This window comes from Desulfotomaculum sp., from assembly GCF_982386235.1.
On sequence record NZ_CEVWQM010000010.1, the window covers coordinates 1 to 57,671 of the forward strand.

The 57,671-nt window shown below is 43.8% G+C and carries 55 protein-coding genes (1 of these 55 running past the window's edge); 12 read left to right on the top strand and 43 right to left on the bottom strand.

Translation table 11 applies throughout. The features are described 5' to 3' along the window. The 23 genes from AC1U9Z_RS07590 to AC1U9Z_RS07700 all read right to left on the bottom strand — a co-directional run. A partial coding sequence (locus AC1U9Z_RS07590; RefSeq protein WP_479956711.1) for a sigma-E processing peptidase SpoIIGA occupies positions 1-834 on the bottom strand: 834 nt, incomplete at its 3' end. A 481-nt stretch (positions 835-1,315) separates the two neighbouring features. Beyond that, positions 1,316-1,465, bottom strand: coding sequence for a hypothetical protein (locus AC1U9Z_RS07595; protein ID WP_479956713.1), 150 nt, complete (start codon positions 1,463-1,465; stop codon positions 1,316-1,318). A 185-nt stretch (positions 1,466-1,650) separates the two neighbouring features. Further along, positions 1,651-2,709 (bottom strand): cell division protein FtsZ, encoded by a 1,059-nt coding sequence (gene ftsZ / locus AC1U9Z_RS07600; protein WP_479956715.1) that lies wholly within the window; start codon positions 2,707-2,709, stop codon positions 1,651-1,653. Between the two features lie 46 nt (positions 2,710-2,755). Further along, positions 2,756-3,733: a cell division protein FtsA gene (locus AC1U9Z_RS07605; RefSeq protein ID WP_479956717.1), complete on the bottom strand. Its 978-nt coding sequence runs from the start codon at positions 3,731-3,733 to the stop codon at positions 2,756-2,758. Positions 3,734-3,820: 87 nt separating this feature from the next. Then, positions 3,821-4,162, bottom strand: a complete 342-nt coding sequence (locus AC1U9Z_RS07610) for a small basic family protein (RefSeq protein ID WP_333530620.1) — start codon at positions 4,160-4,162, stop codon at positions 3,821-3,823. Positions 4,163-4,164: 2 nt separating this feature from the next. Next, the gene (locus tag AC1U9Z_RS07615; protein WP_479956719.1) at positions 4,165-4,872 is read right to left on the bottom strand and encodes a DUF881 domain-containing protein; all 708 of its coding nucleotides are present in this window, start codon (positions 4,870-4,872) and stop codon (positions 4,165-4,167) included. Between the two features lie 8 nt (positions 4,873-4,880). Beyond that, entirely contained in the window at positions 4,881-5,582 is a 702-nt protein-coding gene (locus AC1U9Z_RS07620; RefSeq protein WP_333530618.1) for a DUF881 domain-containing protein, read from the bottom strand. Next, the gene (locus AC1U9Z_RS07625; protein WP_479956721.1) at positions 5,579-6,334 is read right to left on the bottom strand and encodes a cell division protein FtsQ/DivIB; all 756 of its coding nucleotides are present in this window, start codon (positions 6,332-6,334) and stop codon (positions 5,579-5,581) included. The genes AC1U9Z_RS07620 and AC1U9Z_RS07625 overlap by 4 nt, the downstream gene beginning before the upstream one ends. A 91-nt stretch (positions 6,335-6,425) precedes the next feature. Continuing rightward, positions 6,426-7,679 carry a UDP-N-acetylglucosamine 1-carboxyvinyltransferase gene (murA, locus tag AC1U9Z_RS07630; protein WP_479956723.1) on the bottom strand — a complete coding sequence of 418 codons (1,254 nt, stop codon included), beginning with the start codon at positions 7,677-7,679 and terminating at the stop codon, positions 6,426-6,428. A 16-nt stretch (positions 7,680-7,695) separates the two neighbouring features. Beyond that, positions 7,696-8,607, bottom strand: coding sequence for a UDP-N-acetylmuramate dehydrogenase (murB, locus tag AC1U9Z_RS07635; protein WP_479956725.1), 912 nt, complete (start codon positions 8,605-8,607; stop codon positions 7,696-7,698). Between the two features lie 2 nt (positions 8,608-8,609). Next, on the bottom strand, positions 8,610-9,992 hold the full coding sequence (murC, locus tag AC1U9Z_RS07640; protein WP_333530614.1) for a UDP-N-acetylmuramate--L-alanine ligase: 1,383 nt from the start codon (positions 9,990-9,992) through the stop codon (positions 8,610-8,612). A gap of 309 nt (positions 9,993-10,301) precedes the next feature. Then, positions 10,302-11,414, bottom strand: a complete 1,113-nt coding sequence (gene murG / locus AC1U9Z_RS07645) for an undecaprenyldiphospho-muramoylpentapeptide beta-N-acetylglucosaminyltransferase (protein ID WP_333530613.1) — start codon at positions 11,412-11,414, stop codon at positions 10,302-10,304. An 11-nt stretch (positions 11,415-11,425) separates the two neighbouring features. Next, the gene (gene spoVE, locus AC1U9Z_RS07650; protein WP_479956727.1) at positions 11,426-12,529 is read right to left on the bottom strand and encodes a stage V sporulation protein E; all 1,104 of its coding nucleotides are present in this window, start codon (positions 12,527-12,529) and stop codon (positions 11,426-11,428) included. Between the two features lie 36 nt (positions 12,530-12,565). After that, positions 12,566-13,930 carry a UDP-N-acetylmuramoyl-L-alanine--D-glutamate ligase gene (murD, locus tag AC1U9Z_RS07655; protein ID WP_479956728.1) on the bottom strand — a complete coding sequence of 455 codons (1,365 nt, stop codon included), beginning with the start codon at positions 13,928-13,930 and terminating at the stop codon, positions 12,566-12,568. Between the two features lie 44 nt (positions 13,931-13,974). Continuing rightward, positions 13,975-14,979, bottom strand: coding sequence for a phospho-N-acetylmuramoyl-pentapeptide-transferase (mraY, locus tag AC1U9Z_RS07660; protein ID WP_479956730.1), 1,005 nt, complete (start codon positions 14,977-14,979; stop codon positions 13,975-13,977). A 30-nt stretch (positions 14,980-15,009) separates the two neighbouring features. After that, positions 15,010-16,383, bottom strand: coding sequence for a UDP-N-acetylmuramoyl-tripeptide--D-alanyl-D-alanine ligase (locus AC1U9Z_RS07665; RefSeq protein WP_479956732.1), 1,374 nt, complete (start codon positions 16,381-16,383; stop codon positions 15,010-15,012). Between the two features lie 243 nt (positions 16,384-16,626). Next, complete coding sequence (locus AC1U9Z_RS07670) at positions 16,627-18,090, bottom strand: UDP-N-acetylmuramoyl-L-alanyl-D-glutamate--2,6-diaminopimelate ligase (protein ID WP_333530608.1); 1,464 nt, start codon at positions 18,088-18,090, stop codon at positions 16,627-16,629. A gap of 121 nt (positions 18,091-18,211) precedes the next feature. Continuing rightward, a complete protein-coding gene (locus AC1U9Z_RS07675) occupies positions 18,212-20,353 on the bottom strand; it encodes a stage V sporulation protein D (RefSeq protein ID WP_479956733.1) in 2,142 nt (713 codons plus the stop codon). Between the two features lie 42 nt (positions 20,354-20,395). Next, on the bottom strand, positions 20,396-20,923 hold the full coding sequence (gene ftsL, locus AC1U9Z_RS07680) for a cell division protein FtsL (RefSeq protein ID WP_479956735.1): 528 nt from the start codon (positions 20,921-20,923) through the stop codon (positions 20,396-20,398). Between the two features lie 37 nt (positions 20,924-20,960). Beyond that, positions 20,961-21,902 carry a 16S rRNA (cytosine(1402)-N(4))-methyltransferase RsmH gene (gene rsmH / locus AC1U9Z_RS07685; protein ID WP_479956737.1) on the bottom strand — a complete coding sequence of 314 codons (942 nt, stop codon included), beginning with the start codon at positions 21,900-21,902 and terminating at the stop codon, positions 20,961-20,963. Positions 21,903-21,976: 74 nt separating this feature from the next. Further along, the gene (gene mraZ, locus AC1U9Z_RS07690; RefSeq protein WP_479956852.1) at positions 21,977-22,405 is read right to left on the bottom strand and encodes a division/cell wall cluster transcriptional repressor MraZ; all 429 of its coding nucleotides are present in this window, start codon (positions 22,403-22,405) and stop codon (positions 21,977-21,979) included. 232 nt (positions 22,406-22,637) lie between these two features. Further along, on the bottom strand, positions 22,638-23,444 hold the full coding sequence (locus tag AC1U9Z_RS07695; RefSeq protein WP_479956738.1) for a histidinol-phosphatase: 807 nt from the start codon (positions 23,442-23,444) through the stop codon (positions 22,638-22,640). Positions 23,445-23,721: 277 nt separating this feature from the next. After that, positions 23,722-24,618 carry a patatin-like phospholipase family protein gene (locus AC1U9Z_RS07700; protein ID WP_479956739.1) on the bottom strand — a complete coding sequence of 299 codons (897 nt, stop codon included), beginning with the start codon at positions 24,616-24,618 and terminating at the stop codon, positions 23,722-23,724. A gap of 180 nt (positions 24,619-24,798) precedes the next feature. Here AC1U9Z_RS07700 and AC1U9Z_RS07705 point away from each other — a divergent pair, with 180 nt between their 5' ends. The 3 genes from AC1U9Z_RS07705 (at position 24,799) to AC1U9Z_RS07715 (ending at position 25,650) form a co-directional block, all read left to right on the top strand. Then, on the top strand, positions 24,799-24,942 hold the full coding sequence (locus tag AC1U9Z_RS07705; RefSeq protein WP_333530602.1) for a hypothetical protein: 144 nt from the start codon (positions 24,799-24,801) through the stop codon (positions 24,940-24,942). A 230-nt stretch (positions 24,943-25,172) separates the two neighbouring features. Further along, on the top strand, positions 25,173-25,391 hold the full coding sequence (locus AC1U9Z_RS07710) for a FeoA family protein (protein ID WP_333530601.1): 219 nt from the start codon (positions 25,173-25,175) through the stop codon (positions 25,389-25,391). Between the two features lie 46 nt (positions 25,392-25,437). Further along, positions 25,438-25,650 (top strand): hypothetical protein, encoded by a 213-nt coding sequence (locus tag AC1U9Z_RS07715; protein ID WP_479956740.1) that lies wholly within the window; start codon positions 25,438-25,440, stop codon positions 25,648-25,650. Positions 25,651-25,908: 258 nt separating this feature from the next. On the opposite strand, the gene AC1U9Z_RS07720 is transcribed toward AC1U9Z_RS07715, so the two are convergent. Further along, positions 25,909-26,622, bottom strand: a complete 714-nt coding sequence (locus AC1U9Z_RS07720) for a flagellar motor protein MotB (RefSeq protein WP_479956743.1) — start codon at positions 26,620-26,622, stop codon at positions 25,909-25,911. After that, on the bottom strand, positions 26,594-27,397 hold the full coding sequence (motA, locus tag AC1U9Z_RS07725) for a flagellar motor stator protein MotA (protein WP_479956745.1): 804 nt from the start codon (positions 27,395-27,397) through the stop codon (positions 26,594-26,596). The genes AC1U9Z_RS07720 and motA overlap by 29 nt, the downstream gene beginning before the upstream one ends. Positions 27,398-27,752: 355 nt before the next feature. Between motA and AC1U9Z_RS07730 the strand changes: the two genes are divergently transcribed. After that, entirely contained in the window at positions 27,753-28,595 is an 843-nt protein-coding gene (locus AC1U9Z_RS07730; RefSeq protein ID WP_479956746.1) for an Mrp/NBP35 family ATP-binding protein, read from the top strand. A gap of 299 nt (positions 28,596-28,894) precedes the next feature. Here AC1U9Z_RS07730 and AC1U9Z_RS07735 read toward each other — a convergent pair whose 3' ends face one another. The 5 genes from AC1U9Z_RS07735 to AC1U9Z_RS07755 form a co-directional block, all read right to left on the bottom strand. Further along, on the bottom strand, positions 28,895-29,605 hold the full coding sequence (locus AC1U9Z_RS07735) for a YetF domain-containing protein (RefSeq protein WP_479956747.1): 711 nt from the start codon (positions 29,603-29,605) through the stop codon (positions 28,895-28,897). Positions 29,606-29,793: 188 nt separating this feature from the next. Continuing rightward, positions 29,794-30,243: a Fur family transcriptional regulator gene (locus AC1U9Z_RS07740; RefSeq protein ID WP_479956749.1), complete on the bottom strand. Its 450-nt coding sequence runs from the start codon at positions 30,241-30,243 to the stop codon at positions 29,794-29,796. Positions 30,244-30,305: 62 nt separating this feature from the next. Continuing rightward, positions 30,306-31,544, bottom strand: a complete 1,239-nt coding sequence (locus AC1U9Z_RS07745; protein WP_479956751.1) for a D-alanyl-D-alanine carboxypeptidase family protein — start codon at positions 31,542-31,544, stop codon at positions 30,306-30,308. A 4-nt stretch (positions 31,545-31,548) separates the two neighbouring features. Then, positions 31,549-33,501 (bottom strand): ferrous iron transport protein B, encoded by a 1,953-nt coding sequence (gene feoB / locus AC1U9Z_RS07750; protein WP_479956753.1) that lies wholly within the window; start codon positions 33,499-33,501, stop codon positions 31,549-31,551. A 22-nt stretch (positions 33,502-33,523) separates the two neighbouring features. Continuing rightward, on the bottom strand, positions 33,524-33,748 hold the full coding sequence (locus AC1U9Z_RS07755) for a FeoA domain-containing protein (protein ID WP_479956755.1): 225 nt from the start codon (positions 33,746-33,748) through the stop codon (positions 33,524-33,526). A gap of 185 nt (positions 33,749-33,933) precedes the next feature. On the opposite strand from AC1U9Z_RS07755, the gene AC1U9Z_RS07760 reads away from it, so the two are divergent. Beyond that, entirely contained in the window at positions 33,934-34,083 is a 150-nt protein-coding gene (locus AC1U9Z_RS07760; RefSeq protein WP_333530590.1) for a hypothetical protein, read from the top strand. A gap of 25 nt (positions 34,084-34,108) precedes the next feature. Here AC1U9Z_RS07760 and AC1U9Z_RS07765 read toward each other — a convergent pair whose 3' ends face one another. After that, complete coding sequence (locus AC1U9Z_RS07765) at positions 34,109-35,161, bottom strand: glycosyl hydrolase family 18 protein (RefSeq protein WP_479956756.1); 1,053 nt, start codon at positions 35,159-35,161, stop codon at positions 34,109-34,111. 220 nt (positions 35,162-35,381) lie between these two features. On the opposite strand from AC1U9Z_RS07765, the gene AC1U9Z_RS07770 reads away from it, so the two are divergent. The 3 genes from AC1U9Z_RS07770 to AC1U9Z_RS07780 all read left to right on the top strand — a co-directional run bounded on the left by AC1U9Z_RS07770 (position 35,382) and on the right by AC1U9Z_RS07780 (position 38,469). Beyond that, on the top strand, positions 35,382-35,840 hold the full coding sequence (locus AC1U9Z_RS07770; protein ID WP_333530588.1) for a divergent PAP2 family protein: 459 nt from the start codon (positions 35,382-35,384) through the stop codon (positions 35,838-35,840). A 166-nt stretch (positions 35,841-36,006) separates the two neighbouring features. Beyond that, positions 36,007-37,185 (top strand): MFS transporter, encoded by a 1,179-nt coding sequence (locus AC1U9Z_RS07775; RefSeq protein WP_479956759.1) that lies wholly within the window; start codon positions 36,007-36,009, stop codon positions 37,183-37,185. 6 nt (positions 37,186-37,191) lie between these two features. Further along, positions 37,192-38,469: a polysaccharide deacetylase family protein gene (locus AC1U9Z_RS07780; protein ID WP_479956761.1), complete on the top strand. Its 1,278-nt coding sequence runs from the start codon at positions 37,192-37,194 to the stop codon at positions 38,467-38,469. 18 nt (positions 38,470-38,487) lie between these two features. Here AC1U9Z_RS07780 and AC1U9Z_RS07785 read toward each other — a convergent pair whose 3' ends face one another. The 3 genes from AC1U9Z_RS07785 to AC1U9Z_RS07795 all read right to left on the bottom strand — a co-directional run bounded on the left by AC1U9Z_RS07785 (position 38,488) and on the right by AC1U9Z_RS07795 (position 42,323). After that, positions 38,488-39,738 carry a nickel-dependent lactate racemase family protein gene (locus AC1U9Z_RS07785; protein ID WP_479956763.1) on the bottom strand — a complete coding sequence of 417 codons (1,251 nt, stop codon included), beginning with the start codon at positions 39,736-39,738 and terminating at the stop codon, positions 38,488-38,490. A 231-nt stretch (positions 39,739-39,969) separates the two neighbouring features. Continuing rightward, entirely contained in the window at positions 39,970-41,106 is a 1,137-nt protein-coding gene (locus AC1U9Z_RS07790; RefSeq protein ID WP_479956765.1) for a S1C family serine protease, read from the bottom strand. Between the two features lie 98 nt (positions 41,107-41,204). Next, positions 41,205-42,323 carry an HD-GYP domain-containing protein gene (locus AC1U9Z_RS07795; RefSeq protein ID WP_479956766.1) on the bottom strand — a complete coding sequence of 373 codons (1,119 nt, stop codon included), beginning with the start codon at positions 42,321-42,323 and terminating at the stop codon, positions 41,205-41,207. Between the two features lie 1,209 nt (positions 42,324-43,532). Between AC1U9Z_RS07795 and AC1U9Z_RS07800 the strand changes: the two genes are divergently transcribed. Then, positions 43,533-43,694: a hypothetical protein gene (locus tag AC1U9Z_RS07800; protein WP_479956768.1), complete on the top strand. Its 162-nt coding sequence runs from the start codon at positions 43,533-43,535 to the stop codon at positions 43,692-43,694. A 287-nt stretch (positions 43,695-43,981) separates the two neighbouring features. Here the strand turns inward: AC1U9Z_RS07800 and AC1U9Z_RS07805 are convergent, their stop codons facing one another. The 7 genes from AC1U9Z_RS07805 to AC1U9Z_RS07835 form a co-directional block, all read right to left on the bottom strand. Then, positions 43,982-46,129 (bottom strand): hydrogenase iron-sulfur subunit, encoded by a 2,148-nt coding sequence (locus AC1U9Z_RS07805; RefSeq protein ID WP_479956770.1) that lies wholly within the window; start codon positions 46,127-46,129, stop codon positions 43,982-43,984. A 4-nt stretch (positions 46,130-46,133) separates the two neighbouring features. Continuing rightward, a complete protein-coding gene (locus AC1U9Z_RS07810; RefSeq protein WP_479956772.1) occupies positions 46,134-47,378 on the bottom strand; it encodes an FAD-dependent oxidoreductase in 1,245 nt (414 codons plus the stop codon). 315 nt (positions 47,379-47,693) lie between these two features. Further along, positions 47,694-49,571, bottom strand: a complete 1,878-nt coding sequence (gene aprA, locus AC1U9Z_RS07815; protein ID WP_479956774.1) for an adenylyl-sulfate reductase subunit alpha — start codon at positions 49,569-49,571, stop codon at positions 47,694-47,696. Between the two features lie 35 nt (positions 49,572-49,606). Beyond that, entirely contained in the window at positions 49,607-50,050 is a 444-nt protein-coding gene (gene aprB, locus AC1U9Z_RS07820) for an adenylyl-sulfate reductase subunit beta (RefSeq protein ID WP_333530578.1), read from the bottom strand. A gap of 347 nt (positions 50,051-50,397) precedes the next feature. Further along, entirely contained in the window at positions 50,398-51,570 is a 1,173-nt protein-coding gene (sat, locus tag AC1U9Z_RS07825; RefSeq protein WP_333530577.1) for a sulfate adenylyltransferase, read from the bottom strand. A gap of 430 nt (positions 51,571-52,000) precedes the next feature. Then, entirely contained in the window at positions 52,001-52,873 is an 873-nt protein-coding gene (locus tag AC1U9Z_RS07830; RefSeq protein WP_479956777.1) for a CoB--CoM heterodisulfide reductase iron-sulfur subunit B family protein, read from the bottom strand. 2 nt (positions 52,874-52,875) lie between these two features. Beyond that, complete coding sequence (locus AC1U9Z_RS07835; RefSeq protein ID WP_479956779.1) at positions 52,876-53,478, bottom strand: 4Fe-4S dicluster domain-containing protein; 603 nt, start codon at positions 53,476-53,478, stop codon at positions 52,876-52,878. A gap of 513 nt (positions 53,479-53,991) precedes the next feature. Between AC1U9Z_RS07835 and AC1U9Z_RS07840 the strand changes: the two genes are divergently transcribed. Together AC1U9Z_RS07840 and AC1U9Z_RS07845 are read left to right on the top strand one after the other, a co-directional pair. Beyond that, a complete protein-coding gene (locus AC1U9Z_RS07840; protein ID WP_479956783.1) occupies positions 53,992-54,726 on the top strand; it encodes a YkgJ family cysteine cluster protein in 735 nt (244 codons plus the stop codon). Positions 54,727-54,792: 66 nt separating this feature from the next. Continuing rightward, positions 54,793-55,167: a YlbF/YmcA family competence regulator gene (locus tag AC1U9Z_RS07845; protein WP_333530573.1), complete on the top strand. Its 375-nt coding sequence runs from the start codon at positions 54,793-54,795 to the stop codon at positions 55,165-55,167. Between the two features lie 53 nt (positions 55,168-55,220). Here AC1U9Z_RS07845 and AC1U9Z_RS07850 read toward each other — a convergent pair whose 3' ends face one another. Together AC1U9Z_RS07850 and AC1U9Z_RS07855 are read right to left on the bottom strand one after the other, a co-directional pair. Next, positions 55,221-55,919 (bottom strand): response regulator transcription factor, encoded by a 699-nt coding sequence (locus AC1U9Z_RS07850; RefSeq protein WP_333530572.1) that lies wholly within the window; start codon positions 55,917-55,919, stop codon positions 55,221-55,223. A 647-nt stretch (positions 55,920-56,566) separates the two neighbouring features. After that, a complete protein-coding gene (locus tag AC1U9Z_RS07855; RefSeq protein ID WP_333530571.1) occupies positions 56,567-57,292 on the bottom strand; it encodes a YwiC-like family protein in 726 nt (241 codons plus the stop codon). 159 nt (positions 57,293-57,451) lie between these two features. Here AC1U9Z_RS07855 and rarD point away from each other — a divergent pair, with 159 nt between their 5' ends. Continuing rightward, positions 57,452-57,671, top strand: partial view of an EamA family transporter RarD gene (gene rarD, locus AC1U9Z_RS07860; protein ID WP_333530570.1) — the 5' end (the start) only. The gene runs 734 nt beyond the window's last position; 220 of the gene's 954 nt are visible here — the first part of the coding sequence; it begins with the start codon at positions 57,452-57,454; its stop codon lies off the right edge, out of view.

Here is a 57,671-nt window from a genome sequence, read left to right on the forward strand (position 1 = left end):
CACCAGCACATTTTGTACCCTATAACTTGTATCGTTATAGCTTACTTCTATTTCATCTGGGCGTATTCCTAACAGCATGCCATGATCCTTGCCAAGGGATTGAAAAGGTATCAATCGTAAGCGTGGAATAAAGGGACTATCTGAAAGCAATGTTAACAGTGTAGCACCATCCTGGGGCAAGCCATTGCTGTATAGTCCGGAAATTTCTCTGGGGAGTATTGGCTTAATGGCTTCATATTCAATAATCACAACTGGGTGTTGGCTTATTGGCTCTACCAACTGGTTTCCTGTGTCCACTAAAGCTTCGACGGAGACTTTATTCCCCCATAGCTTAACTGTAAGGGGAATTTTATGGTTCATTTGTCCCACTTTTTTGTGCCACAGCAAGGCACCCCATTTACCAATGCAGTAGGCGATGATGATGGTTATTACTAAAACAAACCACTTTTGATAGTCAGTTGTCATAATCGAACCCTCGGCTGTCATGCTTGAGCTGGCAGACAATAGATAATGTAAACCCAAGGATAAACCACCAAGAAAAAAGCCTGCGATAAATAAACACAAAAAATCCCTGCCAAATTTATGACAGCTGCTAAAACCAAAGGCAATCCAAACCATAACCACGGCCATCATTAATTTGACCCAAAGGCTTTTAATGATTGTCGAGCCAGGAAACAAAACCGTCAATGCATAAATAGACCCCACCGAGGCCGCGGCCAAGATTCTGAAGAGGGACAACTTATTGCCGTTAAACCGAGCGGTTAACCACAGCACCGTAAGGTTCATGACCAAATTTACCAAAATTACTTCATCCAGATAGACCACTTGTCTCATAATGATAAACCTCTACCCATGCAGCAGCAGTATACTGTCTAGTACCAGTTTATAACTTACTGTTGCAAAATATGCCAATTTTTTTGGCATCCTGAAAAATACCCTAGCATTCCATGGTGCAGGCATTTGGCCGTCCTAAATGTCTGTCAACCTGGGCGGTAGCAAAGGATCTTTCTAACATTGTTCGGACACAGGGGGACGGTTCTTTTGTGTTCGTCCCCTAGGGACACAGGGGGCGAACACAAAAGAACCGTCCCTCTGTGTCTGTATCTCCCCTAAGTATTCCTTTTTTGCTGGTGCTGTTAGCAACCGAAGCTCTTTTAACTTTCCACTTTCCAACTTTCTGCTTCCTGCAAATACAAAAAACCCTGGCAATATTATACACGCCAGGGTCAGTGAAACTTGTCAATATCTGGTAATGAATTGGAAATTTTTTACATCATTTTTCTACATAATTGGTTTTTCTTATTTAATACGAACGTTACTTACTGATGGGATCATTGATATCATTGCGATTCGAATCTTTTTTGGCAGGACCTTTGTTATTGTCTTTAAATTGTTGTAGACCTCTTATCCTGTTGAGGTCTTCCTTCCTTGTTAGGTTTTCCCTATTAAATTGCATATCCTTCATCTTGCTACACCTTCCTTCGATATTTGTTTATTTTAGTGTACCCTCGGTGATGAAGGTTATCCTTTTAAAATGCTGTGTTCATATTTATTGTTTGATTTAATTTTTGTCAGGGAATGGCCTTGACCTAAAAATAAGGCTTACCTGCCTGTGAACATGTCGTTACGGGCAGGTAAGCCAAGTTTTCTTTAGCTTCGACGGCGGAGAAAAGCCGGAATATCCAGGTCATCATGACTGGCAAAGGGCTTAATGGCCTCCATTTCCTGTTTCTTTGTTTCTTTTCTGGCAGGTATTTTATGATCAAAGCCAGTGGCAATGACAGTTACCCTAACTTCTTCATTCATTCTTTCATCAATCACAGCACCAAAAATAATGTTTGCTTCAGGATCAGCAGCTTGGGCAATAATCTCAGCAGCTTCATTTACCTCAAACAAGCCCAGAGAAGAACCACCCGTAATATTCAATAGCACACCTCTCGCCCCTTCAATGGATGTCTCTAAAAGAGGGCTGGAAATGGCTGCTCTGGCTGCTTCGGTTGCTCTGTTTTCCCCAGAAGATGCCCCAATACCCATCAGGGCAGAACCAGCATCTTTCATAATGGTCTTGACGTCTGCAAAGTCCAGGTTAATCAAACCAGGGACCGCAATCAAGTCGGATATACCCTGGACACCTTGGCGTAATACATCGTCGGCAATGCGAAAGGCCTCCACAATAGAGGTATTCTTGTCGATAACTTGCAGCAAACGATCATTGGGTATCGTAATCAAAGTATCAACCTTACTCTTTAAGTTCTCAATTCCTGACTCTGCCTGGCTATGTCTTTTTCTTCCTTCGAAAGTAAAGGGTTTGGTAACTACACCAACTGTCAGGGCACCCAGTTCCTTGGCAATCTCTGCTACCACAGGAGCAGCACCCGTTCCGGTACCACCGCCCATGCCAGCGGTTACAAACACCATGTCAGCACCTTTGAGAGCTTGCATAATCTCTTCACGGCTTTCTTCAGCCGCTTTACAGCCAATTTCCGGGTTAGCACCGGCGCCTAATCCCTTGGTCAATTTATTGCCAATCTGAATTTTACTATCACTCTGGGATAAGAAAAGTGATTGAGCATCCGTGTTCACAGCAACAAACTCAACACCCTTGAGACCCGCACTAATCATTCTATTTACCGCGTTGTTACCGCCGCCCCCAACACCTATCACCTTAATATTCGCAAAATGATCCATTGCCATTTCAAAGTCAAGCATAAGTTATCCTCCTCTGTATTATCACAATCAAGCCGCTTTGCCTTTACTAGATAAACCTGTTAATTACTCCACGCCATCCTGAAAGGCGATCCGAGCAGCGGAAACTTTTTAGAGCACCATACATTACCAGCCCAAGAGATGAAGCATAAATAGGACTTTGCCATTGCTCTTTGGGTACACTAAGTTTGGCAGGAATGCCTATCTCCACCTTGGCAAGGTTTAATTGTGAATTCGCGTGCTTCACAACATTCCTTAATAGTGCCCCACCACCGGTTAATACTAACCCACCGGCCAGAGCTTCTAAACGGAACTGCTCATTCAGCTCTTTTTGAATCAGTTCAAATATTTCTTGAACCCTGGAATGTATTATATCTAAGGCAGCGCTGGCAGGCACTTTTCTTTTTTCATGCCCCCCCACACTACTAACTTCCAATTGTAATTGAGGTTCTTTTTTTTCTAAACCGAGCAGCTTTTTAATACGTTCCCCTTCACGGATGGAGGTACGCAAACATACCGCTAGGTCGCTTGAAATATGGTCACAGCCAACGTTTAAAGTTGCTGTGTATTTCGGTAAACCTTGATCAAATACGGCAATTTCCGTAATCGTTCCACCTATATCCACCAAAACTGTCCCAATATTTTTCTGGGTATCCGTTAGTACTGCTTGGGCAGAAGCAACAATGGCAGGTAAAGTTTCTTGTATCTTTAAACCAACCTCTTTAATACTCTCTATTAACTTCTCATCCACAATGTTGGTTTGGTCCGTCAGTTGCTTAACAACGTGAGAAGCTACATAAACCGATGCCACTTTTTCGCCGGCCATATCCTGGGCCTCTTTAAGAGCTTGGTCAATGACTTTGGTCAGTGAGGTGCCATCCGTAACGGAACCCTTTCTTATGCCAATGGCAGCACACTCCCCCAGCCCTTTAACCACCGGGTAGCCGCTGGGGCTGATTTCGGCTACAACCGCTACAATTTTGGTCGTACCTATATCAAGTCCACCAATGAATTGTCTCCTGGCCAAGCCAGGCACCTCCTATTGAGAAACTGTTTACTTAAATTGTAAATTCAACATAGAATAAAAATTCCCTTTTACTTATTTATAAAATAGTTATTTTTTTAACAGATGTCGCCTAATTATGGCCAGATTCTGAAATAATCTTACGCCAAACGCCACCACAGCTGCGGTGCTTAGAGGTACCCCTAATTTCGTTCCAATATAAGCTAAGCCGGCAGCCAAAAGGATATTGCTAAAAAAACCCGTGACAAAGATATGATTATCATAGTGATCTTCCAAAGCAGCTCGAATACCGCCAAAAACCGAATCTAAGGCGGCTAACACCCCTAAGCCCAGATACTGGGCATAGACCTGCGGCAATACCACCGGGAGATTTAATCCAGCCAAAATGCCTATGGCTAACCCAGTCGCCGCCAATATGATCCCTATCCACATGGTTAGCTGGCCTCCTTAAGTGGTTTGGCATATTCCAGATTAATCCGATGAGTGTAGGCTGGAACAGTTATTTCTTCTCTTTTATTTACTGTTACGGCGACACCCCAGTCATCCATGGTATCCACCAAGCCACCCTTAATAATCAGGGCACTTTCCAATTGACCAGGGGCACCAATGGCTAAAATCGAATAGGGAGCAGATATTCTTGTGAGATTAACGTCAATAAAAGCTCCCGCCAGCCGAATCTCAGAGGTAGAGATGATACGTTGACCATTAATGGCCAAAGCTTCTGCCCCGGCAGCCCTAAGCTCGTTAATGACTCGCAGCAGGTCTTCATCCCTTACGGTAAAAAGATTTTCCCCGGTCTGCTCTTCTTCTCTGGTAATGGGAGCAAGGTTAACTTCGACACCAGGGCCCTGCATTTTAGTCATCCCCGCAAGCTGACGAACCTTTTGTAATTCCTCATGAACGGCTTGAGAGGCCTGGGGTCGGCCCTTTTCTGCCTGAGTTAACTTTTGCTCTAAATCCTGGGCCTCTTCTAGAAGGGTAACATATTCCCTGTCCAATTGTTTTAGCTCTGTGGTCAGGAGTTGAACCCGGTCTATGGATACCCCGGAATCTACCCTGCCAGCGGTTCTAAATTGAAATGCAACCATAAAACCTAATATCACAGAAACTAAAAGGATGGATGCATATAATGTTTTTTTCATCATACCACCTACTCTTGAATAGATTTAGCATGCTCAAAGGTGGTAGGGCCTGTATATTCTGCAATTTCTAGGTTATCCTTCTTACGCACGTCCACTTGTATCCCCCAAAATTTAAGTTGATCCACCACGCCACCCTTCATAAAAAGCGAGCTCTCTAAAGTTTTTGGGTTGCCTATGGCTGTAATGGTAAAAGGTGCAGACAGCCTTTTGTTTTTATTGGTCAGAATCGTTGGGCCAATACACCTTATCTCACTGGTGGCCGTTAACCTTAGCCCGTTTAAGGCAATGGCTTCGGCTCCCGCAGCCTTTAGTTCATTAAGCACCTTTAGCACATCTTCATCGTGCAGTACATAAAAATTTGGATCCTGTCCCGGAGCCAAGGGCACATCACTATCATTTAGGGTAACTTCCACGCCGGGACCTGCGACAGCCTTGATGCCGGCTATGATGCGGTAGGTTTCCAATTCAGAACGTATGACATCCGAATTGATCGTGGCTTTATTGTCTAGCTTGTCCCTTAATTCCTTAACTCTCTTTTGCAAGAGAAGCCGATCTTCTCTTTTCTCCTTTATTTCATTGGACAGGGCCTGTACCCTGGCAATGGGGGGTGTTTCATTAATATCTTTATAGGAGCGATATTGCATTGTCAGCATTAACCCAAGGACAATGCCAACTAATATAAGGCCCCATTGGTATTCTTTTAGTTTCATTGCCGGCCCTCCTGCGGCTCTTTTAAGTACTTTACCACAGGTACCCGTGGGTTTGATAGATCAATATATTGAATTTTATTATCCGATTGTTGCAGCGTGGCTAATACCTGCTGAAAAACAATCCCTTTATACTCAATATCCTTCATTAAACCCAATCTGCCCTGAACACCGTCAATGGTGTAAATGGTTATTTGTCCAGCCTTATTGAAATTTAGCTCGGATAGCTTCATGATAATCGGTCGGGGTAACTGGGAGAGAACTTTTAAAGCTGCAGGTAGGTATTCTGACTCAATGACCTTGCCTGGTCCCTTAAGTTGGATAGCTAAACCTGTAATAATCGGCAAGGCTGAGGCAATTTGGCCCCTCTGCAAGTATACCCCATCTGCATCTACTTTAATAAACCCATTTTCTACTGGAATTAAGGCCACCGCATTCCGTTCTTCAACTTCAATAATGACTTTATTGGGCAAGGCACGTTTCATTTCTACACCCTTGATAAAGGGTACAAGCCCTAATCTTTCTTCACTGGTGGATAGGTTAATCTTAAAAATATTAAGACCATTTTGCAGTCCAGAGTAACGAATAATATCTTCTTTCTTTAGTTGTCGGTTGCCATTAACAACAACTGTTTTAATTTCAAACAAAGGTGATTGCAGTAATACATATATGGCAACGGTAACCAGCAAAATAAAAAAAACACTTTGTATTAAGTGGTTATTTTTCTGAGGGGTACCTGACCGAGGTCGATACACATTGCCACTCCTTGCTTTTATTTTACACTTGTTTTTTACATTATAACGAAGAGTATGATACTTGTCCAAGACAAAACTAAAAAAAGAGTCATTAACTATTGACTCTTATAATACGTGCTCCCAGTGAATTATATTTTATTTCTATTCTTTCATAGCCGCGATCAATATGTGAGATATTACTTAATACGGTACCATTTTCCCCGGCCAAAGCCGCCAATATTAAGGCTGCCCCCGCTCTCAAATCGGTGGCCTCGACACAGGCCCCTGTTAATCGCTTTACTCCCTTTACCACCGCTGTATGGCCTTCTAAATATATATCGGCCCCCATTCTACGAAATTCTGGGACATGTTTAAATCTATTTTCAAAAATAGTCTCTGTAATTACACTGGTTCCATCGGCAATGCTTAGTAACGCCATCATTTGGGACTGCATATCGGTGGGGAAGCCGGGATAGGGCATGGTTTTAATGTCCACTGCTTTTAGTTGCCCGGTACCCTGAACACGCACCCAATCGTCCCCCACGTCCACCTGAACTCCCACTTCTTTTAATTTATAGATAACTGGGTCCAGATGTTCTGGTATGATATTGGTTACCGTAACATCACCTTGGGTAATGGCTGCGGCAATCATGTGGGTACCTGCTTCAATACGGTCCGGAATGACGGTATGGGTAACTGATCCTAATTCTTTCACCCCTTCAATGCGAATAACATCTGTACCGGCACCGACAATTTTTGCCCCCAGGGCATTGAGGAAATTTTGCAAATCCACAATCTCCGGCTCTTTGGCCGCGTTTCTAAGCACGGTGGTTCCTTCGGCCAATACCCCGGCCATCATCATATTTTCCGTTGCACCTACACTGGGCACATCAAAATGCACAACCGTTCCAGTTAACTGACTGGCATCTGCTGAGATATAACCAAATTTTTCTGTTATGGTGGCCTTCAAAGCATTTAGCCCCTTGAAATGAAGGTTCATGGGGCGAGAACCAATATTACAGCCACCGGGGTGGGAAATCTTAACATGACCGAACCTACCCAGCAGGGGGCCTAAAACAAGGTTCGATGCCCTCATCTTCCTCATTAGATCCTCTGAGATTTCCTGTGGCTGCACCTTAGAACCATCCACTGTCATAGTATTTCCTTCAAAGGTTACCTTGGCACCAAGATAGGCAAGAAGTTCCTGCATAACAAAAACATCCTTTAGCCTTGGCACCTGATGAATTGTACAAACTCCGCCAGTTAACAAAGTTGCTGCTAGAATTGGTAAAGATGCATTTTTTGATCCGTTAGCTTTAATACTTCCCTTTAGGCGGTTCCCTCCTACAATTACGAATTTCTCCACTTTATTGTCACCTCGCCTAATCTTCTCCCAACACTCTTACTTCCAGATGCAGCAAAACACCGAAACGTTCCTGCACCATCCGTTTGATTTTATCGATTAGGTCAAGCACATCCTTAGCTGTAGCATTACCCAAATTCAGTATCCAATTAGCATGTTTTGTTGATATTTCAGCATCACCGATGCGCAGTCCCTTACAACCGCAGGCTTCAATTAGCCTGCCGGCATGATCCCCCTGAGGGTTTTTAAATACACTTCCGGCATTGGGATAACCCTGGGGTTGGGCTATTTTTCGTTTAGCCAGATATTCCTTGGTTTCTCGTTCAATTTGCCACTGCTCCTTGGCATAACCCTGCCAAAGGGTTTCCACACAAATAAGACCCTGGTTTTGTAAGCTGCTGGTGCGGTAGGCAAAATCAAGTTCCTCTTTTTTTAGTACAACCAGTTTATTGTTGTGATTGACCACTTCCACCTCAACTAAAACATCCGCTGCACAACCATTGATAGCCCCGGCATTCATGACGACGGCACCACCCAGGGAACCTGGAATACCCGCAGCAAATTCAAAGCCACCCAAACCATTTTTACGTGCCACCGCCGCCAGTTCTGGCAGCATCGCACCGGCACCGGCTCGAATACGATTGCCATTAACAGAAAGGTTTGCCATCCCCCGCCCGATTTTGATAACCAAGCCCCTAATGCCGCCATCCTTAATTAAAAGATTCGAGCCATTGCCAATGACGGTAAAAGGAACCGCCCTCTCCCTTGCAAACTCCACCGCCTGACGAATATCCCCCTTATCACTGGGATCCAAAAAAACATCTGCATTGCCACCAATTTTCCAAGTGGTGTGCTTTCTCATCGACTCATTTATTCGGATGCTGCCCCGGACCAGTGACTGAAGTTCACCTGCCAGTGAAGTATAGTTCATGTCTACTTTTCCCCCAGTCTCTTTATCAGTTCCCTTCCCAGTGTGCAGACATCTCCGGCACCCATTGTTAATACTAGATCACCACTGTTGGTATTGGTTACTAAATAATCTGCCGCATCCTTTAAGGTTGGTAAATAAAAAACCTGCTGCCCTTCCCGTGGAGGAATATTATCTATAATCAATTTTGTATCAACACCTTCAATGGGCTGTTCACTGGCGGCATAAATATCCGTTAAAATAATCAAATCCGCATGATTAAAGGATTGGCCAAACTCCCTATAAAGTTGCCTGGTACGAGTATACCGATGTGGTTGAAAAACCGCAACAATTCTTCCGGGATGTGAAGTTCTAGCAGCTTGTAGGGTTGCTTTTATTTCTGTGGGGTGATGGGCGTAATCATCAACAACCTTAATGTCATCGGCTACCCCAATTAATTGAAAACGTCTTTTCGCCCCTTTAAACCGCCTCAGGTTCGCAGCTATTTCACCAAAACCCAGGTTAAAATAACGTCCAACGGCCACAGCCGCCATTGCATTTAGCAGGTTATGATACCCAGGCACCAATAATTCCAAATTGCCCAGACTTTCCCCCTGGTAATAGACTCTTCCCTCATTTATCCCGTTCTCCGTTGATAAGACCTCTATTTGATAATCCGCCCCTGAACCCAAGGAGCCATAGGTCACAACCTGGCATGACAGACCCGTTACAATCCCTCTTATGATTGGGTCATCCAGACAAACAACAGCTAGCCCTTGGGCAGGTATCTGCTCTAAAAATTGCCGAAAGGCCTTGATAATATTTTCTTTTGTGCCGTAATAGTCCAGGTGATCATCCTCTATGTTCGTAACAATGGCTATTCTAGGATCCAATAACAAAAAGGACCCATCGCTCTCATCGGCCTCTGCCACAAAGTAATCGCCCCTACCTAGTTTGGCATTCCCGCCAATGTTGCTTAAATCACCTCCAATGACGATGGTAGGGTCAAGTCCGTTTTCCTCCAAGACTAAGGCTGTCATCGATGTGGTGGTTGTTTTTCCATGGGCCCCGGCCACTGCAATTCCCTTTTTTTCCCTCATTAGTCTGGCAAGCATTTCACCCCGTCTAACAAGGGGGATGCCAAGTTTTTGTGCCTCTCTTATTTCTGGGTTAGTGTCCGAAATAGCTGTGGAAAAAACTACCGTATCCATCTCTTTGTTTATATTTTCGGCAATATGACCAATACTGCATTTTGCTCCCATTGCTTCTAAACGGTCAATCACCGTAGAATGTTTAATGTCCGAACCAGACACCTGGTAGTTGCCCATCCCTAACAATACCGTAGCAATGCCACTCATCCCAGCACCGCCAATACCGATGAAATGAATCCTTTTCTGATCTCCCCGCAATTGCTTCACTCCTTCCCGAAACAAGACTACTCCTTGGGGTGACTTTACCCCTGCGAGGGTTACTTTTCCCTTGTGGAGCGTTTCTGTAAGCCATACTATGCAGTTTCTTCGGGAGGTGTTACTGACCCGTCCCTGCCCTTCCTATCACCGATTCCTGCGTAGATTTACTAGGCTTGTCCTGTTTCATTGTAAAATATATACCAGCCATGGGCCTTGGGCTTTTGTGCATGTTTTGCTTGAGGGTCTTTAGCTCATGGCATGTTGCTTTTCCCCATGCCTCATGGCCCACAGCCCCAAAAGGCTGGTTGCTTATTTCGTCAATATTTTTTCCACGCACTTTATAATATCACTAAGTGCCTCGGGGCGTCCCAATTTTCCGCTGGCTTGGGACATATTTTTTAACTTTTCCCTGTTTTGTAGAATATCCTCAATGGCTTGCACGAGCCTTGGGCCGGTAAGCTCTGAATCCTTGATCAGCACCGCCGCTCCACGGTCCACCAGTGCCCGAGCATTGTGTTCCTGGTGATTTTCCGAAGCATAGGGATAGGGAATTAAAATTGACGGCAGTCCAAGGATGGTAAGTTCTGCTAGGGTTGCTGCCCCCGCACGACTGACGATAAGATCTGCCGCGGCCAATGCTTCATGCATATTATATAAATAGGGTTTAATTATAATATTTCCATATTGTCCCACATCAATACCATTGTTAATTAATTCCTGAATAAATTCCTCATAACCAACTTGCCCTGTGGCATGGAGGATTTGCAATCGATTGTCCCGACCAAATTTTTTAATCGTTTCCAGCATGGCCTGGTTTATTCTACGGGCACCCCTGCTGCCACCAAAAACTAAAAGTGTCAGCCGATCCTCCTTTAAGCCAAAGGAGTTTAAGGCCTGCTTTTTATCAGCCTGTAATATCTCTGGGCGAACCGGCAGACCCGTCAGGGTAATGTTCCTCTTAGAACCAAAGTATGGCAGGGAATCTTCAAAGGTAACATTAACCTGATCCACAAACTTAGCCAAAATCCGATTTGTGATACCTGGAAAAGCATTCTGCTCATGAATGAGAGTGGGGATACCCTTGCGAGCCGCAGCCATTACCACCGGACCACAAACATAGCCTCCGGTGCCAATGACCACATTTGGTTGAAAATCTTTGATGATCGCAGAGGCTTCCCGGTAGCCCTGATAAGCTCGCCAGAGTACTTTAAAATTTTCCACAGAAACCTTTCGTTGCAATCCAGAAACTGTAATCGCCCGAAAAGGGAAATGGGCCTTGGGCACAATATCAGCCTCAAGACCACGATTCGTTCCTACATAGAGTATCTGCGCTTCTGAAAAGCGGTTTTGCATGCCCCTGGCTATGGCCAGAGCAGGATAAATATGACCACCCGTACCGCCTCCGGTCATAATCACACGCAACAGTCTTCACCTCACCTTGGCGTTGTGTATTTCGATATATTTAAAATAATACCAATCCCCATCAGAGTAAATAAAAGCGATGTCCCGCCGTAGCTTATAAAGGGCAGTGGTACACCGGTTACAGGCATCGAACCAGTGACTACACCCATATTTATTAAGCTTTGCAAAGCGATACCGCTGGTGATGCCAGCAGCCAATAAACTGCCAAAGGGATCTGGTGAAGTTACCGCGATTTTGAGGCCCCGCCAGACAAACGTAATAAAAAGCAAGACCACCAGGGAGGCACCAATAAAACCAAGTTCCTCTCCTACTATGGCAAAGATAAAATCAGTGTGGTTTTCCGGTAAATAGAGAAATTTTTGTTTACTTTGCCCCAATCCCATACCAAATAAACCACCGGAACCTAAAGCATAAAGGGACTGAATGATATGATAGCCGGTACCCTGAGGATCCTTCTCTGGATCCAAAAAGGCTAAAAAACGCTGCATTCGATAGGGTTCTAAGTAAATTGCAGCACAAACTGCCAGGACCCCCATCCCCATTAGCCCTCCCAGGTGAGCAATCCTTGCCCCAGCAGCAAAGAACATAATAAAAATGGTCCCGCACAACACCACAGCCGTTCCTAGGTCCGGCTGCAGCAATATCATTCCCGCGGCAAGGCCCATGATCATGAGGTAGGGGAGTAAACCCTCTTTAAAACTCTTAATTTTTTCTCCTTTTTTGGAAAGACCAAAGGCTACAAACATAATTAAGCAAATCTTAACTAACTCTGCGGGAGAGAAATCCATAAAACCAAGATCAATCCAGCGACGTGAGCCGTTGACCTCCTTACCGATAACAGGCATTAGGACAGCCAGTAAAAGAATAAAACCCAGGCAAACGATGGGACCAATCCAGCGTTTTAGGCGGTAGTAATCAAAATGCATCATAAAAAACATGGCCGCCAGACCTAATAATGCCCATAATAGCTGTCTCTTAAAGAAATAGAAACTGTCTCCGTAGCGTACCATCGTAACATACTCACTGGCAGAAAAGACCATCACAAGTCCCACGGACAATAACATCAGTACCGTTAGGAAAAGCATAAAATCCGGTGCTCTCTTCTTTAGACGCATTCATTTCCTCCCCCCTCGCCATCGGCCATTAAAAGGTTATTCCTTTTCCTGCATCCCTAACACAAGTTCTTTAAATAAATTGCCTCGTTCTTCAAAGTTTCTAAACATATCCCAACTGGTACAGGCCGGTGATAACAACACTATTTCCCCCGGTTTCGCCTGTTTCCCAGCCAATTCAACCGCTTGGGCATAGTTTTCCACAGCATAAATCTCATGAAAACCCTGTGCCCTGGCAGCTTCTTCAATTTGATAACCATGAACTCCCAGTGTAATTAAGACCCGCACCTTTTCTTTTATCTTTTTGGCAAAGTCCATAAAGGAAACCCCTTTATTCTTTCCACCGGCAATCAAGATAATGGGAGCTTCATAGGCCTCTAAAGCTTTAATGGCTGCGTCTGGGTTGGTTCCCTTGGAGTCATTAACATATTTCACACCATCAATGGTTGTAACATATTCTAACCGATGGGCAACACCGCCAAAATTACGCAAGGTGTTGGCAATATTCGTGGCACTAACCCCCAGGGCTGAGGCCGCGGCGGCGGCGGCCAGGGCATTCTCTAAGTTATGGGCACCAGGTATCCTTAGCGAAGTAATTTCGGTTATTATTTCGGCACCTTGATCCCGCGCCACAACAATTTGGCCATTCTGGATAAAGCTTCCTTTTTCTAAGATATGCTGGCGGCTAAAAAATATTACCTGTGATGGACAATCCTTTGCTAATTCCCTTAAAATCGGGTCGTCATAATTTAAGACGACATAATCCACGGCGCCTTGCTGCTTAAAGACCCTTGCCTTGGCCTTTATATATTCCTCCATGGAACCATGCCGATCTAAATGATCTGGCGTAATATTTAAAATCACTGCGACCCGGGGAGCAAATTGCTTCGTGGTTTCTAATTGAAAACTAGAAACTTCTGCCACTACCCGATCCTCTGCTGTAAAGTTTTCAATTTCACTGATCATAGGCAAACCAATATTTCCAGCCACTAAGGTTTTAAAGCCCGCTTCCCGGAACAGTTGACCCATCAGTGATGTGGTGGTGGTTTTGCCATTGGTGCCGGTGATGGCTACAATGGGTGCCTTAGCAAAGGCGTAGGCCAACTCCAATTCCCCGATAACTTCAATATCTGCTTCCTTTGCCTGAACCACCGGAGGTACCGTTAGGGGTACCCCTGGGCTCATCACCACTAGATCGTATTGATTTCTGGCCACTGGGGGATATTCTTGTAATATCAGTGTTACGCCAAGCTCCGAAAGCTCTTTCGCCGCCTGCCCAATTTGCTCACGGGATCTCGTATCTGTCAAGGTTACTCTGGCTTGTTTAGCAACCAAAAACCTACACACTGCCTGGCCGCTCAGGCCGGCACCCACCACTAAAATTCGTTTATTTGTTAGGTCCACATTCCAAACCCCTTTTATATTACCGATTGAATTTGCTTTATGCGTTACCAATTATTCAGCCACTTCCAAACATCCTGGGAGCCTAGTAAACCTACCAGAGAAAACATAAAACTTAATAACCAGAAATTCCGTACAACTTTTTTTTCAGACCAACCAGAAAGTTCAAAGTGATGATGCAAGGGACTCATCCGAAAAACACGTTTGCCAGTGGTTTTAAATGAGACCACTTGGATAATCACCGATAGAGTTTCCAGTACATAAAGTCCGCCAATTAATATGAGAAGCAGCTCATTACGTGTCACCACCGCTGCCGCCCCCAAAGCCCCACCTAAGGCCAGGGACCCTGTATCTCCCATAAATACCCTTGCCGGATGCCGATTATAAAATAAAAAACCCACACAACCGCCCACAACGGCTGCCAATACAATGGCTGTACCGATCTTGCCGGTAACGAAAGCCAAAATAGCAAAGGCGCCGGCTGTAAATACCGTAGCTCCTGCGGCGAGGCCATCCAAGCCATCTGTTAGGTTGACACCATTGCTGGTACCCAACAAAACAAATAAGGTTAAAGCAAAGAAGGGCCACCAACCGGGATCAAAGCTGATACCAGAAGAATAGGGAATGATGTAGTCTGTCCCACGACCCAGTTGAAAGACCGCAATCACAGACAAAACCGTAGCCAGAATTACCTGCCCTATAATTTTTTCCCTTGCCTTTAAGCCCAAATTTCGTTTTAACACCACTTTAATAAAATCATCCAGAAAGCCTATCAGGCCGTACCCCAGGGTAACTGCCAAAACCACCAACCCCTCAGCCCGGCCTGGAACATTACTTTGCAGTAAAAACACCCCAACTACTGCTATGCCAATTAAAAACATCAGACCGCCCATGGTGGGGGTTCCTGTTTTGGCCATATGAGCCGAAGGCCCTTCGGCACGAATCGTCTGACCAAATTTTAATCTTTTCAGCAAGGGTATTGTAATGGGCCCCAGCAGCAGGGTAACCAATAAACTAATCCCGGCGGCCAGCCAGACCACTGTATAATCCATTTTGCTCCCCTTCCTTAAACTCTTGCCTTTTTAGTTTACTTCCATCATTGCCTTAACGATTTCTTCCATGTGCATACCTCTTGATCCCTTGATCAGTATGGTATCTCCAGCCCTGGCAAGACCCCCCAGTACTTCCATTGCCCTTGCGTTTTCCTCACACGGATAAATTTTCTCCTGGGCCAATCCCCCAGCTAAAGCACCTCTGGCAACCCACTCTGCCAGATTGCCTACCGTAACTAAGTAATCTACGGGGATAGCAGCAGCCGTCTCGCCAACCTCAAAGTGACCGGATTGTTCCATGTTGCCCAATTCATACATATTTCCCAACACAGCAATTTTACGCCCCTTGGCTGTCTCGGCCAAAACCCTAAGTGCCGCCTTGGTTGAAGAGGGGTTCGCGTTATAGGTATCATTAATGATGGTAAGACCCCTTCTTTGCAGGATTTCTAATCTGGAATGGGTCAGGGCTAACTTTTCTAAACCCTGGGCAATTTCTGTAAAATCTAGCCCCAACTGTAATCCTACGCCAATGGCAGCTAAACTGTTCATCACATTATGACTACCTGGAACAGGTAAGTAGATTTCTCCCTCACCGCCAGGATAGAACACCGTATAGCGAATCCCTGCTGCTTCGGGCCTTAGATTGGCGGCCCGCAAATCACCATCATTTCCCAGGGAATATAGCCAAACTTTTCCCTTACAGCCCTGGGCCAATTCCCTCAGGTAGGGACTATCTGCATTTAAAATGGCAAAACCCTCGGTTCCGATGTGGGCCAGCACTTCTGTCTTAGCTAGGGCAATGTTTTCTACCGAACCCAAAAGTTCCATATGTGACTCACCAATATGGGTAATCACTGCCCCGGTTGGTTTAGCAAGTTGAGCCAAAAAATCAATTTCCCCCCGCCCCCTCATGCCCATTTCAACCACCGCAGCCTGGTGGGTTTCATTCAGGTTGAGCAGGGTTAATGGAAGACCTAATTCGTTATTAAAATTGCCCTCGGTTTTTAAGGTTTTATAGCATCTATTGAGTACCGCTGCAATCATATCCTTGGTGGAGGTTTTGCCGTTACTGCCGGTCACAGCCACCACCGGAATGTTCAGCCTGAAACGGTTATCACTGGCCAATTGTTGCAAGGCCTGTAAAGTATCCTTTACGAATACCATCGGGATATCCGGGTTGCTATCGACCCTGCTGCTAATCAACAAAGCACTGGCGCCCTGCTCGATGGCCTTTTGCACATAAGCATGGCCATCCACCCTTTGACCCAACAGGGCCACAAATAAATCACCCTTCTTTACCTTACGGCTATCGGTAGCAATACCCGTTAGGACTGCCCCAGGGTTTCCCTGCAGCAGATTCCCACCGGTAACCCGGGCAATCTCTTGTATGGAATAAGTAAGCATATGGCTACCTCCAATTTGAGAGGTGAGATGTGAGAAGTTGGATGTGAGATCTTGTTCTTATTCGGCTTTGCCAAATAACTTCTTAATCTAACTTCTAACCTCTCATCTCCCACCCCTTAAATTTGCTATCGCTCAGGATGACAAAAATTTTTCATTTTCTGCTGGTGCCGTTAACATGTACAGCCCTTTTACTTTCTACTTTCCATCTTTCCAACTTTTTACTAGACCCATAGCCACAGCCATTTAGCGGGTGGCTTTCTTTTTAAGTGCTGCTGCGGCCTCTTCCCGATCATCAAAGGGGTATTTCGTGGTACCGATGATTTGATAATCTTCATGCCCTTTGCCGGCAATTACCACCACATCACCCTCCCGGGCCAGCTCAATGGCCTTATTAATGGCCTCACGGCGATCTTGCAATACCAAATATTTTTCCGGACTCATGACCCGGTTGACTCCCACTACCACATCGGCAAGAATTCTTTGCGGGTCCTCGGTGCGGGGGTTATCGGAGGTCACCACCGGGATATCGCTATAGCGGGCGGCGATTTCACCCATAATCGGGCGTTTGGTACGGTCTCGATCACCACCGCAGCCAAAGACAGTAATCAGCCTGCCCTTGGTGATCTGTCTGGCAGTGGTTAGGATATTTTCTAAGCCATCCGGTGTATGGGCATAATCCACCACCACAGCAAAATTTTGACCCTGATCAACCAGTTCAAAACGACCGGCTACCCCAATGACATTCTCCAACGCAGCAATGACAATTTCACCGTCAAAGCCCAGTGCCATACCAGTGGTATAGGCTGCCAGTGAGTTATAGACATTAAAACGACCCGTTAGTTTTAAATGAAGCCGGTGCTGTCCCCAGGGACCGCTGATCACAAACTGAACCCCCTTGGCTGTGACCTGAATATCCTGAGCCCTCACATCGACCTCTTGGTTCATTCCGTAGGTATAAACTTTGCCCCGGCTACTTTTCTTTAGTTCCCCGGCAGCTGGGTCATCTCCATTAATTACGGCATATTGAATATCCTGGGCAAAGAGTATGGCCTTGGCCGCCAGATAGTTTTCCATGGTTTGGTGAAAATCTAAATGATCCTGGGTAAGGTTTGTAAAAACCGCCACCTGATAATGAACACCGGCCACTCGATTTAAGGCCAGGGCATGGGATGAAACCTCCATCGCCACCCCTTTGACCTCTTCCTCAACCATTTGAGCAAGAGTTTTCTGCAAATCTAAAGATTCCGGTGTGGTATTGGTAACTGGCAGGATCTTTTCGCCAATTAAATTGTGTATGGTGCCAATGACGCCGGGTTTGATGCCTGCCCTTTGCCAAATAGCTGCAATCAAATGGGTCGTGGTTGTTTTACCATTGGTACCCGTTACACCCACCATCGAAAGCCTTTGGGAAGGGTGCCCATAAAACTGATCTGCCAATAAAGCCAGAGACTTTCTACTGTCTGCCACTTTAATACCACTAATTCCTTCGGGTAATTCAACATCACTTTCATAAACCACAGCCACTGCTCCGGCCGTCACTGCCTTTTCAATATATTGATGTCCGTCGGTTTGGTAACCCTTTACAGCCACGAAAAGTGTCTTAGGGGATACCTGACGGGAGTCATAGCAAATGCCTTCAATATTTATTTCCTGATTTCCACTCAAAGAAACAACGGGAATTGCCTGCAGCAATTCTTTTAATATCAATACGAACCCCCCCAACCCTTTCATTATACTTCCTATTCTTTCCATTTGAGAATGATTTATGCCAATAACTGCCTTAAAAACCCTGACCCCCCGGTACGGGAGGCCAGGGTTTCCTTGGCCCTTATGGTTTATTGTCCGTTGGTGGTTTGAATTCAACCTTTACAACGCCACCCCTGAGTAATTTGACACCTGCCGCGGGGCTTTGGGTATTGGCTATGCCAGAACCTGTGGGTTCTAACTTCAAACCCAGACTTTCCAGTAAATTTCCTGCCTCTCGTATGGTCATGCCCTTTAAGTTAGGCACCGAAACCTGTTCACCTGCTTTTTCCTGGCCTCCTCCGGCGCCAGAAAGATCTAAAATAACGGTTGTTCCTGATAATACCAAGGCACCGCTTTCTGGGATTTGGCCATAAACTACCTTACCCTGGCCCCTTGTCTCAAAGGCAAGCCCCGCCTCCCTAAGGAGTTTTTGTGATTCATCGAGGGGTAAGTTCACTACATTCGGTACGATCACTTCAATCCGTTCTTCTTCAACTTCCCATGGATTGATCTTCGGTTTCGGTAAATCCTTTTGCTCAGGAACTCCCATGTAACGGAGAATATCCTTGGCTAAGGGTGAAAATACCGGCGCAGCCACTTGACTACCATAGTAGATGCCTCCCTGAGGTTCTGCAACCATGATGAGAACGGATATTTTCGGGTCATTCACCGGTGCAAAACCAGCAAAGGATGCCACATACTTGCCACTGGCATAACCGCCTCGCTCCGATACTACCTGGGCAGTACCTGTTTTTCCTGCAGCACGATAACCGTCCACAAAAGCATTCTTACCGCTGCCCTTCATCACAACATTCTCCAGTAGTTGACTGGTCACATTCGCCGTTTCTTGTGAGATTACCTGATGAACTTCCTGGGGTCCTATGTTTTTAATGACCTTCCCCTTCTGATCTTCAATTCTTTCCACAAGCTGTGGTTTCATTAATATACCGCCATTGGCCACCGCACTAATTGCCGTAATGAGTTGAATCGGTGTTACTGCAATGGACTGGCCAATAGACATGGTAGCAATGTTTAAATTCGTAGCATCCTTTTCGGGAATCATAATACCCCTTGCCTCTCCCGGCAACCCTAGTCCTGTGGATTGCCCGAAGCCATAGGCTCGAATATATTTATAAAATTTCTCTTTGCCCAGATCAAGTCCCACTTGAATAAAACCTGGGTTGCAGGAGTTTTGTACCACTTCTTCAAAGCTCTGGCTGCCATGTCCTTCTACTTTCCAACAGCGTATTTTTCGATCAGCCACTTGGTAAAACCCCGGATCATAAAAGCGGTCACCGACCTTAACGGTATTTTCCTCCAAGGCCGAGGAAGCAGTAATAATCTTAAAGGTTGAACCAGGTTCATAGTTATACCATACCGCTGGGTTGCGGTCCCAGACACTTTGAGGTACTTCACGCCATTTATTTGGGTTAAAGGTAGGTCGATTACCCAGAGCCAATATTTTACCGGTCTTGGGTTCCATAACAATAATTACTGCCATCTTAGGGTTATAGGTAGCTACAATCTTGTCTAATTCCCTCTCCACAAAGTGCTGAATGGTCTGATCCAGGGTCAAGACCAGATTATTTCCTTGGGTTGGCGAAATATATTGGTGCAGTGCCTGGGGAATTTCCCGCCCCGCAGCATCATGCTCAATAACAATCCTGCCAGGTATCCCTTTGAGCTCCTCTTCAAAGGCCGCTTCCATTCCCATTAATCCCTGGTTATCCGTGCCAGTAAAGCCCAGGATATGGGGAGCCAGCGTTTCCTGTTTATAATAACGGCGACTCTCCTCCGCAAAGCCAATGCCTTCTATTTTAAGATCCTTAATTTTTTGGGAAGCTTCAAAATCTACTTTTCTTTTAATCCATTCAAAACGGGATTTTTTAGTAATTATTTTTTTAACCTGCTCAACATCCATGTCTAGCAGGGGGGCAATTTGGGATGCAACCTGATCCGGTTTTTCAATATGATTAGGAATCGCATAAATGGAATCGGCGCTAACACTAGTCACCAGTTCATTTCCATTGCGATCCATGATACTGCCCCGTTTCGCCTCCACAGGTACATCTCGCATCCGGTTAATGATCCCTTCTTGTCTCAGTTCATCCCCCCGTACAAATTGAATCCAGGCAAGACGAAAAATTATCAAGGATAGGAAAGCAACGGCCATTAGAAAAAGACCGGTAACCCTTCTACGCACAAGAATATTTGTTGTTTTCACCCTGATTCCTCCCCGCAGGCCGAAGGGTTATCGCCCCCTAAGTTACTTTTTTATGTCTCTTACCAAATCAAAAAAGGCCTCAATAACAGGACTTTTCCCCTTTTCTATCTTGTCACCATTGTCCCCTTCACTGACAGCTTTTGTCGTCGCTGCTTGAGGTTCTTCTAGATTGGCGGCTTTTGGTGCCTTTTCTTCGGGGTTCTTAGGTAAGGCGGCAACCAGAACCACTTCGCCGGTATCTGGTTTTACCATCCCAAGCTTCGTGGTAGCAATGGCCTCAATTCGTTGTAAAGACATTAATTGGTTAGCTTGTGTTTCCAGATATTCCTGCTCAGCCTGCAATTTAGACAATTCTTTTTGAAGTTTGCTAATTTCATAGCCTAGTTCCGCAATCTGGGAATAATAATAGGCTATGGTAACGCCGGTAACAAACAATGCTATAACACAGCAGATAACAAGGGCCTTTCCCCTGCGTATCGCTCGTTTGGAAAACCTTGGGCTGGCTTTTTTGTTCTCATATTGTCTTTCCTCTGGCAGTGAGTAGATAAATTTTTCCTGTACTACACTCAAGCTTATGCACCTTCCATCCAACCTAGAACTTAATGGATTAAATATTTAGCTTTTCAGCTATTCTTAGCTTTGCACTGCGTGCCCGGGGATTGGCTGTTAATTCTTCTTGACTGGGTTCGATGGGCTTACCCGTTATTATTTTAATTTGGGATTTTTTACCACATGCACAAACTGGAAATGCCGGCGGACAGGTACAGGGATTCGCCAATTCCTTAAAGGTTTCTTTAATCATTCGATCTTCTAAGGAATGAAAGGTAATAACACTGATCCTGCCGCCGGGCTTAAGGACTGTAACAGCATCCTTCATGGCTTTTTCCAATATGCCTAATTCATTATTAACGGCAATTCGCAGGGCCTGAAAGGTTCGCTTAGCCGGATGCGGCCCCTCTCTTCTGGCACCGGCAGGAATGGCTGCCTTAATGACAGTCACTAGTTCCCCAGTGGTGTTAATTGGTTTATTTTTTCTTTCCCTGACAATAAAGGAGGCAATCCTTTTTGCCCAACGTTCTTCACCATATTTACGAATAATGGTTGTTAATTCTTCCTCAGATAGACCATTAACCAATTCCTTGGCGTCCGTAGGTTGATCCGGTCCCATCCGCATATCCAATTCCGCATCGTGCATGTAGCTAAACCCACGCTCTGGTGTATCCAATTGGTAGGAAGAAACCCCCAGATCAAACAAGAAACCGTCCACCAAATCAATTTCCATTTCTTGCAGCACTTGCTTTAATTGGTAAAAATTACTTTTTACTGCATAAAACTGACCAGCAAATCCCTGAAGTTTTTCAACAGCATTCGCAATGGCTGCCGGATCTTGATCAATCCCTATCAGTTTTCCTGCCGGTCCTAATCGCTTTAATATTTCTAAACTATGTCCCGCACCACCTAGGGTACAATCTACATAAATACCCTGAGGATTTATCTTTAACCCTTCGATTGACTCGTTTAACAATACAGAAACATGTTTAAATTCCATTTTTATGGTTTAACCCCGTTTGATTTCGTTTTTAGTAGTTTATCCAGACCCTATCCATTATAAAAATCTATTTATTAAAGTAGGTCCACAAGGTTTTCGGCCAGTTGCTCAAAGGAAGCTGCGGCCTTGGCATTATAGTTCTCCCATTGCTCTTTGGACCAAATTTCTACCCGGTTGGATACTCCCACCACCATCGTTTCCTTATCTAATTTGGCATATTCACGCAAATTATTAGGCAACAAAATACGCCCCTGCTTGTCTACATCACATTCAGTGGCTCCGGAAAAGAAAAAACGTACAAAGGCCCGGGCATCTGCCCTGGTAAAGGGCAGTGACTTAAGTTTCTGTTCAACCTCCGACCATTCTTGCTGAGGGTAAACAAAAAGACAGTTGTCCAATCCCTTGGTGACAATGAACCGGTCGCCCAGGCCTTCACGGAAGCGGGCAGGGATTATAAGACGACCCTTTGGGTCGATATTGTGTTGGAATTCCCCCATGAACATGTTATCTTGCACCACTCTCTGGGTATTTCCCACCACTTGTTACCACTTTACACCACTTCTAATTCGCTGCACAGAAAATAAATCCCTTCTTTTTCCACGTAAAATTTAAAACTTTTATTAATTAGGAAAGGCCCAGGACCTACGGCTCATGGCCATTTTTTAGGATACAACAAAAGCACCACCGCCAGTTGCGATGGTGCTTTGCAGGGATGCCTAATCATTCTATTTTGGTTTAGCCAAGTTTAACCATATTGCGCTGCCGCCCGGTAAAGGTCGCCACCTGGCGGTAGCCGATTTCTTTTAAAATAGCAATGGCTTGGTCTAGTCCATCCCCCACTTGCTCCGGCCTATGGGCATCGGACCCCAGGGTTATTGGTACCTCATATTCATAGCAAAGCTTTAAAAAGTCTGGTGCGGGATACAATTCAGCGCAGGGATATCGCCACCCAGCCGTATTGACATCCACACAAAGGTTATTCTCCTTGATAACTTTAACTGTTTGCTGATACAGGTTATCGATCGGGACTTTGGGCCTAAAACCAAATTTTTTAATTAAATCAGGATGGGCAATGATGTCAAATAAACCGGAAGCAGCGGCCAATTGAACATGGTGAAAGTATTTGTGGTAGAGTTCGTAGATGTCGTGCTTTTTATATTCCTCTATTTTAGCTGGATCATCAAAGGCCCAATCATCAAGAAAATGTACCGAACCGAATACATAGTCGAGGGGTAAGTCCAGCAGAATATTTTTTAACTTTTGTTCCTGTCCAGGAATAAAATCCGCCTCAATACCAAGTTTAATGGACAAATCCGGGTTTTCCCTGCTGGCTTGTTGAACCTCAGCAATATAAATAGGAAGTTCTCCATCCAAAGGAGCAAAATCAGGCTCCCTCTTCTCTTTAGGAAGCCAATAAAGGGGTAAGTGTTCAGAAAAACCAAATTCTACAAAGCCCTTCCCCCTCGCCGCCGCCACATACTCAGCCACAGTCCCCACTGCATGTCCACAACGAAAGGTGTGAATATGGTAGTCTATTTTCATGGTTAACAATGCACTCCTTAGGAGGAAATTTGGTCTATTATATAACAGATTTGCTGGATAGCCATCCGCCTTCCGCTTTTTTTTTAAAAAAAGAATACCATGCATCAACTGCAACAGCAAAGATTGAAAATTATATGTCAGCCTGAGCGTTAACGAAGGATCTTCGTTTTAACCTGCCAATGAAAGAAAATCCTTGCCAACGCTCAGGCTGACAAAGGTTTTTGACAACCCGAGTACCTATTTTAAAAAGCGGCTGCCTGAGGGCTGGTGGCTTTTCTCATCGGCAAACCCTTAAAATTTCCGGCAGTAATTGGCGGGTGGCCTGCTCCCCTTGATGAATGATATGTGGTATTTTTTGAAAATCCCAAGCACCAACGCCTTTAAACAAAGGCCTTATACGAACATCTGCATTCCCGTCCAGCACATGTTCCAGGGCTTCGGATCGAATAATATCCAAAGTTTGTTCCATTACCTCAATAACATTACGGGGTACCGTAGGTTCTTCCCCATCATTACCCAGATCCACAGCAACCACAACATCCGCCCCGAGCCCCTTTAATACCTGGGCAGGTACATTTTCCCGTAAACCACCATCCACCAAAAGGAAATTCAAAATTCTTTTTGGTTCATATATACCAGGTACCGCCGTACTGGCACGAACTGCTTCCCATACCGGCACCCCGCTGATAAGTACTTGATCCTCCCGGGAAGCTAGTTTTAAGCGATCCTGCCGACTAAGAAAAATTACCTTTTTGCCACTGGCTATATCAACAGAAGTTATGACCAACTGCAGGGGAACCTTTTCAAAAACCTTTTTCCCTAGCATCGACCGAATAAAGCGTTCTATTTTTACCCCCTTCATTAGTCCCAAGGGAACCCTAAAAGGGTATGGCATTTTCAATGCGTTTAATAATAATTGAAAGGACATTGCAAAAAAACTTTCAACCGCTGCCAACTCATCAATAAACATGCCTGGTCTTAAACCTCGAACCATTTCGTCCAATTCCGAAACAGTCCAACCGGAAGCATATAAGGCTGCTACCATACTGCCAGCACTGGTCCCAGCAATCATATGGGGTTTTATTTTATTTTCTTCTAAAACTTTTAATACCCCAACATGAGCAGCGCCCAGCACAAACCCCCCACCCAATGCTAGGCCAATTTTTTTTGCCATTTCAATCACCACCTATTTGACATCATTTTATGAAAAATAGCCTAAGGTGGTGAAGCATGGAGATTTTAAATAATCCCTAATTTTCAAACAAATATTGTCAAGTAAAATTCTCTAATGGACTTTAATGTTCTGGGGACAATATAAAATGATTCTAAAAAAATCAAACAGGGAGGTAATGAAATGGATATTCAAGGGATCAAACAACAAACCCCCGGTTCTAAAGGATGCCTATGGCATTGGGGAAACAATGTCACCCTGCCGCAACTAAGGTTAGGCCATATTCCCGAGGCAGAAAGACATCCCCTTACTCAAACAGCTAAATAGGAACAGCCTAAAAAGGGAGTGGCGCCACTCCCTTTTTATCTTTTTACGGACAATATATATTAACCAAATCTTACTTTTTATAAGAGGGATTGACAACTGATTAGCTAAGGACTATACTAACTTTAGAAATGATAACCATTTTCATTTATATTCTGAATGCTACATGACAACTATTTTTTTAAATTGACGTTGATAATGATTCTTAAACTCAAGCAAAGGAGTTGATTGATATGACCCTTGACCGTGTAAAAAGAGGTCAGTCCTTTGTAATCAAAAACATTACTAATGAATTTATCCGATCCCAAGCTATCCGTTTTGGCATTGCTGAGGGCGAATGGCTGACATGTGAAGAAGTGGTTCCGGCTGGTCCCATTGTAATTCGCAAAAACCGCCAACAAATTGCCATGGGTCGTCAATTAGCCAAGGAAATTGATATTGATCTGAATTAGCCGTCAGCTCAAGAACCTGCTCCTACCCCCAAAAAAGGCCGGGTTGATGGCTAAATTAACTGTAATTAATCATGTAAAACCACCACAAAGGGTGTGGTATCGAATGAAGGAAAAGAGTAAAACAACATGCAATTTAACCAGGATTTGCCCCCGCTGTGGTTATCCCATGGAAATATTCACCCTGGTCTGCCCCCGCTGCCGCGAACCAATCCCCGGCGGTTGCTCGGGTAATTGCTCCAAATGTGGTACGAAAAAGTAAAGGTTAAGAGGAAACGGAGTGTCGCAAACCACTTTTTAGTGGGGAAGCGACACTTCTTTTTAATAGCCGTGAGCAGAAAGTTTAAAGTAGAAGGTCTTCACCGACATAGAATGATAATTTTGTATCATCCTGAGCTGTAGCGGGGATCTTTTCTAGCATCGGAAGGCTGTCCCCAAGATTCTTCGCTACCGCCCAGGATGACAAGATTATTCTTCCTAAACAATAAAAAACACAGCCTTGTTCAGACTGTGCCATAAACTACTCCATCACCTTTTCTTTAATTACAACTTCCACCCGACGGTTTTGGGCTCTCCCCTCTGCCGTGGTGTTTTCTGCAATGGGTCGGTATTCTCCATAGCCCACGGCTACAAGTCTATGGGGACTCAATGCTGGGTTTTCCAGGAGAATTTTCATACAATTGATAGCCCGTTTGGAACTAAGATCCCAGTTGGATTCAAACTCCCTGGTATTGATGGGTTGGTTATCGGTATGGCCAGAAACCAGAATTTCGTATTTGGGATACTGTTGCAAAATATCGGATATTGCCACCATAATATTCCGGGACTGTGGCTTTACCACGGCACTGCCGGAGTCAAACAGGGCACGATCCCTAATGGTTAAAACAAGGGAAGTTTTGGTAATATTTGTTTCAATCTCCGCGCCCATATGGTTTTCTTGAATATATTGATCCATTTGCCTTTTTAATTGCTGTAATTCGACAATGGTATCCTGGGAAATCTGATTTTTATCAATCAATTGTTCTGACATGTTTTTAGAATCCATAATCCCCGCCCCGCTGTTTAAGGCAGCATTTAAAGACTCCTTCATGGCATTAAACTTATGATTATCCACCGTACTGGAAGCAAATAATACAATAAATAACGCCAGCAGCAGTGTTAAAATATCGGCATAAGGAACCAACCAGCTTTCATCCATGTGTTCCTCATGCTGTTCCCTGCGTTTCTTGGACATTATTTTCCTCCCTCTCAGCTCTCCGTTCGGACACAGGCAGGTAGACCAGCAGCATTTGTTCGATAGCCATGGGAGATTTGCCAGCCTGAATGGCCAGAACCCCTTCCACAATCATTTGCTTAATTTCGATTTCTTTTCTGGATATGCGCTTTAGCTTGTTGGCAATGGGGTGCCATAAAACATAACCAGTAAAGATACCTAATAGAGTAGCCACAAAGGCCGCAGCAATGGAGTGGCCAAGTTTTTCAATATCTGATAAATTACCTAGGGCTGCAATAAGACCTACCACTGCACCCAAAACCCCTAGGGTAGGTGCATAGGTACCGGCCTGGGTGAAAATAAGTGCCCCCACTCTGTGTCTTTCTTCGGTGGCATAGATTTCTTCCTCCAGCAGCAACTTCACATATTCCGCATCCCCACCATCGATCACCAATTGCATGCCGTTTCTAATAAAAGGATCTTCAATACTTTCTAAATGACTTTCCAAGAACAGCAAACCTTCCCGCCGGGCAGTGGTGGCCAGAGCCATAAAGCTATGGATTACCTCTCGTTTGGGTGTAATCTGGGGTTCTTTAAAGATAATCTTAACAAGTTTAGGAACCTTTTTCAGTTCATCCATAGGGAAAGCATTTAAAACGGCGGCGGCAGTCCCAACTACAATAATCATAATGGCAGCAGGGTTCCAGAGGGCCATCAGACTGGCCCCCTTTAGGACCATACCTGTGCCGACAGCCAAAAAACCTAATGTTAGACCGATAACCGTTGATTTTTCCACTTTCTCACACCTCATTAACTATTACAGGCGCTAGAATTTCTAGAGCTGCGTCATTGGCAAATTAAATCTGCCTATTTTGTCCAGGCAGATTTATCTTTGGGAGATTAAATTCACCATCAAGCAAAGAATTTCCTTCTATATGTATAAGTTACTTTATGTATAAGTTACTTTTTGCCTTCAGTCCAGGGTTAACCTGGAAGCATCCAATCAAAACTGCTTAAAAGCTGATAAACAAAAAACTTATTGACAATGGTTCACAATAGTTATAAGATGGTTTTGAACAGATGTCAATAATTTTTCAGGGGGTTAAGCACCCTCTACATATAAATCTTTTTACATAAGGGGAGGAAAAGTCATGGGCAATGAAAGCAACAATTGTTCAAGTTGCGGGGAAATGAACGAAGGAACCTGCGGTGGAGAAAAATGTAGTGCACCGCCTAAACTCTATCCCGGTGGTCAAAGTAAAATTGGCCGTGTCATTGCAGTAATGAGTGGTAAAGGTGGCGTTGGAAAATCTTCCGTTACTGCTTTAATGGCAGTAAATTTACGTCGCATGGGCTATAAAGTTGGGGTTTTAGATGCAGATATAACTGGCCCAAGTATCCCCAAAATGTTTGGGGTTAAAAGGGTTCCGGCAAGTCAAGGGCTGCTGCTTCCTGCCGTAAGTACGAATGGTATTAACATTATGTCTTTAAACCTATTATTGGAACAAGAAGATGAGCCGGTTATCTGGCGTGGCCCAATTATAGCCAATGTTGTTAAACAGTTCTGGACGGATGTAAATTGGGGTGAAATAGACTACCTCCTGATTGATATGCCCCCTGGTACCGGAGATGTTCCCCTTACTGTCATGCAGCAGATTCCCATTGATGGAATTGTAGTAGTCACATCACCGCAGGATCTAGCTGCGATGGTGGTCAAAAAAGCTGTCCGCATGGCCGGGATTATGGAAACCCCACTGTTGGGCTACGTTCAAAACATGGCCTACGCCACTTGTCCAAAATGTGGTGAAAAATTTGAGCTTTTTGGTAAAGCCCTCCAAAAAGGAGATACTCTAAATGATTTACCCGTGTTGGAGGTTCTCCCCATTCAGCCAGAGTTTAGTCAGCTATGTGATAAAGGCCTCGTGGAAGAATCTAAAACAAAAGCCTTTGAGGATATTCCCAAACTAGTTAAAGTAAATACAAAGGTTAGTTAATCGTCTTTAAACCAAACCAGTGAAGTTGAGAAAGGTTTGTTCTATGATACGGTTTCGATGCAACCAGTGCGGAAAAATCGTGGAATATCTCCGCAAATTTTATAAGGATTCCACAAAACTTACTTGTAGTTGCGGAGGAAAATTATTACCCGTCAATGCGAATAGCAATGCAAATATGGAGGAATTAAAGGGATCATTGAATGAAAAAAACCGCGATGGTAACCATCATCATTAGTCTCTATCCTTTCTAGCGGCTAAGGTTGGAAATTCACCTTCCAACCTTAGTCTTTTTTTATTCTCTAGACTAATCGAACATTCTGCTGCAAATCATCAGCATACTTATCAATATATAATTTGCCTGATGTATCCAAACTGGCCAGACTTACCTCTTCAATCCTATCGATTCCTTGCATATCTAATTGTTTATACAGCCACTGCTGGTTTAATCCATTCATCTCTAAATTTTGTATAATCACCTTACCATCTACAATGATTTCACTTGATAAACCTTGATACGGTGTAGAGATGTTCAAATCACTGGCTGTCAGGGGCTGTCTGTTACTTTTTAACAAAACACTTATTTTGCCATTTGGCTCTAAAACGGCGAATTCTACATCGGAGAGATGGAATACATTTTTCTCCCTAAGCTGCATAATTAAATTATCCATATCGTACCGTTCTTTTCTCATATTCTTTTCTAGTATTTTTCCATTTTGCACCACAACAATTGGTTCGCCTTCCAACAATTTGCGAACAGGTCTGAATTTCAAGGATAGTAAACTACTTAAATAGGTAAGACCACCAAAGATAACGATGGCAATGATATAGTACATGACATTTTCCTTATGATCGGAGGCCATTTCGGCGGCAATGGAACCAATGGCAATGGCATTGGCAAAATCACTGGCTGTGAGCTGCCCCATCTGCTCCTTACCCAATATCCTCGTTACCAACAAAAGACCAAAAAAGGCGCCAATCGCACGTAGTGTAATTTCTAAATAGGGTTCCATACTTTTCACTCCTGATCTGTTAGTCTAGTATGACCCAAGCCTTGCCCTTGTATTAATATAATATAAATTTAAAGGGGGATGATCTCCTAGGCTTGTGACCAATTTATGCTAATGGCCATGCCTTTAAATTAAAAACCGCTTAAAACTTGAAGTTTTAAGCGGTTTTTTCGCATCGTCCCTTTATCCGTTTATATATTTCCCTTTTCCTTACAAGCATTACAATAACCAAAAATCTTTAACTCATGGTCTGTAACGGTAAAGCCATGATCCTGTGTTACTTGCTTCTCCAACACCTCCAGGAGATCTTCGTTGATCTCAAGGATTTTGCCGCATTTTAAACAGATGGCATGGTGATGGTGATGTCCTTCACTGCTGTCCCCGTATTCATAGCGTTTACGCCCATCGCCAAAGTTTACACTATGAACGATTTCATGCTCCAAAAACAGCTCTAAGGTTCGATAAACAGTGGCCAAGCCCACGTCCGGGGCCTTGCGTTTAACAAGGGTATAAACATCCTCTGCACTAAGGTGTTTGTCCTTGTTTTCTAACATAACCTTCAAGATAATCTGCCGTTGAGGGGTTAACTTATAATCGTGAGACCTTAACTTATCCCCAACCTGGGTTATAATTTTGTTCAAAGGAAAGACACCACCCACGCTTTTTTCCAGTATATTGCTTTTTAACAGGGGTGTCAATGTACTTATTGGGGCTCTGGATAATTATAATACTTCCTTCTGCGGGCTAATCTTTGCTGTCTTTTTCTTCTTAAGTAAATCCTCCTGCGCAGCCAAAGAAAAAACAACAACAATGGTAAACCCCATTTAAACCAGGTTGTTAGCGTCATCTTCCAATCCCTTTGTACTGCCGCATGGGCCACCAGGGGAACCTTTCCCACGATCTCTTCCCCTTTTCGGATAACCACTGCCCCTAAAACCTCGCCCTTGGTGACGGGTGCCGACACTTCCTCATCCGGTTCAGTGGTTACATGGAGGTCAATGTTACCTTCTTTGGGAAAAGTATAATATAAATCATTCTTAGTCAATAGTTTGACAGAACCTTTACCATGCTGTACGGGTACATCAGCCATTACCTGACCACCCTTGACTAATTGCCTGCTGGTAAAGTTGGCAAAGCCATAATCCAACAATTTGCTTGCGTCAGTCCATATATTAAAACCTTCGCTGCGCAGAACCACGGCAATAAGCTCCATGCCATCTCTTTCGGCGGAAGCGATAATGCACTGACCCGCCTCAACCGTGTAGCCTGTTTTTAACCCAGTTGCACCCTTATAACCATACGTTTTGCTCCATAAAAGCTTGTTATGATTAAAAAGGTGTTTTTGGGCCTCGGGATCAGCCCTGGGAATTTCGTGATTAATGGTGGTAATAATTCTGCGTAGGTCTTGATTCTTTAGGGCCTCTCGACCAATCAAGGCTAAATCGTAGGCAGTGGAATAATGTTCTTTACCGGGCATACCGTGGGGATTCGTAAAATGGGTACCTTTGGCACCAATTTGCTTCGCCCGTTCATTGGACAGCTCGGCAAATTTATCCACTGAACCTGCTATGTGCTCTGCAATGGCAACCCCTGCATCGTTGGCAGAGTTTAACATTAAGGCATGGAGTAGTTCCTCTAGGGTCAGTTGTTCCCCTTCCTGCAGCCAAATGGATGTTCCGCCAGCCTTGCTTGGATTGGGGCCAATGGTAACCTGCTCAGTCAATTGGGAGCGTTCTAAGGCCAGCAAAGCTGTGAGGACCTTGGTGGTACTGGCGGGGTACATTTTTTTGTGTTCTTCCTTGCCATATAACACAGTACCTGATTTGGCATCCAGTAAAACAGCTGTTTCTCCAACAATTTGAGGTTCCCCGGCCAAGGCCATGGTATTAAAAGGCAATATTAACAACATAACGAAGAGAATACGGCAACCTATCTTACACACAACATCACCTGCTCCTAAAGGATCTGGGAATAATTGAACTCAATCCTAAAATTATAGCCAGCCCTATTAGAATGACACCTCCTAACATCGTAAGGGGTTCTGCCGACGGAAAATTGCTGATAAAAAAGGCCAATGATTGATTGATTAGACCACCCAAAATAAATGCTAGAATAATAACACCAACCCAAATGGCAGTTCCTTCCTTCCAACCCCGCTCTTTATAAATGACCATGGCCGAGGCAATACAAGGAACAAACAGAGTGATGGTGGTCAGGGCCACTAGTTTTTGTATATCCGACATGGGAAAGGTAAAAAGACCAGCTGTACCAAATTCCCGTCGTATGACCCCCATGATAAAGCCACTGGCTGCCTCTTTGGGTAGTCCCAACCAGCTTACGGTAAGGGGAACCAGTGCATTTTCGATGGCCTCTAAGATCCCCGTCACCTCAAGTAAGCCAAGGACTAACGCTCCTAAAGCAAACAAAGGAGCCGCTTCTGTAATAAATTCCTTGCTCTTGTTCCAGGTTTTTTTAAAGACGTTACCCATACGAGGCAAACGCAAGGGAGGAAGATCAATCCAAAGGGAAGAAGACTCTCCAGGGATAACCTTATCTAACAAAGTTCCTCCGGCAATAAACACGCTAAAAATTAGCATACCATATACCACGGCAAAGCCAGGGCCCAGCCCGGCCAACATCGTGGCAATAATAGCTAATTGAGCGGAACAAGGAACTGTCAAGGCCAGGATAATCGTGGCTATGCGTCGTTCCCGATCAGAACCTAGCAAACGTGTGGACATTAAAGCCATCGTTACACAACCAAAGCCCAATACCAGAGGAATGACAGCTTGACCATTTAAACCAAAGAAGGTTAAAATGCGATCCAATAGGGTTGCTATCCTAGGCAAATAACCGGTATCTTCCAGGAGAGCCAGGACAAAATTAAAACCTAACACTAAAGGCAACAATAGACCAATTAAATAGGTAACGGTCATGGTGATAACGCCAAACTGCCCTACCAAAATTTCATTTACCGCTGTGCCAGGTGCCACTACCTGGCCAACCATTGCCTTAGCGAGGGGTTGAAAATACTCACCCATAATAAACTCTTCCGTAAATGCTACCACAGTTTGGGCCACAAAGACACCAATAAGTTGATAAAGCAAAAATAAAGTTAATAATAACAGTGGGATACCAGTAACAGGCTGAATCATCCAGCGGCTTAGCCGTGAGCCCAAAATCTCCCGCGTGCTAGTTTCTCTAACGGACATCGATACCACTTTATTGATCCAATTCCGTCTTTCCGTGTAAAAAAGTGTTCGATAAGGACCCGGTTCAACACCATTTCTTGCTGAAACAATTGGGTCACCTTCCAGCACTAGCAGTTTTTCAGCGCGGGATATGGTATCAGGCAATTCTGCCAATTTTTCTTCCACCACCGACAACACCCGACCAGACTTAGCCTCATGGATGGCTTGCCGCACCTGTTCCAATCCCTTTTCTTCTACTGCTACGGTGGCAATCACCGGAACCCCTAAAAGTTCCTTTAGCACCACAATGTCTATTTTGATGCCCTGATTTTCAGCCTCGTCCATCATATTTAGGGCAACTACCACCGGACGCCCAGTATCAATGAGCTGCTGGGTAAGAAATAAATCCCTTTCCAGATGCACCGCATCGACAATATTAAGCAATATATCCCCATGCAAAACAATATCCCGGGTAATTTTTTCTTCCTCGCTAAAAGAGGAAACTCCATAAATACCCGGGGTATCGGTTACGGCATCCTGGCCGCAGCGTCCACATATAACATTTGTTGTTGTCCCGGGAAAGTTTGCCACATCCACATAACTTCCCGTCAAGTAATTAAAAAACAATGATTTACCCACGTTCGGATTACCCACCAAAATGATATTTCTTCCGCTAACCCCGGTGGTGGGTGTTTGATTATATTGCATTCTTTACCCTCATCTTATATTCTTAGTAACTAATCGGTTGCACGGCAATGCTTCGGGCCAATTCCCTGCCGATGGCAATTTGCTGTTTAAACATACCAACCACTACAGGACCTGCAGGAACAACCTCTTCACAGGTCACAATGGCCCCCTCGGAGATACCAAACCGGATTGCCTGAGACCGGATCATTTCATTGGGAATATTCATTATTTTAATTCTTTGCCCTCTTTTGCATTTATCGAGTGTCATATTATTTCCTCCATGGCTTTTATAACAGATAATGGTTATCAGTGTCAATTTAATTATAATTGCCGATGGCCTACAAGGCAAGGTTTTTTTGGTCCGAGCAAGGTGACAACGCCTTGGAGTTTTGCTAATAGATTATGTTATATTAGGTAATAATAGTTTCAGAAACAGAAAAGGAGGCATTTGATATGGCTGATATGAATTGGGCAGGTTTGAAAACCGTGAATCTATCCGGGGAGCAAATGAGCCTATTGGGTGCTGCCCAAGCTGAAATAAATACTCTGTCAGAGGACAATCAAAAAATCATTTTAATTCCTGTGATCAAGGAAAAAGCATAGGGAGGCACGGGCCTCCCCAAAAAATCTAGCGTATTTGTTGATTAATCGTTTGCCAAAAAGTGTCATCCTCAAAACCAAGACGCCAAAAACCAACACCGCCCAGTTTATATGATTTCACAAGTCCCATTTTAATGCCAAGACTATATTTATTCTCAAACCAGACTTCATGCTTTTCGGTACCCTTCCAGTAATAAAAATAGGGCGTGCTGCTGGTATTATCCCAAAGAATCTGGGCACCCCTTTGATTGACTAGATTATTGACGTCTTTCCACTTAATCGATTTTGTTTTGGCCTGGGACGACCAATCATAGCCGTAGCCTGCCAGACCCAATAAAATTTTCTGCGAGGGCATTTGTTTAACAGCATAGTCTAATACACTTTGAACCCAAGGCAATGAGGCAACTGGCCCAGGAGTTCCACCAAACCAATGTTCGTCATAGGTCATCAGCATCACGTAATCACATGCTTGTCCCAACTCGTTGTAGTTGTAGGCACCAGACCAATTATTATTTCGTTGGTCACTATTTTTAGCTGGTACAGCAGCAGTAAGCAGATAGCCACCGGGTTTTAACAATCCCTTTAATTCCCAAAGAAATTTGCTATAATCATCTCTATTCCGGGGGGGAACAGCTTCCAGGTCTATATTTACCCCGGCATAACCATGTTTTTTAACCAACGAGGTAATATTATTGGCTAATTTCCATCGTTTATTGGGGTCGCCCAAGACCGCTGCTGCGGAACCCGAGTCAATCCCACCGTTATACATATTATGTACGACAAGTAAAGGCTTTACCTTTTTTTCCTTGGCCTCAGTAATACCCTCTGAGGGGATGAAATCCGTAATTAAATTACCATTACTGTCAACGCGAGCGGTAAATGTTGCTATGTAATCCATATAGTTAGCATATTTGGCCAGGGAATGATATGAATCTTTATCCGTATACCAATCCTTGGAGTAATACCCCATTACCACTGGCTTTGTCTGTGCTGCCTCGACCGAAGTTGAGAAAAATATAAAATTAAAGGATAACAGGTACAGAAATAGTAAACCATAGGTTGTCAACTTTCTTTTTGTCATAATTCCTCCTGCCAAATTTTTATTGGGCCCCAGGCCCTATCTAAAATCTTAACAGGAAGTAAATCTTTGATGAACCCCTATAATGTTACCATTTTTGTCAATTGGCACCTGTAATTATGAAACTTTTCTTAACCAATGCTATTATTCACAACGAAGCAAGGATTTACAAAATCCATTAGAGAATATATCATGTATATTTGTCTGTAAAGTATGTTTTGAGGTGAAACTATTGTCAGAAATCTATTACTGGCTTTGGCTAAATAAAATTCTCTTTGCTCCTTTATCTGCCTTTTTGATTGCCCAATCAACGAAAGGAATCCTGGCAAACATCCAAAGTAAAAAATGGGGCTGGCAAAGATTCTTTGAGGCCGGTGGTATGCCCAGTTCCCACTCGGCCATGGTAACAGCACTGGCTACCGCTTCCGGGCTGCAATACGGTTGGTCTTCATCTCTCTTTACCATCACTGCTATTTTTGCTCTCATTGTAATGTACGATGCCATGGGTGTTAGGCGGGCAGCAGGAATTCATGCCAAAATTTTAAACCAGATGCTGGAAGAAATGGGACGTCAGGATGGAAAACAAAACCTTAAGGCACTGAAAGAATTAATTGGCCATACCCCTGCGGAAGTTTTAGCCGGGGCGATCATTGGGGTTGTGATGGCTACTGTGGTCTTTTAGCCGGCCGCCTTTGGGGTAGTAGATGGCCTTGGGCCTTGGGCTCAAAGGCTTTCGTTAAGTATAACAATAAGGGGTCTCATGAATGGAAACGGCCCCAAAGAATGACAAGCACAAAAGCTGAAGGCGGATGGCTGACGGCTGATGGCTATTACGGGGAGATACAATTTTGCTTAGTTCACTAAACTTAACGCCCAGGGATTACGCCTTTGTTACTTTGCTATTTATCACAGAATTAGCCAGAAGTGCATTTTTCCTGACCTTTTGGCCATTATATTCTGTTAACTTCCTTGGCTTTTCAGTTTTTGCTGCCGGTCTTGTGGTATCTGGACACTATCTTACGGAAACTCTACTCAAATCCTTGGCCGGTTCCCTATTGGATAAACGCGGGCGGCCTGTCTTGCTGCTGGGTCTGTTGATTAGCTTTCTTTCTTTATTGGGGCTGTACTATGCTAAATCCTTATGGCCTGCTTTATTGCTATCGGGTATGTTTGGCCTCGGCTTTACTCCTGTCTGGCTTGCTGTTATTAGCAATGTTGCCCCAACCGGTTGCTCCGATCGGGCTACCAGAATGGGGCTTGTTTTTTCTGCCTGGCTCCTGGGCATGGGTATCGGACCTGTGGGAATTAATTTTATCCTACCCCTAGGCTACCAGGACACCTTTATTATTTGCATTATTTTATGGGGGCTTAGCTTGATCATTGGTTTAACGATCCCCTTTGCCATCAAAACCACCCATATTAATTTTACGATTCTGGGTCAAGTAAAAAAGCTAGCTTCAAATCCGATGGTGCTTCATGTATTATTACCGGGTATGTTTTTACAGACCTTGGCAGCCAGCCTACTGCTGCCCATATTACCCCTCTATGCCACCCAGACATTGGGACTAACCTCCCAACAGTACGGTTTACTGTTAACAGCTGGTGGTGCAACAGCCGTTCTCTTTCTGATCCCCATGGGCAGATTGGTCGATCGTTTTTCACTACGCAAACTTTTATCCCTGGGTTTTCTTAGCAGTGCTATTTTATTGCTGCTTTTTCCCAGCATCTATCATCTAAAAGCCATTGTGTTATTAGTTATTTTGGTTGGGTTTTCCTACGCCATCATTCTTCCAGCCTGGAATTCCCTCTTGGCCAAGGCAATTCCCGCTGAGCAACAGGCAACTGGCTGGGGTATTTTTACAACCATGGAGGGGCTAGGCATTGCGGTGGGTCCCTCACTGGGCGGGGCCATTGCCTCTCTGCTTTACCCGGCAGGAACCATTTATCTCAGTGCCTTTGTCCTTGCCTGCATGGGGTTGTTTTATGTATTCTATCCCCTGGATGATATACTAACAAAACAGGAGTGATAAAAAATGCCCTTTAACGTTTTTGAACTTGTGGGCATAATAATTTTTTTCTATATGTTGTTACCAACCTTTTTAGGTAGAATTCTTAGGTTAGGGACCTATGGCCGGGGAAGCAAACACCGGGATAAAGTGGCCCTAACCTTCGACGATGGGCCAGATGCTTACTACACTGCCCAGGTATTGGATATACTTGCCCATTATAATGCAAAGGCAACTTTTTTTCTGGTGGGTAAGTATGCCGAAAATCACCCAGAATTAATTCAGCGCATTACCGCGGCAGGGCATAGCCTAGGTACTCATGGCTATAGACACCGTTTTGCTTGGTTTCAGGGACCCCTCGCTGCCATTCGGGAAATATCCCTGGGACGCAGATCGATCCAATCCATCACGAATAAAAGGCCACCGTTTTTTCGTCCCTCCTGGGGTGTCTTTAACCTTGCAACATACCTTTATATCCTTTTTACAAAAGATAAGACCATCCTTTGGAGCTTTATGACCTGGGATTGGGATTCTAAGGCTTCACCCGAAAGCATTCATAGAATGGTAGCAAATAAGGTTAAGCCTGGCTCCATCATTGTCTTCCATGATCATAGCGCAGGATTTGGTGCTGCACCCGAAGGCCCTGCCCGAATGGTGCAAGCCCTGCCGATGATTTTACAAGAGCTTAGGGAAAGGACGCTTGAACCAATTAATATGGAGGATTTTATGCGTTACCAAGGTCCTGGTTTGGTGAAGAAAAACCTGCGCAGACTATGGCAGGTTTGGGAGATGTGCTTTGCTCGCATGGCTGGCCTGAAATCGGCGGGCAATGATGAGCATGTTTTATTTCGTCTTGCTGTAAGAAATTACCGAGGAAAAGTAATGCAGCTACCGGATGGTACTCTATTGGCCCCGGGGGACAGGGTAATCGAACTTCATCTCAATAATGATTTTCTACAAAAACTTACAACAACTGGCCGTTCCCTCGAGGCAACGGCCATGGCCCTCTTAAGGGAGACCCGTCGCTCCCTGCCACTGCTGGCCCGGACTATTTCCCAGGACCCAGCCTGTCAGGGAACGAAGGCCCTGATTGGTATTACTATGATTCATAGAGGAACCACACAATTGGGATTTACGGTCTACGACCTCTCTCCCTTTATTCGTTTTATGGTAGCTTGGTACCAGCGTTGGCTGCTCTTTTTACTGCATCCAGGTGGATTATCCCACCTGCGCCGTCAGTGGAGCAAACTAGTACCAAAAAAGGTAGTCATTTCTAAGCAGGAGCTTCTTAGACGATATTTGTAACCTAGCCTTAGCGAACGACTACTGCAACGGAAAAACCAAGCCAGCCAGGGGCATCAGCAGGGCTTGATAATCGGGCCCATGTTTTTGAATGACCATTTTTTCAGCCGTCGACCAATCCAAGGCATTTTTAAGGAAGGGCACGGGATTTTTCATTTTGGCAAATTCAGAGATGATAATGACTTCTTTATTTTTTAGCTCCTGACATAGTACATAGGCTTTATGACCCCCTAGAATGAATTCATGCTGTTCAAAGTTTGAAACAATTTCTTCCGGACGATTTCCCCTCATGAGCCATTCTTTAAATAATGGCTCACCCAATCCCTCCTTACACTCCCCGATCAAAACCAGCGTTCCCCCGGACTTTAGCAATCTAGCACCATTTACCAGTGCCTTTACGGCTTGGTAAAGGTTTAAATCTCTGGGATAACCCCCAGCCCCGGCTATTACCACCTCCGCTGGTTCAGGGAACGGTAAACGGTAGATAGCACCACAGTACTGACAGCCTTTTTGCCATGCTTTTTCCAGTTCACCGGCAAAGCACTTGATAATCCTATTTTGATCATTCAATACCACATGTAGACTAAAGTCCACACCCAGCAACCTTGCAGCAGCCAGTATTTGGTTGGATATGGGGTTGTTCTGAATGTTCCCCGGTCCCACCCTGGGTCTGGTCATCATGCTGTGGTTTGCTGTAATGGTTGATCTACCAGCCACACCCGGCAAAATCATCTTAGGCCCACCTGAAAAACCAGCTAGGTTATGCGGCATAATACAGCTTGTAACAATAACGAACCCTGCCTCTGCCACCTCTTTGTTGATCCACAACTCCGTACCATCATCCAATTTCCCCACACTCACTAGGTCTTTATCGCAGTCATGGTTAATGAAAGTATAACTTTGGGCTAACGGACCGAAAATTTCTTCGATCTCTTGCTTTGTGTTGGGTCTGTGGGCACCGGTAGCAATGACAAATTTAATTTGCTCTTTGCCGTCTGATTTAATCTGCATTTCTTCCATAAGGGCCACCAGAAGTTCTTGATAAGGAACCGGCCTGGAAACATCTGTCACAAGAACAACAATGGACGCTGGCCTTTTATTTTTAATAATCTCCCTTAGCGGCGGACTATGAATGGGCTTACCCAGGGCTCTGGCTAACTCTACCGTCTGGTTAATGGACCTGGGCAATTTTGGTGTTACGATGGCAGCAATATTCTTAGTGTCAATAGAAACGGGTATTGTATTACGCCCGTAAGCAAAATCAAATTCCATTTCACACCTCCGCCACATAGTTTATCCCAAAACAGCCATCAGCCATCAGTTTTGGGGGAAAACCTGTCCATTGCTTTGAACTATAGCCTTTTTATTGTCTTTATAGTTTGGGGGGATTAGGCACTGTATCCCCATCATAGGTGGCATAATAAAAAACACTACAGCCAATTCAACTGTAGTGTTTTAAGCTACCACTAACTAAATACTCCGTAGGCTGAAGGCCAATGGCCATTACCTAACATTTGCCGGCCTTTCGGCTGCCTCAACATTTATGGTTAGGGTCTTGCCCTTGCGGAACACTTCTACTTCTAATTTAGAACCTATTTTTTTCTTCTGCACGGTTTTAATTAAGGTATCCGGATTTTCTATCTTCGTGCCATCTATGACTAAAACAATGTCACCCTCTTTGATACCTGCTTTAGCCGCTGGCCCGCCCGCTACCACACCATAAATCACGGCTCCGGTCGATCCCTCATAACCCAGGAAATTGGCGATATCCGGGGTAACTTGCTGAATTTGTATACCTAGCCATGGTCTCTGGACTTTACCCTGTTCAATCAATTCATCAAGAATCTCTTTTACCGTGCTGGTGGGTATTGCAAAGCCAATACCCTGGGCCTGGGCGTTGATGGCGGTATTAATACCAATAACCTCGCCATTTAAATTAAGAAGGGGACCTCCACTGTTGCCGGGATTAATCGATGCGTCCGTTTGCAATAGATGTTCAAAAGCTCGATTATCTATTTCCAGTGGGCGTTCCTTCGCACTAATTACTCCGATGGTGACTGTATCTTCTAAACCAAAGGGACTGCCAATGGCAATAACCCAATTACCCACCCGGATTTTGTTTGAATCTCCCATGGGTAAAGTGGGAAATTCCTTCCCTTCTATCTTTAATACAGCTAAATCCATTGACGGATCAGCCCCGACCAGCTTGGCCTCAAAGGGCTTTTGATGTCCTTTCACAAGAACACTTATCTTTTGTGCTGCATCAACAACATGTTCATTTGTCAGAATATAGCCGTCCTTCGAAATAATAAACCCTGAACCCAAACCGCTCTGGTACTGGGGTTGCGGATTTATACCAAAAAACTGGCGAAAAAACGGGTCATTATGAAAGGGATTATTGTAGCCTACCTCGACCACCGTCGTAATTTTAACCACCGCGGGGCTTACCCTGTCGACAATATTTGCTATGGTGTCAGGACCTACGCCAGGTAAGCTGGCATCGGCTACTCCATCCTGTTGTTGACTACTATTTTCTTTCGGGGTGATATCCTTTATTAGGGTGCAACCAGCAGCAAACATGATGCCTGATAAAAATGCAATCATTAAAGTAAATACCGCTATATTTCTCCACCTGTGCATAACTCATCCTCCCCTTTTAGTATTGACTAATTTGGTTAATAATTTGCGAATTCCCTAGCTGTTCATTAAAATTATAAAATCCTGACCAGGCCAGGATCTTATAGGCTTTTGTATTTTATCCCCTGTCCTACCTGGGAAAAATCAAAATCGTTAATCACGCGGCAAATAACAACGTTGCGACAACCAAGCAAGTCTAGTTCCACTAGCTCTTGTACGGCATTTCCTTCCTTATCCACTAACATCCTTACTTTGGGGTATAAGGAAAAACCCTTCTTCGTACTGACCACCACTGCTATTTCACCCGTACTTAGTTCCACAATGGACCCTGCTGGGTAAGCTGCAACATTCGATAGAAAGGGTTCGATTATTTCAAAATTAAATAAGTAATTGCCTGAACCAGCAATCATCTCATAGGCTTCGTGGGGAGGGAACCCTCTCCTGTAAACCCTATTTGCTGTTAAAGCATCATACATATCCACCATACCCGTGATTTGTGCAAATTGATGAATCTCTGAATCCTTTAGTTGTCGGGGATATCCTTCCCCATTGTATCTTTCATGGTGCTGGTAGACAACAAGACGGGAGAGACTGCTGACATGAGGATTTTTGCTTAAAATGTTTAAACCATACTGAGGATGTTTTTTTACTTCTGCATATTCCTCTTCCGTTAAGCGACCGGGCTTATCTAAGATACTTTTAGGTACTTGTATTTTGCCAATATCATGTAATAAAGCTCCCATTCCCAGGTGAAATAATTTGGGTCGTTCAAAGCCAAGGGTAATACCAGTCATCAATGCCAATACGCACACATTTACTGAATGAGCGAATACATAATCATCCATTGTCCGTATGTCAATAAGTTCCACCATTAGTTTGGTATTATCCAGTAACTGATCAATTATATCGTTAATAGTAGGGTAGATTTTATCTGTCCCTGAAATGCCCCCACCCATTGAGTCAGAATGCGACTGCAGTAATTTCTTTACCTGTTGTATAGCCTTTACCCTAGTCTCTTCCGGTATAACATCATCCACTTGAACGTCAGGTATTAGTCCATCATCAATGTATATTGAATGCAAACCTAATAACTTCAGACGTGCAATATACTTTTCGCTAAGTATTGTACCAACATTTAAGAGGATTTGTCCGTTAGTGTTGCGAATTGGTCGCCCTACCTTCATACCAGGTTTTACTGATTCTAATGATAACCGACGCATCATGTACCTCCACTTGTATGCTGAGTAAATTATTCTACCTTTAGCATAAAATTCCTCTGGATAAATGCATTTTTTTACCTATTCTTCTGTTTTGCATCGATGCAATCGTCTATTCCCTCTATAGTTTAATAATGTTGTTTGAAAAAATATAGAATGGGAGTTGCTAGAATGTTCCGAAAAGTGGTTTTAAAGAAAAACTATCCTCTTTCTATGATGCTGCATACCTAGCTGTGGCAAAAATTACCGCTAGACAATCCAACGATGTATGCGAATTTTGGACGGCAGATGAAACGTTAATTCGGTCTATTAAAAACACGCCTTACGTTCATAATCTAAATCGTATTGTCTTGTAATTATCCTAGGCGTTAAAGACGAAAAGATTGGCTCTAAAGATGGCATGGTAGCATTCAATGAACCTTTGGCTATGAACTACTTCGTGAATTTTTTTCCTATGGCCAACTGTACCGTCTCAGGCAATCCATTAACACCAAATATAAATGATTTACCCATAGATTGACCGGGTTTAGAAGCGTTTTCCCGGTGAACACACAAATCTTAATTATGTCAAGAAGAAATTATATTGGTTTTCTATTATATTACAACTGCTCTATCCGTAGGAAAGGAGCTATAAAAATCGATCTCTTTATTTGAATTATTATCAGATACCATCATCTCATCATCTTTAATGAAGGTATATAATAGGATGATATGCCCTTTTGAAATCACAATTAGAACTCAAAATCCTTCTTTTTTCTAGCTCAAGATGAATATACGTAGCACTACAAAAAATGTTATATTTTTCAACATGCAGAAAACTCCCCTTATAGTAAAAAATTAAGGGGAGTTTTTAAATATGTATCTTGTTTTGATTATTTATTTATGCTAGTATCAACTCAAATTCCAAGCAGAAACAAAGATAGCCAAGGCTATGTGCCCTGGATTTTTGATGAATATTCATCCACTACAGTAATCACTACGACAACTATAAAGTTGTCACTACCTTACGGTTATTGTAGCACTTAGGGGACGCATTAGCAATAGGCTGCACGGAATTTTATTAAATTTTTTTAGGAGGTGCTGCCCCTTTTTTCGAACATTAATGAAAAGTTGTCACTCTGATGTTCCTAACAGGGTTACCTCGCAATCCAACCCCCTTAGTGTTTCACGATTCTGAATTTTCAAAACTATAATAACCGTGGAGGGATTAATATGGCAAATATGAAAATGAATGATTTTGTTGACTGGGCCCAAGCAAAAATGGATCATTGCAATGTACACGATGAAATTGAAACTAGTAAAATGGTGGTAGAAATAATGAAAAAATTCTTTGCCGTTGGTCGTGAAGAACCTGACGCTACTAAGCAGAACTAGTTCTAACAAATATTTTATAAAGTCCCTTGTGCCTTCAGGCACAAGGGACTTTATCCCGAGCCTTCGCTTTTCTATGCCTGTTAATCGAACGAACTGTCATCCTGGGCTAGTAGAGGAACTTCTATCAATGGAAGGATACACGCGTGATCCTTCACTGCTCAGGATGACCTTAAATTTTCATTCTTTGATAGTACCGTTAATGGCATGAAAGTCTTATACCATTATCTTAAAATATTAAACTTGCTGATAAAAATAAAACCCCGCTGTATGCGGGGTTTTATTTTTATTTAGAAACCTTTCATGGGGTTGGGGCCAAATACATCTAAGTCTTCGGCAAACTTATCGATGATCTTGGGCAGCTCAGCATAATCCATGATATTGATTTGTACCATGCGAACACGGTCTGATTCTAAGCCAAGGCGATCCAAGGTTTCAGAAACTTTGGATAGACGTATTTCAGCCAACTCAGAGCCCTTCATGAAGTGGCACTGATAGTCATCGCCATGTTTGCAGCCTAACAGCATGACGCCGTCAAAGCCCTTGGACATGGAGTCTGCAATCCATACCAGGTTCAAAGATCCAAGGCATCTTACAGGAATAATACGCACCCAGGAATTGTACTTGAGGCGGTTAATACCAGCCATATCCAGGGCAGGCATCGCATCGTTTTCGCAGGCCAGGATAAGAATTCTTGGCTTTTCTTCATCCTCTTCAGGAACTTCTACTGCTTTAACCATGTTGCCAATCATGCCCACAGAGTAGTTTTTAAAGGAGATAATCCGCTCTGGGCAAGCTCCCATACAGGTACCGCATCTTCTGCAGCGGGTGGGGTTAGGCAGTGGGTTACCCTTTTCATCCTCGTTAATTGCACCAAAGGGACACTCTTCTGTGCATCTCTTGCACTGGGTGCAACGCTGTAAAGCGAATTCGGGATAGGATAGATCGCCGCTCCTTGGATGAACAGCTGCTCCACCGGCAGTAACTTCTACACATTGGATGGCTTTTAGGGCAGCACCGGCGGCGTCACTAACTGCTTTAGCCATATCCATCGGTGCCCTAACACTACCGCAGGCATAGATACCAGTACGGCGGGTTTCATAGGGGAAACAAATAAAGTGGGAATCTGGGAAACCATATTTCAAATTAGGCAGTTCGGGACCCTGTCTGTACTGTAGATTAAGGATATTTTCTGCAATTTCCTGAGCAGCAGCAGCATCTTCGGCAGCTTTAGTGGAAGGAATCATACCGTTGGCCAGTACGATATAGTCCACCTCATCAACCATAGCATCGCCGCCCAGCAGCATATCTTCCGCTTCCACCACTAACTTGCCATCGGCTTCGCTGACTTCTTTAATTTCGCCTTTGATAAATACAGCACCGCTTTCTTGGGCTGCCTTATAGAAATGCTCATATTGACCAGAACTACGAACATCCTTATAGAATACATAGGTCATGGCTTCAGGAGCCAGTTCCTTAAGTATTAAGGTTTGCTTTAGGGTTTCAACGCAGCAGGCCGCGGAGCAATAGGGCAAACGCTCAGCATCTCTGGAGCCGGCGCATTGGATGAAAACAACTTTTTGTGCATCAATATTACCGGACTTCGCCATTTCTTCGAAGTCAGCCTGGGTAATAACGTTGGGGTATTTGCCATAACCCAGATAATCCAGGTTTTCAACATTTGGCTTGGCACCGGTGGCCAGCACAATCGCTCCAACTCTTTCAGCAGCGATGTTACCACCCTGATTAATTTCCGCATCAAACATACCGGGGCCACCGGCAATTTTATCAATTACAGCACCGGTGTAAACCTTAATGTTGGAATTCCCTTCGATCTCAGCCACACGGCCGGCAACATTGGGATCCTCTGGCGCAGTAAAGGGAGCAGCCATCGGAGTGGTTTTGTAAACTTTGTTTAACCAACCGCCCAGGGCAGCTTCTTTTTCTACCAGAACTACGGAATAGCCAGCTTTACCAGCTTCTAAAGCTGCTGTCATACCAGCTAAGCCGCCCCCAACAACCAAAACGGTCTTGGAAAGGTTTTCACCAATATAGGGAGCAGGTACTTCTGAGGCTTTTGTTTTTTCACAGCCCATACGAATCTGGTCTTCAGCCAGCATTTGGGTATCTTCATCATCGGCCTCGTGACTCCAAATAACTTGTTCACGCAGGTTTACTCTTTCCAGATAAACACCGGGGAAATTAAACACATCACCATTTACACGGTTGGAACAGGCTGCAATGATAACACCATCCATCGCCTGCGCTTCAATTTCAGCCTTAATTAAATCTACACCTTCCGCAGAGCAGAGGTAGCCATGTTCTTTGCAAGCAGGAACTTTATATTCCTTAGCTGCCACTTTGGTTAAAGCCGCTGTGTCGAGGGCTTCGCCAATGCCGCAACCAGTACACATGAAAAACCCTAGTTTTTTAGCCATTGTCTTACCCCCTTACCGTAGATTGGATGGCTTTTAGAACAGCAGCGGTAGCACTTTGCACGGAAGAAGCAACATCACCGGGTTTGGCAACACAGCCCGCAGCATAAATACCGGGCACAGAACCACTCTGAACAAAACCGTCTACATCATAAGCTACTTCCGCTGGTAACTTAGCAGCAGCGGTAGTAGGTGCCATACCAGTGGCCAATACTACCATATCATACTTCAGTTCGGTAACTTCCTGAATACTTTGATCCTCAGCAAAAACGATAACATTTTTAGCCTCATCCTCGGTTATTTCGGAAGGCTTGCCCTTAATCATGGTAATATCATATTCTTTAATTTTATTAAAGAAGTCTTCATGTTTACCCATGGCCCGAATATCCATGTAATAAATGGTGACCTTGGCATCCGGATATTGTCTCTTGACGTAATCGATTTGCTTCAGGGTTGCCATACAGCAAACGGAGGAGCAAGCCTGCTGGTGATTTTCATCACGGGAACCGGCACACTGTACAAAGGCAACGTTTTTCGGCTCCGCTCCATCTGATGGGCGAACAATTTTACCCTGGGTAGGTCCTGTATAGGAAGCCAGTCTTTCCAATGTAATATTGGAAACCGCATTGGCAACGGTACCACTGCCATAGTTCGCTAGTTTTTCCACTGGATAGGAATCCCAGCCAGTGGCCCAAATAACAGCTCCTACATTAAGGTTCATCGTTTTAGCGGGCATGTTTAGGTCTACAGCCTTCACTTCACATACTTCAACACACTTACCGCAAGAGGCTCCGGTGCAGGCAGTGTTATCAATGATATATTTCATTGGGAAAGCAAAGGGTTGGGGCAGGAAAATTGCTTTGGTTTTATCAAGACCAAAGTTAAAGGCATTGGCACTTTCAACCGGGCATACTTCGGCGCATTTACCACAGCCTGTACAACCCTCGGTCACATAACGGGGATTCATCTTGACTGTGACATCAAAATTTCCCTCTTGACCAGCAATATTTTCAACCTCTGCTAATGTAATAACATGAATTTTGGGATTCTTTTTAATTCTTTGAAAATTAATTTCCAAGCCGCAGTTTGGCGGGCATAATTTGGGGAAATATTCGTTAATTTGAGATACTTTACCGCCTAAGTAAGCATTCTTTTCAACCAAGAATACTTCATAACCCACTTCGGCAGCTTCCACAGCAGCGGTAATACCACTTATACCGCCACCTACAACTAATATGCTTTTATTTGCCATTTTCTCACTCCCTAGTCCAGTTGTTAACAATGCTTGGATAGGTGATAAAAATCGTAAAAATAAGGCCATGCCAGGTATTGGGGAACTTCCAGCTCCCGCCTGGCTAATATTAGGTATTATCTGATATTAGCCAGGCGGAAGCCACTGTTTTATAACTAAAAATATAAAAGCAAAAAAGCCAGGCACCCTCTTGGCCACCTGGATTAAAGGGCCCAATAAGCGTTTTGCACCCAGGCCATCTTTTTTTAATAGCCCGTGGCCTACGGCCACGGGCCGATAACTATTCAGCTATCTATTTAACTATAAGGTACTTAATTAGTCAACCAGACGGATGATGGGGCGTTTAATCATTTCCCATGCATTGTTGGCTGCATCGTATTTACAGTTACAGAATACTTCCCACTCAGGATTCAACTTGGGTAGGTCAGCACGCATGTAGTAGCCGGGGAAACGAGTTTCTTCACGGAACAGCAGAGTGCGAATGTGGGACTCAGCCTGTAGAGTCCTATGAATGTTTTCCCAACATCTCATTAACTCGTGCAAGTCACGTGCAGCAAGCTTTTCGCCGTCTTCTTTCAGCATTCCTAATAACTCAAGACCAACGCCCAACAGAGTCTTGGAGGTGGTAAAGTTAGCAACAACACCGCCAGCATACTCGTCCATCATCTTCTGAAGACGGAACATGTACATCTTGGGCAGGATGTAGTTGGGGTTAACATCAGGATCGGTGGAGAAACCACTGAACTGTTCAAAGGTAGCCAGAGGCTTCAGAATCTTAGCTTTTAATTCTTCAACCTTAGCATCGTCAAGGTTGGGCTCTTGGTTGTTTTCTACTACGAAACGAACCATGGCCTTACCAGCAATACGTCCTTCAGCGTGGGAGCCGGAGGAGAACTTGTGGCTGGAAGCACCGGAAGCGTCGCCGGCAGCAAACAGACCCTTAACGGTGGTCATGTTGGTATAACCCCACTGATATTCAGCAGGAGCGATGTCGGCAGGACCGGAAACCCAAGCACCGGAAGCACCAGAGTGAGAACCGATGAAGTAAGGTTCAGCAGCGGCGATTTCAGAGTGCTTTTCTTCAGGAGCAATGTTGGAAGCAGCCCATAACAGAGCCTGAGCAATGGTCATATCTAAGAAGTCTTCCCAAGCTTCGCTTTCAAGTTCTTTCATTTTCTTCTTGAAGGCTTTGGGATCGTCTTCGTATTTCTTAGCTAGGTTAGCAATCGCTTCGTCGGTCTCCATGAACAAGGGGCCTTTGCCATCGCTTACATCCAGCATGCCAAGGTAGTTACGCAGGTTAGCAGGGATCGGCTTAACTTTGCCATAGGGACCCCAGTTGTCTAATTCAGAGCGACGGGTAACCATATACTCTTCGCCGAAACCGTTAACAGCACGGGATTTGAAGAGCAGGAACCAAGCGCCTACAGGGCCGTAAGCATCTTTAAAGCGTACAGGAATGAAACGAACTTCTTGACAGGTCATTTCAGCGCCAGCAGCCATTGTAAAGTATGCAGAGGAACCAGAGCTGAAAGGAGGATACCAAGAACGGCCTAAACCTTCACCAGTGGAACGAGGCTTAAATACGCCTACTGCGCCACCCATGGAAGCTAGAACGGCTTTAGCCTTGAATACATATATCTTGTCTTCACGGGTGCTGAAACCAATAGCACCAGCGATTCTGTCGCCATCCATGATGGGCTCACAGATGTATACACGCTCATAAATGTTGTCTGTGCCAATGGCAGTCTTAGCAGCTTCAGCAACGATGATCTTGTAGGATTCACCGTTTAACATGATCTGCCAGCGGCCACCGCGAACGTAGTTGCCTTCGTCGTTAGTCCAAATGGGAAGACCCCATTTTTCAAACAGGTGAACGGAAGAGTCAACGTGACGGGCGATGTCAGCGACTTGGTCATCACGAGCAATACCCATTAAGTCGTTCTTAACGTATTTTACATAGTCCTCAACGGTGTTTTCGCCTTTAGCTACACCTAGATATTGGTTAATAGCGGACAGACCCATGGCAACAGCACCAGAACGGTCCATAGCAGCTTTATCAACCAAAGTAATTTTTATATCGCCTTGTTTCTTAGCCCAGTAAGCTGCTTCAACGGCTGCGCCGCAAGCTGCCATACCGCCACCAAGAATAAGAATGTCGGTATTAACTACTACAGTTTCAAAGTTCGGCATTATTTTTAACCTCCTCCGATAGTTAATTATCTCAATTACTTCTTCAGGCCAGGAAGTTCAGCAGTACCGGTGGAATAGGGCTCAGTGAAGAGCAACTGGTTGTTTAAATCTTCTTGGTCTAGAGTATAGCCACCGTCAGGAACAGCGGAACCTTCTTCAGTGGTACGGATGGGGAACTTAAAGCGCTTCAGCATGCCATTACGGAACTTAACGGTCCACATAATGCTGTCGGAGCTTCTGAGGGGTACACAGCTGGCACCCATGGGAACGAAGTCAGCATAACCACGAACGTCAATAGCCTGTTGAGGGCAAATCTTAACGCAGCAGTAGCATTCCCAGCATTGGGATACGTCACGGTTGGTGGCTTTCATTTTTTCTTTGTCCAGAACCATCAGATCGTTGGGGCAGATGTACATGCAAGCGGTTTTGTCTTGACCTTTGCAACCATCGCACTTTTCAGCAATTACAAAGCTAGGCATTTTTTTACCTCCCTATTGCTTAAATTTAAAGACTTTACGTCTTTAATTGCTAATTAAAACACACCTTGTCTAATATAATACTCCCTCACTACCACGACACTTTCGTTTTTCGGAAACTCCGAAGGGTTTGCAAACAGAACCCATCTTAAGACTAAAAATTTCTTATGATATAGTGGTGTTCGCATATGAACAACCACCATATCAATTTATTTAGTATTTTTTGTATTAAGACGAGGTTTGTCGTTCTACCGACAGCTACGAAATGTCGAATGTTGTAGAATATATGAGAAATCGAGGTTGACTCGTTTTATTTACATTCTACTATCAGCAGGGAATTTAAGTTAGGCTTAGTTGTTATCTAAACTTTGATAGTACTTAGTGAGGATTTCAAGTACTTCTTTACGTCCAAATTCCAGCGGTGGCAGTTCGCCGCGGCCAAACATTTCGCGAACTTTGGTGCCACTGATAGCAATGCGATCTTCTGGGCCGTGTGGGCAAGATTTTTCAGTAGCCATACCTTGGCACTTGGTGCAGTAGTAAGCAGAGGTTACTTTGATGGGCTGGCAAAGAAGTTCGCCGGGCTTGAAGGCATCAAAGATTTCCTGAGCTTGGTATGCAGTGTAGTAGCTGCCTACACCAGCGTGGTCACGACCAACGAGGATGTGGCTGCAGCCAAAGTTTTGACGGAAGATAGCGTGCAGGATAGCTTCTTTAGGACCAGCATAGCGCATTTCCATGGGATATACGCGCATTTCGATGGTCTTTTCGTTAAAGTAATATTTCATGTGAGCTTTGTAAGCTTCGAAACGTACTTCAGCGGGAATATCACCCTTCTTCAGTTTACCAACGATGGGGTGTAGGAACAGGCCGTCGCAAACTTCGTTGCCGATTTTGCACAGGAACTCGTGAGAGCGGTGCAAGGGGTTACGGGTTTGGAATGCGCAAACAGTGTTCCAGCCCTTGGATTCAAACAGGGCACGGGTTTCTGCTGGGTGAGCATAGTAGCCAGCATACTTGGTAGCATAGCCCATTTCGGAGAAGGTTACGATGTCGCCACCGATGTAAACTTCGCCTTGCTCCATTACTTTCTGAACGCCAGGGTGCTCAGCGTCATCGGTAAAGAAAGAAGCTTTGCATTCTTTAACTTTGTCGTATTCATATTTTTCAGCTACGGTAATAATACCAACATAGATGCCAGTCTCGTCGTCAACCAGAGCTTGCTCACTGCCAATTTCAATATTAGCAGCTTGTTCTTTGGTAACTGCCAAGGTTACAGGCAGAGGCCAAGCTAAACCGTTGGCTAGGTGCATATTATCTACAACACCTTCGTAGTCGGCTTGCTTCATAAAGCCAGTCAGAGGAGAGAATGCACCCATGCCGAGCATCAAGCAATCAGAGGATTCCCGAGAACTCATGCGGATTACGGGCAGTTTTTCAGCTTTTGCTTGCATTTCAGCACGCTGTTCCCTAGGTACTAAAACCGGGGTCAGTTTGCCACCATGGGGTTGAACTAATGCCATTAATAACGCCTCCCTTATTTAATGTAACAATTTGGACTTAGTCCTTATTTTGTGAATCCAAACACTTATGGAGATGCACCACTTGGCTGATGTTTTTTCTGCAAGGGGCTATCTAACCAATTTTTCAATTAACTAACCTGCCAGGATTGCTTATTGCTAAGTTGGTTAAGATTAAGTCGGGTCACATTTTCTGAACGGCAAAGGATTTGCTCTGTCGAAAAACGCAACTTTTTATTTGAATACCCCACTGCATTCACAACATCCCCACTCCTATCTATCTAAAGTGGGTACCGGAAGGTACTTTTTTGTCTTGTTTGTGATTTTCTTTACTTTCTCTTATTCTATCTATATTTTGATATTCCTGCTAACTTTCATAAATTTTATAAGATTTTGTGCAAAAAATAATTATCTTTTTCTGCTTTTTTCTACATTATGCCCCAAGGCTTTGGAGTGCCTTGTCCGGTGATACAATGCAATATTCCAGAGCAGCTTTCTTTTTATCTAAACCAAAAGCCAAAGCCATGAGCTGGGTAAAGAATAATACCGGTAGGTTATAGTTCGTGCCATATACTTTATTGACTTTAATCTGATAGGCATCTAGGTTCATTTGACACAGGGGACAAGGGGTTACAATTAGGTCAGCTCCTGCATCATGGGCACTTTTTAGGATGGGATATAGTGCAGATATCGTTACCTCAGGAGAACTTAAAGCCATTGCACCTGTGCAGCATTTGAGTTTGTGAGAGAAATTAACAGGTTCTGCGCCCAAGGTGTCAATTATGTTATCTAAAAAGGTAGGGTTTTCCCAGTTGTCAAATTCCCTCAGGGCCCTTACTGTTTGGCAGCCCACATAACCAGCTACTTTTAGTCCCTTTAAGGGCTTGACCACTTTAGCGGCAATGTTTTCTAAACCCACTTCAGACACCATTACATCCAACAGCATACGCACATTCAGCCCACCGTGATAACTAAGACTATCTTTACTGAGGGCATCATTGGCATTTGCCTTAAAATGCTCACTGCTGAACTTCTTATTTACGTTCCCCAATATAGCATAGCAGGAACTACAAGTTGTAACAACATCTTCCGGACCTGTTTTTTCAGCCAAGGCCAAATTTCTGGAAGCTAATACATCGGCCGCAAATTGGCCAATGACACTGGATGTCACGGTTGAGCCGCAACAATTCCAATCTTCAATTTCTTTCATTTCCAACCCTAGAAGTTTTGCCACTTCTAGAGCAGAGTGATGGTAACTAACGGCTGTCCCCTCACTGGCACAGCCAGGGTAAAATGTGTACTTCATAACTAGTGACCACCCTCCCTTTGGGCAATTTCTGAAGCTCGTTCTAATATTGCTCTGAGTTTGTCAGGGTTTTTGACACCCTTTGGGGGTAAAAGGGTCAACCGGCGATGAAGCATCATATTTTTACCAACATCTTGCAAATCGAAGGCCATCTTGATAAATCTGCCCAGACCAATTTTTAAACCATAGTTTAATGTGAGTCCACCTTCCCAAATGCGTCCTCGTTTGGCAACATCCTTGGCATAAACTTCAGCCATAGCCTGGGAATCGTGACTATAACCATTCTCCACCGCTAGGTGGCGCAAATCATGCATTACATCCATCATGGGAACTCCACGGGGACAACGACAGGCACATGTATAACATGAAGTACATAACCACATAGTATTGGCCTTAAGAACTTCATCCTTATGACCTGCCCGAATCAGCTGAATTATCCGTCTTGGGGAAAGATCCATTTTTTCTTTGAGGGCGCAGGTTGTGGGGCAAATACCACATTGCATACACATCTTAACCCATTTACCATTTTCCATCGCATAGACTTTTTTGGTAAATTTCGAGTCATATTTCACCACGGCCCTCTTCGTTGCAATCGCTTCTGACATTGAACTCCCTCACTTCCCTTCGGGCACTCTTAAACTGTTAACTGGCCAAAAGCAAGCGGACATTCAATTATGCAGCCCTTCGGCCTTGTGAATATCCGAACACACGCAAGCACAGTTATGCCTTCAGACACCTCCTTGTTTCGTTCTTTAAATAAATATAACGCATTTAGGAATTACCTTAATGCTTTGAATTTATAACACTAATTTGGCGATTTAAGGGGTTTCTTAATTTAACTATAGCACCACCGTTTTTAGTTGACAAGCAGAAATATCGCTAAATTCCTTTAAAAAATCTAATGCTTATGCTTTTTTCTCGCAATTACTCTGTGAACTTGTCATTCACACGACTTTTGCTTGTGCTTTATTTAACTATATTCTAGGTGATTATATATTATCCTTTAATTTTTTACAAAAATCTTTTTATTAACTTCTTTTTATTCCTGCATCGCCAGCTAGCCAGTTATTTGTTATAATTAGTACATAGTCAGGAAAAAAAATTAAGGAGATGAATCTATGCTGCAACAGGTGGAATTATATTCTGCTCTTAGCAAAGCTGAACAAAACAACTTTTTTACTAAGCTCTCCGAAGTCTATGAAAAACTCCCTAAAACGTCCTGCATCGGCTGTGCTACATGCTGCAATTGGGGTAGTCCCCCTGCTTTCTTTATTGAATATTTAAATTTGTATAGATATATTCGGGACAAGCAAAGATCAGAATGGAAAAACATTGTAAAAAAGTCTGCGGAATATTTTTATCTGGAATTAGTCGATCGCAATCAAAAGTGTCCTTTTTTAAATGAAAGCAATCAGTGTTCGGTATATGAGGTGCGCCCCTTCACTTGCCGTTCTTACGGCCTGTTATCAAAAGAAGATTTTGAAACAGGTAACCGCGGTTTGCATCAACTGGCCAAAAAGATTAAAGAAGAATATGACCTGGTTATCCCTCAGGAAATAATTGATTACGAATTGCCTTGGTGTGATAAAGTTACTTCTGATATGGGTTCTTATTTGGCAAAATCTACATTAGCAGGTTATGCCGCTCAGATCGGAACCTTAGATTGCTATTATTTTTCCCAGGACCTAGTAGACCAAGAGGGTACACTGCTCCCCTACCCGATACATCTGGCAAATACGATTTTAGGATCCGGTGCGCGGTCTCGAAAAATAAAAGTAATGAAACAATATAATGAAGGAAATAGAGAATTGCTGGATAGTATATTGGACAAGGCCTTCGCTTTTCAATTCTAGGTTTCAGTTACCTTTGGGGAGGATTTCCTTTACCCGTGAAGAAATTAACATTAGGAGGTAGATATCATGGCAAAAATCAACGAAGCCCTCGATATGTGTGTGGAATTAGGAAAGATCTTGTCAGAAACGGATGAATATCTAAATATGAAGCAAGCTGAAACGAACCTACTGCACGACCAAAATGCCCGCAGCCTAGTTGAGGGCTTACAAAAGCTACAAATGGAAATACAACAAAAGAAATTGGCTGGTCTTCCATTAACAGAGGAGGACAAGCAAAAAATGCAGGAAACAGAGGCTAAGGCCATTGAAAACCCTGTGGTTAAAGCTTCCTTTGAAGCCCATGAAAAGTTCCAAGGCATCATGTCCCTCATCAGTACGAAGATTCGTGAGGGCATCCGCGCCAAAGAGCAACCAGCAATGACTGAGGATGACACTAACTAAAGAATAACTAAAAAAAACAATGACCTGCACGAAGCAGGTCATTGTTTTTTTAGTTATTCTTTGGCCGCTTCAAATTTATAGCCGACTCCCCAAACGGTTTTAATTAATTCCGGTCTGGCTGCATCCCTTTCAATCTTTCTTCTTAGTCTACGAATGTGTACGGTAACGGTATCTTCGTCACCTTCAAAGTGACTTTCCCAAATCTGCTCAAGGAGTTGTAATCTGGAAAAAATCTGATTAGGATGTGATGCCATCAACCAGAGCATATCAAATTCCTTTGCTGTCAGAGTGACCTCCTGTCCCCATACACGGACTAAACGAGTGGCATATTCAATGTAAAAATTGTTATACTCTAATATTTCCTTGTTTTTATTCCCAGGTACTGGCTTGCTTCTTCTGAGCACTGCTTTTACCCTTAGGGCCAGTTCCGCCGGACTAAAAGGTTTGGTCTGATAATCATCTACACCCATTTTAAAACCAACTATCTTATCCACAACGTCATCTTTGGCGGATAAAATTATGATGGGTACATCGACTTTCGCTTTAATTTTCTGGGAGGCCTCTAAACCGTCAAGTTTAGGCATCATGATATCCATAATAACAAGGTCTGGCTTCATGGTTGTGGCTATTTGAACTGCCTCTTCCCCATCTTTAGCGGTAATAACTCTGTACCCCTCTTGCTCTAAACTATGAGAAACAATCTTGACAATTCTATGATCATCGTCCGCAATTAATATTGTTCCATTGCTCATGATTACCCACTACCCTCCAGAAACACATTTATTACTAAATACTTCGGAAACATTTAGCTTATTCCTTCTATAATTACTAATTATTTTTTTCCACTTTTAAATAGTACTATTTTGGCGTATCCTTTCCGATGCTCTCTATCCCATTTTATTAGACATTTATCCACACAAACACCGCCTTGTCCACAGACTTATACACAGTTTATCCACTTAAGCTCGAAAAACTTAGCTTGCATTTTTAATAATCATTGCGTAAGTGGAAGCATAGCATTGGTATTTTAGGTAACAATATCTTATACTTTCTGATCGTATAAAAAGAGTGGAAATTGGGTGATTTATATTGAGGGAGAAAAAGTATTGCTTAAACTGTAAGAGAAATGTTACACCGGTTAAAAAATGGTCCTGGGCTTGGTTCCTAGCCCTGATACCAATTTACCCTATTTACTACTATTATTTTGCACCAAAGATTTATTGTCCCTTCTGTAATCAGAAATCATTAGAAAAACTTGGCTTGCGTCATACCCTAAAGGGCACGAAAGTCCCTAGACGCGGGTGGCAGCCCTAGTTTTTCTCTTCTCCTAGCATCCTTCCTATTTTTTAGTTTCTGCTAGTGAAAAACAATCCCGCTCCATTGGGGCGGGATTGAGCTTTTATGCTAACTTTAAATAATTGATGATAGCTACGGTAAAGAATAGGGAATTCAAGATCTCCACCTGACCGATTTGCAACGGGGACATTTCTCTTTTGGTGAGGGCAGTGGAGCGAGCAAAACTAGGCAAATACGCAAGGGCAAGCAAAAACTCGGATAGAAAAATAGGTAATAACACCAGCAAACCATGATAAAGCCACGAGTAATAGAGAAATACGGTATTATTCCTTTCACGTATCTTTGTTTTAACAAAGAACACGCTGCCACCAAAAAACAACACACAAAAAAGCCAAACCCAGAAGGCTTCCTCTGTCCAAGCACCTACGGCTACATAGATACTGGCCACAGACCCCAGGGACAAAGCTGCTATACCACTTAAATTATTTACAAATTCCCGCTCACGCTTCACCCTTGCAAAATATAGGTTTGCCCCTAATAGAGGTACCATCAGCAAACCCAGGGACAATAATTGCCAATGATAGTAAAGGGGAATCATGAGAAACGTCGTCCCGATGATGCTATATATAGCAAGCCATTTTACAGGTTTATTGGTTTGTTGTGGATTTCGAAAAAGCATCCGCAGTGGGCAGGAAGATAAATATAGGAAGAACCAGCCTAAAAAAAGGGGCAAATGCAACCAAGTCGGTCCATAAGGGACTACTCCCACTACAAAGGGCACAATTAGCATGGCCCAAGCACCATGTTCCTTTGGCAAAACAATAGACATATAAAATCACCTCATAGGTTAGTATAGTGAATTGCCAAAGGGATGTATGTGCTACGGATTACACTTGGATGATAATCTAATAATATCTTGCCGATGGATAAACCTTTATGTGATATAATCTTTATTGCAAGCATATTTAAACATCTATGAGGTAATAAAATGGAAATAAAAAAAACAAACAATCATTCCCTTGGCATACTTGTCACAGGTGGCTCTTACTTAATCTGGGGTATCCTCCCGATCTATTGGAAAATGGTACAAAGTGTCCCCTCCCATGAGATTCTGGCCCATCGCTTTTTCTGGTCCTTTGTGTTTGTACTGGCATTATTGTTAGTCATCGGTAAGTTCCGATCCTTTATTTGTGAATTTCGGCAAATCG

Bases quoted from the DNA above. Each gene is read 5' to 3' on its own strand.
- AC1U9Z_RS07595 (WP_479956713.1), bottom strand. From the start codon at position 1,465: ATGAAGGATATGCAATTTAATAGGGAAAACCTAACAAGGAAGGAAGAC.
- ftsZ (WP_479956715.1), bottom strand. From the start codon at position 2,709: ATGCTTGACTTTGAAATGGCAATGGATCATTTTGCGAATATTAAGGTG.
- AC1U9Z_RS07610 (WP_333530620.1), bottom strand. From the start codon at position 4,162: ATGTGGATAGGGATCATATTGGCGGCGACTGGGTTAGCCATAGGCATT.
- AC1U9Z_RS07615 (WP_479956719.1), bottom strand. From the start codon at position 4,872: ATGAAAAAAACATTATATGCATCCATCCTTTTAGTTTCTGTGATATTA.
- AC1U9Z_RS07620 (WP_333530618.1), bottom strand. From the start codon at position 5,582: ATGAAACTAAAAGAATACCAATGGGGCCTTATATTAGTTGGCATTGTC.
- murB (WP_479956725.1), bottom strand. From the start codon at position 8,607: ATGAACTATACTTCACTGGCAGGTGAACTTCAGTCACTGGTCCGGGGC.
- spoVE (WP_479956727.1), bottom strand. From the start codon at position 12,529: ATGCGTCTAAAGAAGAGAGCACCGGATTTTATGCTTTTCCTAACGGTA.
- mraY (WP_479956730.1), bottom strand. From the start codon at position 14,979: ATGGATTATACAGTGGTCTGGCTGGCCGCCGGGATTAGTTTATTGGTT.
- AC1U9Z_RS07665 (WP_479956732.1), bottom strand. From the start codon at position 16,383: ATGCTTACTTATTCCATACAAGAGATTGCCCGGGTTACCGGTGGGAAT.
- rsmH (WP_479956737.1), bottom strand. From the start codon at position 21,902: ATGGAATTTAAACATGTTTCTGTATTGTTAAACGAGTCAATCGAAGGG.
- mraZ (WP_479956852.1), bottom strand. From the start codon at position 22,405: ATGTTCATGGGGGAATTCCAACACAATATCGACCCAAAGGGTCGTCTT.
- AC1U9Z_RS07695 (WP_479956738.1), bottom strand. From the start codon at position 23,444: ATGAAAATAGACTACCATATTCACACCTTTCGTTGTGGACATGCAGTG.
- AC1U9Z_RS07700 (WP_479956739.1), bottom strand. From the start codon at position 24,618: ATGGCAAAAAAAATTGGCCTAGCATTGGGTGGGGGGTTTGTGCTGGGC.
- AC1U9Z_RS07705 (WP_333530602.1), top strand. From the start codon at position 24,799: ATGGATATTCAAGGGATCAAACAACAAACCCCCGGTTCTAAAGGATGC.
- AC1U9Z_RS07710 (WP_333530601.1), top strand. From the start codon at position 25,173: ATGACCCTTGACCGTGTAAAAAGAGGTCAGTCCTTTGTAATCAAAAAC.
- AC1U9Z_RS07715 (WP_479956740.1), top strand. From the start codon at position 25,438: ATGGCTAAATTAACTGTAATTAATCATGTAAAACCACCACAAAGGGTG.
- AC1U9Z_RS07720 (WP_479956743.1), bottom strand. From the start codon at position 26,622: ATGTCCAAGAAACGCAGGGAACAGCATGAGGAACACATGGATGAAAGC.
- AC1U9Z_RS07730 (WP_479956746.1), top strand. From the start codon at position 27,753: ATGGGCAATGAAAGCAACAATTGTTCAAGTTGCGGGGAAATGAACGAA.
- AC1U9Z_RS07735 (WP_479956747.1), bottom strand. From the start codon at position 29,605: ATGGAACCCTATTTAGAAATTACACTACGTGCGATTGGCGCCTTTTTT.
- feoB (WP_479956753.1), bottom strand. From the start codon at position 33,501: ATGCAATATAATCAAACACCCACCACCGGGGTTAGCGGAAGAAATATC.
- AC1U9Z_RS07755 (WP_479956755.1), bottom strand. From the start codon at position 33,748: ATGACACTCGATAAATGCAAAAGAGGGCAAAGAATTAAAATAATGAAT.
- AC1U9Z_RS07760 (WP_333530590.1), top strand. From the start codon at position 33,934: ATGGCTGATATGAATTGGGCAGGTTTGAAAACCGTGAATCTATCCGGG.
- AC1U9Z_RS07765 (WP_479956756.1), bottom strand. From the start codon at position 35,161: ATGACAAAAAGAAAGTTGACAACCTATGGTTTACTATTTCTGTACCTG.
- AC1U9Z_RS07780 (WP_479956761.1), top strand. From the start codon at position 37,192: ATGCCCTTTAACGTTTTTGAACTTGTGGGCATAATAATTTTTTTCTAT.
- AC1U9Z_RS07785 (WP_479956763.1), bottom strand. From the start codon at position 39,738: ATGGAATTTGATTTTGCTTACGGGCGTAATACAATACCCGTTTCTATT.
- AC1U9Z_RS07790 (WP_479956765.1), bottom strand. From the start codon at position 41,106: ATGCACAGGTGGAGAAATATAGCGGTATTTACTTTAATGATTGCATTT.
- AC1U9Z_RS07795 (WP_479956766.1), bottom strand. From the start codon at position 42,323: ATGCGTCGGTTATCATTAGAATCAGTAAAACCTGGTATGAAGGTAGGG.
- AC1U9Z_RS07800 (WP_479956768.1), top strand. From the start codon at position 43,533: ATGGCAAATATGAAAATGAATGATTTTGTTGACTGGGCCCAAGCAAAA.
- AC1U9Z_RS07805 (WP_479956770.1), bottom strand. From the start codon at position 46,129: ATGGCTAAAAAACTAGGGTTTTTCATGTGTACTGGTTGCGGCATTGGC.
- AC1U9Z_RS07810 (WP_479956772.1), bottom strand. From the start codon at position 47,378: ATGGCAAATAAAAGCATATTAGTTGTAGGTGGCGGTATAAGTGGTATT.
- aprA (WP_479956774.1), bottom strand. From the start codon at position 49,571: ATGCCGAACTTTGAAACTGTAGTAGTTAATACCGACATTCTTATTCTT.
- aprB (WP_333530578.1), bottom strand. From the start codon at position 50,050: ATGCCTAGCTTTGTAATTGCTGAAAAGTGCGATGGTTGCAAAGGTCAA.
- sat (WP_333530577.1), bottom strand. From the start codon at position 51,570: ATGGCATTAGTTCAACCCCATGGTGGCAAACTGACCCCGGTTTTAGTA.
- AC1U9Z_RS07830 (WP_479956777.1), bottom strand. From the start codon at position 52,873: ATGAAGTACACATTTTACCCTGGCTGTGCCAGTGAGGGGACAGCCGTT.
- AC1U9Z_RS07835 (WP_479956779.1), bottom strand. From the start codon at position 53,478: ATGTCAGAAGCGATTGCAACGAAGAGGGCCGTGGTGAAATATGACTCG.
- AC1U9Z_RS07840 (WP_479956783.1), top strand. From the start codon at position 53,992: ATGCTGCAACAGGTGGAATTATATTCTGCTCTTAGCAAAGCTGAACAA.
- AC1U9Z_RS07845 (WP_333530573.1), top strand. From the start codon at position 54,793: ATGGCAAAAATCAACGAAGCCCTCGATATGTGTGTGGAATTAGGAAAG.
- AC1U9Z_RS07850 (WP_333530572.1), bottom strand. From the start codon at position 55,919: ATGAGCAATGGAACAATATTAATTGCGGACGATGATCATAGAATTGTC.
- AC1U9Z_RS07855 (WP_333530571.1), bottom strand. From the start codon at position 57,292: ATGTCTATTGTTTTGCCAAAGGAACATGGTGCTTGGGCCATGCTAATT.